This window comes from Sphingobacterium athyrii (assembly GCF_003071065.1).
Lineage (GTDB): Bacteria > Bacteroidota > Bacteroidia > Sphingobacteriales > Sphingobacteriaceae > Sphingobacterium > Sphingobacterium athyrii.
The window spans coordinates 288,358-346,028 of record NZ_QCXX01000006.1 but is presented as its reverse complement, the minus strand read 5'-3'; the positions used below and the strand labels follow the sequence as shown (position 1 = coordinate 346,028).

Genomic DNA, 57,671 nt, shown 5'->3' with positions numbered 1-57,671 from the left:
TTCTGTATTTGTCAGGTTCAGGGGCAACGAGAAATTGGGCAACAGAGAGGAAACCTTTCAATCTGCTTTAGCTCAGCAGCCCGAAGGTTACAGCTTTCAAGCAGAAGAGCTTCTACGGAGCGGACTGCAACTAAAACGAATCTTTGTACTAACAGGCCCTAACACCGCATCTGCTTCGGAGATGTTGATCAACAGTTTAAAACCTTATATCGAGGTCATTCAGATCGGTACAGAAACCTTAGGCAAGGATATGGCTTCGACTACCCTTTCCTCACCACCCCAGGTCAGTGGTAATCAACGTGCTTGGTTGCTGATGCCGCTGGTATACAAAATTTACAACAGAGATGGATCTGGTGATTACAGCAGTGGACTCATCCCGCATTACCATACAGATGAATTTGCACAATTGCCCTTGCTTCCCTTTGGCGATGAAAAAGACCCATTGCTACAACAGGCGTTGAACATCATAGCGAACAAGACAACACAATCACTCAACAGAAAAGCTAGTACTAGTGCAAAAACGTTTACTTCGCCGTATTTCGGTAGCAGCTATCGCGCCATTCCTATGACATTTCCTCTGCTCCTCTCAACATTTGAAAAGGACAAATAAAAAAGAATAAAAGGCTAGCTAACGCGCGCAAGAATTGATCGTAGAGATCCAAGAAGCTATAGGTGAATCATTACCACTTCTTCTTGATAACATGCGAATACGCTTAGACAATAAGCCCGAACGGACTTGCCGTTCTTTGAGCTCATAGTCTTTCACCACTGTACCTACCTCATCCAGTAGCTTTAAATAACGAAGATATAAAGTTTGTAAATTCTCACCTTCAGCTTGTAGTTTGTTGATCAGAACCCCGTCACCATCGGATGCCAACTTATACTGCATCTCGATCATCAGATGCAGTAAGCGCTGGTGTTTGATTTCGTTTATGCCTTTCATAATTTATCCCTTTTTAATTGCCAAATGCAACCTCTAAACCTGCAAACTCCCAATATGTTGGGATATTAGCAGCAGGGCTATTGGCTGCTCCCGAATTATTGGTTGTAAATGAGGTTAGGACACCATAATTATGATAGTCTATAGAATACCCGTAATAAGCCTCCATACCATTGATCAAAAGCGGCTTGAAATCTTCCTTTAAAATCTGTGCTCTACCATAAAAACCATAGTTAAAAAGAACATCCGCACTCGGCAGTGTAAGTAATTGATAATCTGCAGGCAAAGTTTTTCCGATATTTTTTATTGTATCTCCTGTCGCACTATACACAATTTTTCTTCTAGAAGGCGGTCCTGATAACCTTTCTACAACGTGGTAGAAAACCAAGTGGAATTTCTCTCCTCCCAATAGCGTGTTCAACTCTTTATTACCATTTACGATTCGAATTTTCAGCTTTCCTTCGACCCGAGTTTCCGCTTTCATTTTTATCAAGCTTGGAGGGATATCATCGCTAATCTTCACGTACTGTAACGTGTCCGTATTATCTCCAATAGAAAGAGTGTCATTAAACAGAATATTCCCCATACTATCCAGAAGCGTAAATTTCTTTTGTCCAGGAATTATTTTTACCGTCTCATTGTTACTTATAGATATCGTCTGATCATCGATCAGCAATTTGCCCTTGTCTGGACCAGTTAGCATACTAAGATCTTTAATAAAAACATTAGTAAATTTTTGAAATATCTCAACATGTTCCCCTTTTTGGCAAGAAGAAATGATTAATGTTAGGAAAACAATAAAAGCTGCTGATAGTCTTTTCATAGAATGGATGTAGTAAAAAATGTAATCCTGCCGTAATATAGGGCAGGATCACATATGTTATAAATAATAGTTAATAAGTCTTTGGAGTAAATTTCGTCCAATTATCTGTCCACAAGGTCGTTGCAGCAGGGTCAAATGCACCTTTATAATTTACGCCAGCAGCAGGACTTGTAGAAGATGGAACCAAGTTCCATACATCAAAACTAGCTGCAGCAGTTGTTGTGTAGAAAGGATTTATACCAGCACCTCCTAATAATAAATAGCTATTTGGAGTTGAACCAATATTAGTTGCATTTCCCGTACCTGGAGTAGTTCCACTAAAAGCTGCAGTATAAGCCTGAACTACATTGTTGCTAAAATTGCCGGTAGCACCATCTTGGAAAGCAGCACCTGTGGCATAACCAGCAATAATTGATCTCTCGATATCCAATTCAGTACCTCTTCTCCAACGGTTACCAAATTTTAATTTAGTACCAGCTAAGGAAGAATTGCCGATACCCAAGAACGTAAAGTTTCTCAAAACTGGACGTGTTTTAGGTGTAGCCGACCAAGGTGAGTTTGCTTCGTTATCAGATTCTAAACCATTTGAATCTGAGCTACCGCTTGAAGTACTATTCGTTGAATTAGGATCTTTTAAGGACAGGGCATATTGGATCGTACCTTTATAACCATGGTCAAAATCGAAATCATCATCGTCATTTGATAAGGCAACTAGATATTTCGCATTTACGGTACCACCAAAGAATTCGAACGCATCATCTTTACCCCAAGAAACTTGGATGTTTTCCAATACAGTACCTGAACCGACACCACCCAAAGTCAAACCGTTAATTTCATTGTCAGCAGTCAAATTGTAACCAGCAAACTCGATACGTACATATTTCAACGAACCTGAATTGTCTGCAGGTACTGAACCACCATACGTAACATCAACGTTTACAGGCTGAGGAATACCTTCAATTCTTTTGGTAACAGGTTGGTTTGTCGTTGATGACCCCAACAATACAACGCCTCCGAAATCACCTGGATTACGTGATCCAGCTGCATTTGGTGAAGTAAATACAATAGGCGCTGTCGCTGTGCCATTAGCGATTAATTTTGCAGTCTTAGGTACAACCAATACACCTTTGATGTTCTGTGTAATACCAGTGATTTGATCTGGATACGCTTTGGTTACACCAGAAGTAATAAAAGTACCTGGTTGGATGGTCAATGTTGTACCTGGTTTTACAAAGGCTACACCATCAATTTTCCATACTTTATCCGAAGTAAGGGTTGTTACAGTGATTAGACCATTAGCATCAGTTGGAACTGTTGCTTGAGGTAAAGATGGTAATCCAGCTGTTGAACCATTTACCGGAGTCAAGTTGTCCTTGTTACAAGATGCCAATGCGATTGCGCATACACTTGCTAGCGTTAAGATTTTTTTCATTTTTTTGTTAACTTTTACATAACTTAGCCATCACAAGATCACTTTTTAGACTATGCTTCTATAGCGGATAGCTATTCCTATAGTTGCATAGTTATTCATTCCCCCATTATGATAAATTTGAATATCTTCCAGATTGTGCTATTGGACAAGTCTTGGAACGCTGTTTTAAGTATTTATGGGTTAGCATGAACCTGCCTCGCGCAGTTGGTATTTTTCTTAAAAATTATAAGTCACTGAGAGATTAAAACGTCGACCGTCTTTTCGACGGTAGGTAATAATATCTCCTTCTTCTTTATTATATTTTATAGATTTACCTTTTTTCAACACATAAAATTTTGTATCATCTTGTTCATAATCTTGAACATTCATATAATACCGAGTCCATTCATCCAATAGGTTGGCCATATTGAATTTTACTTCCATCTTGCCCTTTAGAAAACGTGTATAAAGTTGTGCATCCAATTGTTTTGGGGCCAACTCATATTCGACATTGTTCATATTAACATTGGTTAAATTTGTTCGATACCCTCGATGATTATAGCTTGCTGTTACCCCAAAAAGCTCACCCCAATATCCTACGCCTAGATTCAATAACCAAGGTGACTGCCCCATCAGTGGTCTATCTTGATTGGGATAGCGCTGTTGAACGCGCTCAGCAACTTGGGTTTCAGGGTTATTGATCCATTCCCAATGACTTAAGACATTGACCTTCGATTTGAGCAGTGTTCCGTTAGCATATATAAATAGGTCTTTTAACCAGTCCTTATCCGATAGAAATGTCAAATTTTTCCTAATCTCCATTTCGAGTCCAAGATTTTTCGCATTTTCCATGTTGGCAAAAGTATACGTGTTCCCCCCACTATGAACAAGTTCTATGGGTTTATCCAAGTATTTATAGTATCCTGTTATCGAAATTATTTCACCTGGTGAGGGATACCATTCAAATCGAAGATCTACATTATCGATCAACGTGGATTTAACTTGCTCTCCATAAACGTAACCGTCTAACTCATAATCATACATGGCAAACATACCAACTTCTCTAAAATCTGGCCGAATTACCGTCCTTGCGTAACTGCTTCGGATATTAAAATCGTTTGTTACCCTATAAGTAGCATTAAGGGAAGGTAGAAAACGCCAATTATTTTCTTTCACACCGAAACGGTGCCGTTGCACGTCATTGGGATCTGGTTCATCCTGATAAGTTCTCCTATATAATTCCTCTTGCTTAGAGTTTAAATTAAAAAACTCTGCACGAACACCATATACCAAACGTAATTTATGCCATAGCATTTGATCCGCCATCAGATACACCGCCTGTGAAGACATTTCACCATCATAATATCGCCCACCCAATGCGTCTGCGTAATAATAGGCCTGACCGTTTCCATTACCTATATTATCAGCGTTGAACAATTCATGGTATGGTATTTCTATTGCGGGAGGCGGTTGATTCGTAGTGCCCTCCGCCCAAGATCTTGTCCAGGGAACGAAATTGAATAAATCTAGCGTTCTCTTCTTTGACCAAGCCTGATAGCCTAATTTCACCAAGGTTGGCACTGCTGAATTCACACCAAATTTTCGAGAAAATGCCGTACTCCAATTATAATCCGTCTCATCAATATGCGTCCATCTTCTGGAGTCTTTGAAAACCCCCGCCACCGATGAGCTGCTGTTGGTCATTAGGCTGGGGGTTTGAAAATAAGGTATATTATCTATCGTAGTAGTTATCCTATAAGAAAGTTTTCGTTCATCTAAAATCTGTTGTTTGATTTTGTTAACAGTAAACATTCCTTCAGCTTTTATTTCCCATGGTAACTGATACTCTCCTGTCAACTGATGTTGCTGCAAAGACATTGCTTCCGGCAATTGATAAATCATTTTATAAGCTACCGGAATAGCATCGTTATAAGGTTTTTGAATAGACTCATTATAAACATCACTATAAGTACGCGCATATGTATTCTTTAAGGAAACCTTAAAGCCTTGGCCTTGCCATCCAACATTGGCCATCAACCCGCCATTACTATTGAAGCGATAAGATATGCCAGCTCCATTATCACCTACTCCCAAACTATCTATATAATTAGCCTGAGTTGAATTACGTGCATTATTAAATGCAATAGTGTTTTGTTCGTTTCTAAAATTTGCGGATGCTACAAACCCCAATCGCTGTCCGTTATTTAGTTGATAAACCCGTCCTAGCGAAAAACGCATGTTCTGATTAGGGTATGCTTTATATTTATATTGTCGCAGTGCGTCATTATTAAAGCGCTTGGACTGTGCTATAGCATCCAAATCGTTATACTTCACGACATCGCCAAACTCAGTTGGATTTAAAGGGGTATTGTTCAATTCAGGGTCAGTCAAAATATAACCGGGAGGCGCGTCCAATTGTATCGCCCGACTATTCCACTGCCAAGTCTTTATTCCATCAGGCATTTTAGAAGATTTGTCAAAAAAACCGAAATATTCGCTCGTATGCCGCTCCCCCAGCCTGTAAAAATCTTTGCCTGTTGTGCGGGAATTTCCGCCTATCCCATATTGTATTGTCGTAAAATCCTTCTCCGGAATATCTAATGTATTCACCGAAACCTGCCCGCCCGAAAATTCAGCGGACACATCTGGTGTTGCTGTTTTATTAACAACTACCGAGCTCACCATTTCTGTTGGGATAATATCAAAAGAAAAATCCCGTCTATTCTGTGAAGTGCTTGGAATCACGACTCCGTCCAGCATGGCCTGATTGTAGCGGTCCGACATCCCCCGTACGATGACGTTCCGGTTGTTGACCGTCGTCACTCCGGTAACACGTTTCAAAACCTGTCCCATATCATTGTCTGGTGTGCGGGCGATCTGTTCAGCCGAAATACCATCGGTCACCGACGCTGCGTTCTTTTGTGCTGCATAAAGTCCCGCTACAGAAGCTTTTTTAAACGATACACTGACAACTGCCGTTTCCAACGCATTCACCTGCGTCTTCATGGCAATATTTAGTCCTGTCCGCTGTCCAGCCTGTATTTTGACCCCCTCAATACGTTGGGTCTGGTAAGAGAGATAACTGACTTCCAGTATGTAGGTTCCCGGTTCGGCATTCAGCACATAGCTACCGTCGATACCGCTCTGTGTGGATTTATTGGCACCAATCAGTTTGATGCTGGCATTGGCCAAAGGCTGACCGCGATCATCAATCACTTTACCTGCGATACGCCCATCCTGCTGTACCGGCTTTTCGACCAATGTAATATAGACCCCGTTGTCATGCGCCATCAAGTTCGTTTCCTTGAGCAGATAATGCATGATATCCCGGACACTGTTGCTTTTGAAAATTTTGGCATTGACCTTTTTCTTTGCCAGATTATATTTCGCTGCATCGAAAGCGATAGGTATATTTTTGGATTCCAAACGCTCGAAAGCTGCCGGAATAGTGGATTCATTAAAAGAAATTGCGATCTTTTTATTGAGTAACTGGCCGTATGCGCCCGAAGCAAAAAGCATTTCGGCCGACACGATCGAAAGAAGTAAACCTACCAACGATGTCCTTATCATAAACTTAATATCGTTTTGCGTAACGTATTGCTTAAATTTCATAAATTTGTATGCGTATATAATATCTCTATAAGTTGTTGTATATGTTATTATACCATCTCCAAATGGTGTATGATTCAGAGTTGACGATGGCCGTCGTCAGCTCTTTTTTTGTCCCCGAATTAGTAAATATGCACTATCCCGCCCTCCTTTCTGGATTTGTTGTGATGAATTGCTTTGATACTTTCCAGGGTTGCCGTCCAGGAGAGCTGCTTTGATATCGGCATGCTATAACGTTGTTGGGCAATCCGCTGGTCGCCAGCTTTAATATCCACATCATAAATATTTTTGACCGCCCGTGCCAATTCTGCAAAACTGCTTTGCTTAAGATAAACTCTTCCCTCAATCCAGCTATTACGTGTCGTCAGATCAAAAACCGTCTGATTGCTATGGTGGTTATTTTTGGAATATCGGACCTCTTCGCCACGAGTTAACACACCCAACGGATGATTATTGGCCATGACCTGTACTTTACCTGTAAATACAGACACCGATATATCATCCAATCCAGTGTAGTTCTTTACGGTAAACGAGGTTCCCAAGACCTTTGTCTGTACTTGTTGGGTATGCACAATGAAAGCCTTTGCAGAATCTTTCTTGACCTCAAAAAACGCCTCTCCAGCAAGAAGCTCTACAACACGGTCCCTCCTGTCATAAGAAACCGTATCCAATTTAATTTTGGAATAGGCATTCATTACAATGATTGATCCGTCGGCCAAAAGTACCCGTTTACGCTGTGAGGCCCCGGTTTCAAAAATCCGGTAACCCGGTTTTAAATGCGTTTCTTTTGCGATTAAATTAAGCTCATGCTGTTGTTTCCAAAATAAAATTCCAAAGCACAACAGCAGGCTTGCTGCCACTGCCCCACTCCAATAGCTGATTTTCCGATTCGCTGATTTTTTAGGAGCTGTATTTCCAATACGTTCTTGTATACTATTCCACAACCGAACCTCATCTATCTCCTTTACAGGAAGTTCTTCCTGATCAAGCGTATCGTACCAGCGATCAATCAGGGACTGCTCAGCCTTGTTGGCTTTGTTCTGCTGATAGCGATAGATTAAGGATTCAAAAATTCTTCTTTTCACTTTTTTCCTTGCTGTTTATATACAAGTCTTTAAAAAAGCCAGAAAGTACTTCAAGAAATAGTTAATGTTTTATAAAAGAATTGTTAAGTTGATTTTTATTCCTGCGATCGTTTTTAAACGTACAATCCTTACTTGGAAAGTTCTTCCAGAACAAAAATAAGCAGGAGTGTAAAGCTGCCATTTTGGACATTTTGATAGCCGGTTATTGCTTTCTTTAGTCTTTTAGACGCTTCGGTAAGGTTATTTTTTACGGTTTGTTCAGAGAGTCCCATCCGCAGTGCTATTTCACGAATTGATAGATGCTCCCACTTCAATAAGAGCACCTGCCGCATATTATGCGGCATAATTTCCAGTTCATCTTCCAACATCTTTTCAAGCATGAGGTAAGTTTCAAGCTCTTCGGGATGATGCTGTACATAATCAAAAATATGTTTGCTCCAATGATCCAAGAGTTTGTCTTTTGCCTTATTGGAATTGAAAAAATCGATAATCTTATATTTGAGCATTCCCTTTAGATAGGCAGGAAGGTTCATCTGGATATCGATCGTATGACGTTTTTCCCAAAACTGAACAAACAGTTCCTGGAGAATATCTTCTACATCCTGCGCATCAAGAATACGCCGGGCAGCATGTTGATAAAGGTCTTTCCAGCAATACTGATATAATGCAGCATAAGCAGTGGTATCATTCTGCTCTTTAATAGCCCTTAGCCACTGTTGATATATCATTGGTACTTGCTCCATACTAATATCAAAAATAAGGTTAGGATATTAAGTTTTTATTAATAAATGAATAAAGAAAGCACAAAGAAGCAAAATAGTTTACAATCAAAATAATACTTTTCAGCTTATCCTTACCTATACAGCGCGACTAAAGTTTTTATCCCCTTAATTTGAAATCCTTCAATCTCACTAAAAATCAATCATTTAAATTCTTTGATTATTCAAATATTATTCTTACCTTTGCAACGCCTTAGGCAATAGTGCCTATTGTATATAATATTTCATGAACCCATTTTTAGAACTGGGAATCCGTGAGGAAGTTGTTAATGCCATCTCAGAATTAGGTTTCGAAAAACCTTCTGAAATTCAGGAAAAAGCCATTCCTGTTTTATTGACTGGTAACGACGATTTTGTCGGATTAGCCCAAACTGGCACAGGAAAGACCGCGGCATTTGGTCTTCCATTATTAGAGCAATTAGACTTTTCTCAAAAACACCCACAGGCATTAATTCTTTGCCCAACTCGGGAATTATGTTTACAAATCTCAAAAGATTTAGAAAAATTTGCTAAATACGTTGACAACGTACATGTTGTTGCTGTATATGGAGGTGCAAATATCTCAGACCAGCTACGTCAAATCAGACGTGGAGTGCAAATTGTAGTAGCGACCCCGGGTCGTATGTTGGATATCATTGGCAGAAATGCAATTGATTTTTCAAATGTTAAGTATGTTGTATTAGATGAAGCGGATGAGATGCTCAATATGGGCTTCAAAGAAGACATCAACAACATTTTGTCAGAAACTCCTGACGAGAAAAAAACTTGGTTATTTTCGGCGACAATGCCTTCCGAGGTACGTCGTATTGCGAAGAATTATATGACCGATCCTGTTGAGCTTACTGTAGGTACAAAAAACACAGGTAACGCCAATATTGAACACCATTATTATTTGATCAAAGCAAAAGATAAATATGCTGCGTTCAAACGTATTGTGGATTCAAACCCTGATATCTTTGGTATCGTATTTTGTCGTACAAAAATCGAAACACAGGATATCGCTGAAGCGTTGATCAAAGATGGTTACAATGCAGATTCGTTGCACGGTGACTTGTCCCAACAACAACGTGATAAAGTAATGAAACGTTACCGTGACCGTAGTTTACAATTATTGATCGCAACAGACGTAGCAGCTCGTGGTATTGATGTAAGTGATGTAACTCACGTAATCAACTTCTCTTTACCTGATGAAACAGAAAACTATACACACCGTTCAGGCCGTACAGCCCGTGCAGGTAAAACTGGTATCTCTCTTTCATTGGTAAACGTAAAAGAGCTCAGCAAAATCCGTCATCTTGAAAAGATTATCGGTAAAGCTTTTGAGAAAAAACAAGTTCCTCAAGGCGCTGAAGTTTGCGAAAAACAATTGTTCTCTATCGTTAAGAAGATTGAAAACGTAGAAGTAAATGATGAACAAATCAGTCCATTCTTGCCTGCAATTATGGAGAACTTGGAATCTCTTTCAAAAGAAGATATTATCAAAAGATTTGCTTCTCTTGAATTTAACCGTTTCTTAGATTATTATAAAAATGCACCTGATTTAAATATCGAAGCCCGCGAAGGTTCTCGTGAAGATCGTGGTGACAGACGTGATGGTCGTTCTCGCGAAGGTTCGAAAGGTTATACACGTTTGTTTATGAACTTAGGTTCAGTAGATGAATTCTCTCGTGGAGACATGTTAGGCTTTATCTGTAACAATGCGAATATCTCAGGAAAATCTATCGGTAAAATTGACTTAAAAGGTGTGTTTACATTCTTTGAAGTTCAAGATGCTGAAGTAGAGAAAGTATTCCAAGGATTCCAAGGTGTGGATTACAACGGTCGTCAAGTACGTATCGAAGTATCTGGAGAAGCAAAAAGCGAAGGCCGTGGTGGTGATCGTGGAAGAAGTCGTGGTGGTGACCGTGGCGGAAGACGCGAAGGCGGATACCGTGGTGGTGATCGCAGCGGAAGACGTGAAGGCGGATATGGTGGCGGTGACCGTGGCGGAAGACGTGAAGGCGGATTCAGCAGCGAAAAACGCGACCGTGGTAGCAATGGCGGAGGTTTCCGTGATTTCTCAGGTAAACGTAAAGAATCTAAAAGCAAATACTAGATTTAGTATTTAGATAAACGTATAAAGACTCTGATTTGGGAAGCCCCGGCTTTGCAGATCAGAGTCTTTTTCATTTATAATCCCCCGACGGGTCCACAACCAGTTATACTCCTCCCCTTCTCGTCAGTTTCATGCACGATATTCCATTTCCCAACTGCTTTAATCTCCCCAAAAATCCGTAAATTAGCTCAATTATACGAACGGGATTTCCATCATGCTAACAGCAACACGATTATTTGATTTAGCCTATCTGCAACAAGAAACTGCGCCCGGCTTTCCTATGTTTTCCTACAAAAACGGAACAAATTGGGTAGCGGTAAGCAATACAGACTTTATCGAACAGGTCAATCAGGTATCCAAAGGTCTCATTGCATTAGGTGTTCAAGCAGGAGAAAAAGTTGCTTTAATCAGTGAAAACCGTATCGAATGGAATATTCTTGATTTTGCAATCCAGCAGATCGGCGCTGTTGTTGTCGCGATTTATCCGAATATTTCTGAATCAGACTACAGGTATATATTCAACCATGCTGAGATCAGAAATTGTATCGTAAGCTCCAGAAAATTATACACCAAAATCACTGCGATCAAAGACTCATGCCCGCTCCTGGAGCATATTTTCACCTTAGATAAAGAAGAGCATGTACCACATTGGCAGCATTTCATAGCTGAGGGCTCTTCCATCGCTGATGAGCAGCTTGAAACACTTCGAAATGCCGTCAATACCGATAACCTGGCTTCAATCATTTATACATCGGGGACAACCGGAAATCCAAAGGGAGTTATGCTAGCCCACCGAAATCTATTGGCCGATACCATGAGCAGTGAGTATTCCTTCCCTGTTGAACGCGGCGACCGTGCACTTTCCTTTCTACCCGTTTGCCATGCCTACGAACGTGTATTCCAATATGTCTATATGTATAAAGGCTTAACAATCTTTTTTGCCCAGTCGATGGATACCATTGGAGAAGATTTCAAATCAGTCCGACCACATATCTTTTCAGCCGTGCCCCGTGTACTTGAAAAAGTATATGAAAAAATTATTGCAACCGGTGAAAAGCTGACCGGATTCAAACGCAAGATATTCTTTTGGTCGCTTCGTATCGGTGAACAATATACATTGGATAACCGTTCCTGGTGGTATGACATTAAATTAAGTATTGCACGAAAATTAGTCTTTTCGAAATGGAGAGCGGCATTAGGCGGAGATATCAAAGGTATCGCATCGGGCAGTGCAGCTTTACAGGAAAGATTAATTCGACTATACATGGCTGCCGGAATACCGATATATGAAGGCTATGGTTTAACTGAAGCAGGCCCCTGTATTGCTGTAAACTGTTTTAAAAGAGGGATGAAAATCGGCACAGTCGGTCTGCCACTGATCAATATCGAAATCAGACTTGCCGATGATGGGGAGATTCTCACCAAAGGGGAAAACAATATGATTGGCTATTATAAAAATGAAGAAGCCACTGCTGAGGTCCTGAAAGACGGTTGGCTGTATACAGGTGATATTGGTCAATGGGTTGACGGCAAATTTCTTAAAATCATTGACCGTAAAAAAGAAATGTTTAAGACTTCCGGCGGAAAATACATTGTTCCACAACAGCTTGAGTCCAAAATTGCGGAATCTTCTCTGATTGAGCAAGTGATGGTAATTGGTGAGTCACAAAAATTCCCCGCAGCTCTTATTGTTCCAAACTATGCCAATCTGTTGGAATGGAGCAAAAACGCCACCCCTTCATTGGCAAAACTGTCGAAAATAGAATTTCTCAACAGCGCTGAAGTCAAACAACAGATTGAGTCCGAACTCAATCGCATCAATCAAAATTTTGGTAACTGGGAGCAGATCAAGAAATTTGCGATTATTCCGAACGAAATGACGATAGAGACTGGAGAATTAACCCCGACTTTAAAAATGAAGCGGAAAATCATTCTCCAGAAGTATGAAAAAGAGGTTGAGGCAATCTACAATACTTAACGAGATAGACAAGCAGATCTTAGGGGCAAACAACAAAGCATCTAAGACGTCAGTAACTGGGCCAGGTGTTTTTGTCCATGTATTGAAATAAGAATCAGTAAGATCAGTATAAAATCCCCCCCCTTGTTTAAGAATCAAATTGAAACTCAATAAGATCGGTATTCAAAAAAATAGCCTTTGTCAGAGACAAAAGCTATGTTATATCGTAGATTTTTTTTACGCTTACGACTTCTTCGGCAGACGTTGACGAATTGCCTCATAAATAACAACGGCGGCCGATACAGACACGTTAAGGGAACCTATTTCGCCATACATGGGTATCTTGGCAAGATTATCTGCAATACGGATTAAATCATTTGATACGCCGACATCTTCAGCCCCCATGATGACACAAGTCGGTGCAGTATAATCCACGTCATAGATGCTTGATGTTGTTTTTTCCGTACTAACAACCAATTGTACGCCTGAATCTATCAGAAATTTACCCACTTTAGAAAGGCTGTCGTGACGACAGACCGGGATTTTATACAGCGCACCAGCTGATGTTTTAATTGCATCCGGATTTATTTCAGCAGATCCTTTTTTAGGCACAATGATCGCATGCACACCTGAACATTCTGCCGTACGTGCAATAGCCCCCATATTACGGACGTCAGTCACCCCGTCTAACATCAAAAGCAAAGGAGTTTCACCTTTCTCATAGATCTGAGGTAAGAGATCTTCAATATTTTGATAAGTAATTGGCGATATCACCGCGATAACCCCCTGATGATTTTTCCGTGTAATACGGTTCAGTTTCTCAATAGGTACCTGCTGAAAAGCAATATCATGTTCTTTCAATAAGGACTTCAATTCCAGAATCAGACTACCGCTTAATCCGCGTTGTACAAATAACGATTCAATTTCTTTACCACTATCAATCGCCTCAATAACGGCACGGATACCGAATACCATCTGATTTACTTCACGTCTTTCGCCGTGATCGCGATCACGTCTCTGAAAATTTCCTTGCATCATAAAACTAAATATTACCTTCCAAATTGAAGAGATTGCAAAGGTACAAAAATTAGCTTAAACCTAAGTTGAACTCTTTACGCAAAGTATCTAAAAGCGGATTTTTGGTTACCATTGCCTGATACTTTTCCTGCGAAGTGTACGGTTTGCGGGAAACCGTAAATTCCATCATAACCCCTTGTAGATCGAGCGCAAAATTTTGCAGCTTGACGCGAAGATAATTCAATACATCCACTTTCGCGCTTTGCAATACATCCATCTGTACACCATTCTCGACATCTATCTCGATCAATGTGCCCTTCAAGCGAGGTTGCGTAGCCGTCATCATCGTATATAGATTGATTTTATTTTCTGTCTTCAACTGCTCAGCATAAGCATTCCAAATCGCAATAAATTGATTAAAGCTTACCTCACGTTGTTCGGTACCTCTTATTAATTCAGGTTCATCCCCCTCTTTGGCAACAGCGTTGTTGTCATAAATGGTGTTCAAATCCGGCAATGATGGAATAATCGCTGAAGCTGAGGATCCCCATCCCCCCTTTTTAACTTTTGGCGGCACATTTGAAACTGCCTCATTTTTAACCTCGGGCTTGACGGTTGAAGTCTGGGGATTGGAAACTGTTGTTGGCGGGTTGGGGACAGGCGCCTGAGTCGATACAGCTGGTGCTGATGTCCCATTTTGTCCTGTATTTCCAGAAGATGCTGCCGCAGAAGGACTTTCCTTTGCCTGCGAAACTACTGGCTCAGGGAGTTTTTTTTTTACTCCTTCAGCAGCTGAAGGAATCTGTACGGAACCAAGCTGACTTAATTTAATGGCACTTGCGATGTGACACATTTTTAACAAAGCAAGCTCTACCTGTAAGCGTTGGTTTTTGCTGGTCTTGTAATTTATTTCACACTGATTTGAAATATTCAATGCCGACAATAGAAGCCCCGAAGAAGCTTTTTGCGCTTGCTGTAGATATTTTTGACGTATACTATCGCTAACTTCCAATAGTTTTAACGTCGCGGGCTCTCGGGCCACCAACAGGTTACGGAAATGAGCCGACAAACCAGCAATGAAATGACTTCCGTCAAAGCCATGGTTCAAAATCTCATTAAATGTCAAAAGCGTTTGCGCAGCATCTTCAGCCAAGATCGAATCCGTTAGCTTAAAATAATAATCGTAATCCAGGATGTTCAGATTATCGATCACAGCTTGATAGGTTACGTTCTTATTTGAGAAACTGACAATTTGATCAAACATAGACAAGGCGTCACGGAGACCACCATCCGCCTTTTGTGCAATGATATGTAAACCATCTTGGTCATAAGCGATCGTCTCACGGTCAGCGATTCTCGCCAGATGACCTGCCATGTCCTCCACCTTTATACGATTGAAATCAAAGATCTGACAACGTGAAAGGATCGTCGGTAAAATCTTATGTTTCTCCGTTGTAGCCAAGATAAAAATCGCGTAGGAAGGCGGTTCTTCCAATGTTTTCAAAAATGCGTTGAAAGCAGCCTGCGAGAGCATATGCACCTCATCGATGATATAGATCTTATACTTTCCGGCCTGCGGTGGTATACGGACCTGATCAATGAGATTACGGATATCATCTACCGAGTTGTTGGATGCGGCATCAAGTTCATGAATACTGAACGAATTACCGTTTTGGAAGGATTTACAGCTGTCACATTCGCCACAAGGCTCAGTTCCGGGTAAGATCTGTTCGCAATTTATTGTTTTGGCCAAAATACGCGCGCAAGTAGTTTTACCAACACCCCGTGGACCACAGAATAAAAATGCCTGCGCCAACTGATTGTTGTGAATTGCATTTTTTAAGGTGCCTGTAATGTGTTGCTGACCTACAACCGAATCAAAGGTAATCGGGCGGTATTTACGTGCAGAAACAATAAAATTATCCATTGCACGAAGATACGGATTTTAAAAAAGAAAATGGAGAAACTAAAACCTAAAAATCGCAAGTCAGTAATTAATAGGGGTGTCCAACTTTCTGGGGTCACTTCAAAGTCGGACATCCCTATTTTTCTTTTTTGTTCGGTCCTTGCGATCTCCTTTCGAATTTTCAATTCTCAGGGGCAATCTACTTATTGAGCAGCTTCTTTATCTCATTGAGATAGATCATCTTTTATAAAAGCGTCTTCAACAGATTACTCAGGGCATCACCGTGGAGGTTTTTCGCGATGATTTTACCCTGAGGGTCAATTAAGAAATTCTGTGGAATCGCTTGTATCCCATACAATAGGGCTACTTCATTTTTCCAACCCGTCAGATCACTTACATGATGCCAGGGCAGTCCATCCTTTTCGATCGCTTTCAACCAATCCTCTTTTTTACCCGGACGATCCAAGGATAGCCCAAGAATCGTAAATTTCTTATCTTTAAACGCAGCATAAGCTTTGACTAAATTAGGATTATCTGCGCGGCAGGGTCCACACCAGGAAGCCCAAAAATCCAAAAGAACATATTGTCCTCTAAAATCGGCTAGTCTCACAGTCTTTCCGTTGACATCTGGCTGTGTAAAATCGGGGGCTATATTTCCAATTGCAAGCCGTTTTGCGATCTCAATTCCTTTTGCCAAAGCCAGTCCCTCTTTTCTGGATTTTAGGTCAGCGCTCAAAAGCTGGAATAAGGGGTTTACATAATTTACATCGATAGCGTAGCCAGCTAGCTCCTTCAACGCCAGCAAGCTAAAGTAAGAAGTAGGATTGGACTTTATATACTGTTCTTTGGCCTTGTCCTTGCGATGGTCAAGATCATTGATTGCCTGCAAAATAGCATTCAGTTCTTTTTGATCCGCACTTTCCTTTTGCTGATATAGCGTCGATCGCTTAGCGATCAACCCTTCCGTTTCAGCCTCCAGATTTTTCATATAGTCAGCATAGTGCGCGTAAGCTGTCTGAGTAGCACCACCCTTTATAACTGCATCCGCAATTTCATCTTTCAAGGTCACCACAGTTGCCCCCTGATCGACATAAAGGTTGACACGATCCATATACCTGTTCACTTTTCTTCCAAAAAATGGAGTTCCGTCAGGCGAATAATACAAATTAACCAGTGTAGGCTCGAGACAAAGGCCTGTATAAGTCGCCTGCCTATTTCCCAACATCACAGAATCCAATACCAATTGATTTTCCTTGAAATAGCGTACAAACACTTTGGCATTTTTATCGGTAGGCTTCTGAGAAACAATACGGATGCTAAAGCTATTTTCTTGGGCCTGTAGGGAACCTATTACCATACAAGCCATTAATGTTATTGTAGATAGAATTTTCATGTTTTAGATACTTTTTGCTCGCGCCAACAAAGCGTCGGCAAGTTTGATTATTTTAGACGTTTCAAGTTCTGCCAATGCTCTGGCCGCCTCCGCAGCTTTGACCGCTTCTTTTTTCTTTTTCAGCTGGATACAAATGTCCGCCAATGTCCCTTGATTGGAGTAATCATTCGGGTTCAGTTGCACGGCCTGTTTGGCCAAAACATAACATTGCCGCAGCTTTATGTTCTTTACTCCTTTCTCCGCATCTTTTGCAAAACGGCGCGCAATAAAGCTCAACCGCTGATCCTCCTCTTTCAGTACGCCTTTTCTAAGCTCATTCGTCACACGGACAAATTCTTCCGGTGTCCCTTGAATACCGACCCATTCCGCACGAAACAACGCAATTTCTATTTTGGCCTCAGCTCCTTTCAAACCGGAAAAATAGACCAGCCCTGCATCAAAATCAGCTTTTTTACCATCACGGATAAATCCGTACATTGCATAACGTATCAAGTATGTCTCCTTCGCTTCAAAATCTTCGGGTTTAGCAATGGATTTGAAATAGGCTTTATTCTCCAGAAAAAAACGTGCATATTTATCCTGATCTGATCTCGCCATCATTTTGATGACCTCCCAGCCATCCGGGCTTTTCAAAAAGTTATCGTTCGCAACGCCAGCCAAAGCCTTTCTTCCCTCTTCTGCCAAAGCTTGGTCGACATTATTCATGACCAATATATAGCGCAGCAAAAAATTTGGTTGACGATCACCAGCCAGGAAAGCTGCTTTCAATAGAGGAATCTGATATTCACGCATATTTGCGCGTTGGCCCTGCTCTAAAAACTCATTTGCTTCCATCTTCGATTGTGTTCGGTAAATCAACTCACCGTCGCCATTGATGAAGAGATAAGTAGGAAAGCTCCTAATCTGATAGTTTTTCGCAATTGCTATCCCTTCTCCCGCTTCGCTATCAAACTTTACATTGATAAACTTCGTATTGAAATACTGTACGACCTGACTTTGGTTGAAGACATTCCCCTCCATCCATTTACACGGAACACACCAAGAGGTATAGCCGTCCAAAAATATCAATTTGCCAGTTTCTTTGGCCTGTTTCTTCGCGTCCTCAAAACCGATTTTCTGAAAAGCGATATGATCTTGTGCACGTAGCGATAATATCCCTACAAACAGTAGTAATGCTGTGATAATTTTCTTCATTTTATTTTTTTTAACACATATTCCCCTATAATTATTACTTCGTTACCCGTTTAATTGGTCTCGTGGAGACATTAGGTGAATTATCAGCCGTATTCGCGGCTATATTATAATACCCATGCCAGCTTGGATTCGTATTGAAGTCAAAGGTATTGAACAGCTTTTTCCCGGCACTATTGGTCACCGTCGACGACAAATGATAAGATCCTGTCGCTGAAGAAATGTCCAGTACAGTCCCAGCATTGGCTTTTATCGCATTATTCACAGCTGTCAGATTTGCATCGACCAATTTCAGCTCATCTACGGCGGGGAGATACCAGCCCGCAGTCTTGCCGGCACCGGCTTTATATTCATACGCATACATAAATCCACTCGTGGCCGCATTCAGTCCCAAATTCTGTTCTTTATTGCGTTCGACCAGAGCCAATGTATTGCCATAACCATCCGTTGGATTCGGTGTAAAGAAAGCTGTTCCCACGGCACCGAAAGGTCTCGCCGTGTGTTCTAAAGCTATAATCTTGGCTTCTTTAACATTTGTGGAGTTTACCCAGAAAACAACACCTGTAGGTTTAAAATCCGCATCGTACACAAGATCACCTAACTCAAAAAACGTCTTTGGTGCAGCTAGACTATAAGGCAAAGATAATTCTGCTGTTTTCCCATTATACTGTGCCCGTAATTTAATCTCACCTTTTCTATTGACTGTAGTTGCCGCAAAGAAATCATTTGGTGCCTTTACCTTTAGGGTGTTTCCCGATAAGGTAACAGTCCAATCTGATGGAGCAGCCACAAGACTAAGCACAGCACCTTGGTTACAGCGGATTTCCGAGCTAAAAGGCTGCCCCTCGACCGCATCAAAGCGTTTCAGCTGTGAGGACAGGTAAATGTTGGTAGAAGCCGCATTTTTAGGATGGGTATTCATAAATTCCCACATTAATGGAGCAATATAATACCAGCTTACACCATGTCCTTCATCTAATATCGTATAGAATTCAATATCTGCCTTACCACCGTTCCATTTTCTGGTCATGTAAGACTTGTAGTTATCAATCTTCAACGTATCACTCACCGCTGCATCCGAAGCGAAATACCCACCGACCAAATTAGCCCATGCATTGATATTTTCTAATGCTGCCGAATGAACTACGATGTCATCATTCTTGCCATTGAATGCACGAATAGGAACTGCCCGTACAGGCAGATTCGATTCTACGAGCTTCATCTGCCCCGATACGGGTACGGCCGCAGCAAATACCTCGGAACGATAATAGGCCAGTACAAAAGAAAAGATCGCACCGCTAGACTGGCCACAGGTATAGATCCGGTTCTCATCCGCAAGAGGCGTATGCGTTTTAAAATAGTTTACCATGGCATCCACAAAAGGAAAATGATAATCTGAATTCTGCCAATTTACAGCAGCGCCGGTATCCTCCCCGGCAGGAAAAACAATAATACAATTTTCGCGGATAGCCAATTGTGCCAATGGGTCACTCATGGATACACCCGCAATCGGATCCGATCCTGTACCATAGCTCCCATGAAAATTAAATATCAGGGAAATCGGCTTTGATTTGACTATTGATACCGGCATAAAGTACTTAAACCTGCGTTCCGTTTCCTTCCCGTTATAGGTCACCTTTAATTTAACCAGCTGTACCCCCGGCGTCAGTTCCCCCTCGACGGCTCCAGGCCCTGTTCCATCTTTATCGTAGTCATCTACATTGACCTCTTTTTTATTTTGCGATAAATATAGGCTTGTATCTTTGACACAGGCCGAAAAGCTAAAAAGAGATAATAATAGAAACGAAAAATATATTTCCTTAAAAATCTTCTTCATGACATCATCTTTATTAAATATTATCTAACTCTGTTACACCGCCATTGGATCTACCATCGCGCCAATGTGTCTGATACTTAATCTTGACATCGACCGGTATTCCGGACACACCTTCGTATTTCTCTTTTAAGGTCAGCCCTAAGCTCGTTTTATCAAGATCAAACCGTAAAATATCACCTTTATTGGCATCACCATTGCCATCTTTATCTGCACCATAGCGCGATACGCCCAAGAGCAAAGTTTTCTCGGTGCGCGATACGGTCATACTGGTAATCACCGCATCCTCCGTATAACCTAGTGAAGAGAGTGAAAGTGCAACATGTCCCGAATTAGGCACCATATTGGATGTCACATCCAAAATATTATACTTATACAATTTGTTACCAGCTGTGAAGAATACATAAGGTGAAGTTTTCATATTGTAAAACTTACTTTGATCATTTGCGACGCCACCGCTTACTTCACCTACTAAGCTGTATTTATTACCCGATTTGCCCAATAACAAAAATTTCAAGGCATTCGCGGAAGCTTTCAATACTGCAAACGAGGTTCCTGTTTGACTTGTAGCAGACCCATAGAGAAGATCATGACCGGGAAAAGCTTTTAGTTCCGTCGTTGGTATAGCATAGCTACTGCCATAACTAGCATATGTAAAACGGCCAAAAACACGATCAAATAACATAAAATTACCTAAGGTATAACCGTGATGGAATAAGTTCCCATTGGGGGTTGGTGTCATCGTATCAAAATACCCAAATGGTGAAAAATAGCCTGTGGGACCATAAGCGCTCTTGCGGTTGTAGGAGAAACTCGTTGTAAAAGGCGGCGGAGCCAAATTCGCAAAATATAATGCGCCACCGGAAATCAATTGAAAGTGTATGCTCTGATGGAAATTGCTTCCATAAGGATTATTACGCCACATCTCCACTCCCTGTGCCATAAACTCCGGTTTGTAGCCGCTAATATCCGGAGCGGGATAAGATGCTGAACGGGTATAAGCTTCTCCTTCCAATATGGGAACAACATTGGGTTCCAATGTGCTCTTATCTACAAGAACTAGACGATCGTCTGCTAATACCAGAACTCTACCAAACTGATTGGCAAATGGAGCAATGTTTGTCAACGCAACCTGAGAGGTCGGTTCCACCATCAAAAAATCCAACCGTTGCGGATTTACCCCCAAAGGTTTTCCAAATCGAGACTCATAATAGTTGATTGCCCAATTAGCTGGTTTATCCAAACGCAAGTAGGACAATTCCGCTTTTCCCTTGGACTTACTCAATACCATGATCAAATTTCCGGCTGTGGAGGAGGAAACATTAAGGTCAAACCGAAAGTAACTTTTCACCTTGGTGGCTTTATCTTCCACAATAAAACGGGATATTTTGTTTCCGGGGGTCAACGCTACCTTGAAATTTAGGTTTAAACTATTAGAAACAATTGTATTATTTATATCCCAGCTATAGTTAAATTTGCTGGTATCACTATAATGTGTGCCCTGAAGTTGAGGTGTTATCTTCAAACTATCATCCATATCACGGGCATATTGTTTATCGATACCTGCGATGGTCAGTTCATTGATTTCCACATAATCCCCAGGGCCCGTACCCAAATCCTTATAACAGGAACCTAACATTGCGCTGAGGGTTAACATTAGAACTAGTTTATTATAAAATTTCATCATTTATGCTATCTATAGAGTTCTTAATTAGTCTTGCAACACCATCCTATCCATATAAATTCGAGCTCCGGTCTCATCATCAAAAGTTGGTACAGCATTCAAATACCTGGTCAATCCATTAAAATATTCCCGCCCTACATTGTTAATATCAAAATCACATTTATCTTTATTGGAGAATTTCGGATTGAAAGAAATCAATATTTTCCATTTTTTCGGATGATAGAATCCAAGGTAAGGGCCGCGCAGCTGATCGGTCCACCATATCGGTTGAGACAAATAATTATTGAGATATAGGTAGGTTCTCAACCCACCTTTCATCCCAAGATTAAAGTCATCCGTGGGTGTCAGATCTAAGGCAATCCTACGGTCTTCACGCGTTATAAAGCTGCTGTTTAAGTTTGATCTCAACACAACAATTTTTAGGGTATCCTTCATTCTACCAGCTCGAAAAGTTTGCGTGGGCGAAATCGGTTTATAATGTACCCCCTCAACGGCGGTTGTCGAGTCAGCTCCCACAGTAATGCCATAAGTACGGTCTTTATCCGCAGCTGAACCCAGAAATTCAACGACAATCCGTGCCGTGTCTTCTGTGATATCCGTTGCGGCCATGCCGAAAGAATAAACACTCCGGTCGACATAAGTCCTTGTTATTTTCTGCAAGATGGTATCTTCCTTATAATATCTAAATTGGATACGCGCCTTTTCTGTATATAAATTGTCTATCGATTGGTCACAAGATGAAAAATGAACCACTGCGACAAACAAAGACAGCAACATGATAATATATCTACGTTTCATATTATTCCATTTTAATTTCGGTTTCCTGTTTCAATTTCTTTTAATGGTATAGGGAATACGAATAGAATATTCGGCGTGCCCTGACTCCATCTTTTCACGGCGTACCATAGCTGACCTTCACCCAAGAATTCCCGTTGCGACTCCCGCATAATATATTCCTTAGTCAGATATGACCAGTGCGCATTGTTCCGGATACGATGATCGCGTAATTGATTGATATATGATTGGGCCTGTTGATCATCTTTTCCGAGGTAACATTCGGCCAGTATTAAATACATCTCAGAAAGTTTGATCATGGGCATTTTGGGGAAGAACTTATCTTTATTATCCACCTTATATTTGATAAAGGAACCGTCTGTGGTCGAGAACCATTTGATATAACGGATATCATCATTATTTGCCTCATACAGTTGCGCTACATTTGCGAAAGGCAAGAAAGCTAGGGTTGTGGTGCCTTTGTCATCGGTATGGGAATAGTGAATTTCGGTCGTAAAATCGGAAAGCTTTTTGTTTCGCAATGAAAAAATATGCTCATCTGAGAACAGCATATCAATTTCCTTTTCCGATTTGTCCACACTGGCAAAATCCAAAAGTCTAAATCTTTGGGATTCTACGACCTCCTTCGCATATCTGATCGCATTATTTTTATCCCCACGCATTAGACTTACACGGGCCAACAATGCTTTGACTCCATATAGATTAAAGCGGGCGACATATTTGTCGGCCTCGTTTTTATTGATCATTTCATAAGGCTTTACTTGTGTGATCGGATCGTTTGCCAGGTATTTTTCCGCGGTTTTAAGATCGTCAATGACCAATTGTACATTTTCCTCCACCGTATAAACCGGTGGCAATGAAACTCCAAACACCAAATTATATGGAATTCCTGATGCTTTTGGTGAAGCGACGACATCTGGACAGAACATACGTATCAGATCACAGTGAAGGTAGGCTCTGAGCGCGTACGCTTCACCCAATATCTGATTTTTCATATCAGGACTTAATACGCTTACATCTTTATCGGCCCATGCAATAATATTATTGGCTCCGCCGATGGCGCTGTACAATTGGTTCCAGATTTTTGCAATAATTACCTGTGAGCCTGCATCTTTATAATCATAGGCCCGAAGTTTAGCATATCTAGCGGCAACATTATTGGTACCATAATAGTCTCCCATTAAATCCATCACCTCCATGCTTAGCTTTTTTCCATAGAGGCTGGAATCGGCCATTTGGCTATATACACCTGCCAAGGCTTCCTGGTAGCCCTGTGGTGTACTGAAAAGTTTCTCCTGCGTCACTTTATCGGCCAATTCTACATCCAGCCATTTATTACAGGCTGACAAAAAGAATAAAGAGCCCAGGAGTAATACAAGTTTTAGTTTCATCAGAATAAATTGTTTATTCATATCTATTTCTTTAGAATGTCAGATTAAGTGCCAGCGAAAAGGTCTGCGCATAGGGATAGATTGTTCCTCGTTCCATTTTTACTGTGGAAAAACGAAACAGATCGTTACTAGTCAGCATAATGCGGGCACGTTCCAGCTTTAGATTCGTCAATACATTGGCAGGTAGATCATAAGTCAACGTTAGGGTTTGTAATCTTAGGAAATCATTCCTTTGCACCAACCTTGTCGTTTGGTAAGGCGGTTCTGTATCATCGATACGTTTATACAGAGCAATGTCACCGGGGTTTTTCCAGCGCTCGTAAAGTACACGTCGGTCTGCGTTAAAAAGAGGATTGGACCCTTCAACCTTTTGCGCCAATGTTGAATTATAAATCTTTCCACCATATTCATAGGCCAAGATGAAATATAAATTGAATCCTTTATACAGTAGATTGGACTGAAAGGTTCCCATCCATGTAGGGTTCATATCCCCTACAATAATTTTATCTTTCGGATCATAATCGAAAGTCAGGTCACCGTTTAATTTCCGGTAGATTTCATTACCGGTCATTGGGTCAATGCCCAGCGATTCGACTACCATCAATGCGCTCTGCGATCGCCCAGCTTGGTAAGTACGCAATGGCTTAGGTCCGGTAACATTATCTTTCTTACCAGCCTCCTCATTCATTGCCTCTAAAGCATTAGAGAGGTGCTTGATTTTGTTTTTGTTTGTCGCTGCCCCCAATGTAAAATTCCAATTGACTGGATTTTTTCCACGAAGGACGTTAAAGCGTAAACGCATATCCATCCCCCTATTTTCCATAGAACCTAGGTTTTCGGTATAACTCAAAAATCCGGTCGAGGGTGCAATATCAATTGGCAACAACAAATTTTGGGTCTGTTTGATATAGGCATCAATATTTAAAACGAGCAGGTTTTTGAACATTGTCAAATCTGCACCGATATTATTTTGCAGTGTATTTTGCCATTTCAATGCAGGGTTACCGTACCCTAGTAATCGAGCACCATAATATCCATTGTATTCATATAGCGGATCATAGCCATACTTGGTCAATGCCTGATCTGCCGAAAAATTAACAGATCCGGTACTACCAACTGAAGCCCGGACCTTCAGGGTCGCATCACTATCCCACCACTTTTCACGATCCGCATTCCACGCAACACCGGCGGACCAGAAAGGTGCGAAACGCGATTCCCGTCCAAAACGGCTGGAACCGTCCGTACGAAAGGAAAGGTCGACAAAATAACGATTTTCATAACCTACATTGGCATTAAGGAAAAAACCGATCATCTTTGACTTGTCAAAATAACCCTTAGGGCTAGTATTTTCCTTAAACTGCTGTGCATATTGGATAAAGTTCATATTATCGCTCAAAAATCCGGTCGCTGTGTATCCCTCTCCAACGGCAGAAGTCGTTACCGCATTCGCGCCAACACCGATATTCGTGGTAATTTTATCCCTGAATATCTTATTATATGAAGCAGTAACAGTACCATCAAAATTCAGATCATCCTGGTCATAAATCTCATAACTGCCCTTTTTATCCGATTCGGTCTCCCGATCGAATTTGGAAGAGAACGGCGAGATATACTTTTCAGCCTTAGCCAATTTTTTGCTTAAAGAAGCCCGTCCTGTAACCCGGAAATTAGGGTTAATTCGCCAATCCATATTGAAATTGTCCTGAATTTCCGTGTAGCGATTGAAATCTTTATTGGGCAAGAAAGCGTCGAGCATGGGATTCAAGGTGCTATTAAATTCATAAAAACGAATGACATCCCCCGTCTGCCTGTCGTAAATGCGGTCAATAGGATTTTGTTTGGCATAGGAATCAAAAGTCCCATAAGGAGAATTGAAACCTTTTACATTATTGACAGAAACATCGTTTCGGATTAAAAAATCTTTTCTTGGGTAGTAATTGAAGCTGACATTGATACCATAACGATCACGGCCAGATTCCTTCATCACCCCTTTATCTTTATCGTAATTCAAATTGACACCATAACGGAAACTTCGGTCCCCCCCTTCAACAAAAGCATTGTAGCGTTGATTGACACTGGTTGTAAGAGGCTTAGATAACCAATAGGTGTCCACCCCCCTTTCAACTTCCGCCAGTCTATCACTATATTTAAGATCTAGGAGAATCTGTTCTTCACGGCTATTGGTCCTACTGGTATACAAACCGGCCAATCGTTCATATTCAAGTTTCTCACCGGCATTCATCAGATTGTAGTCCCGCAGATCGGGAACAGACACATTAGCAGTCGTATTGAAAGACACCCGTACAGCGCCTTCCTTGGGTGGTATAGTCGTGATCAGAATAACCCCATTGGCACCTCTTGACCCATATAAGGAAGTAGCAGATGCATCCCGCAAAATCACGAAGGACTCAATACGATTCATGTCCAGGTCGTAGATTCGCGTTGCAGACACTTCGATACCGTCGAGCAAATATAAAGGGCCATTCGGATTGCTTCGTGAATCATCCGCACTGGAACGTAAATCAAATCCATTTTCTCCCCTTATGGTGATTTCAGGAACACGGTTCGGATCTGAGCCAAACTCCAGATTTGGTGCCATGCGCACTGAAGGATCAAATGCATTGAGCGCCTGCATCAGGTTCAGCGACCCTACTTTTCTCAGATCCTCGCCGGATACAACGACCTGAGACCCCGTTACACTTTGTTTCGTCCGGCTAAAATAGCCCGTTACAACAACATCACTCAATTGCTCATGCGACGATTGCAACTTGATCTCATAGGCTCCGGATTTAGCCGTTAACACCTGGACATGTTTTTTATAGCCGACAAAACTGAACGTAGCTTCCTTTCCGTCTACCGATACAGGAAGCTTAAACTCACCTTTTGCATCAGTAGTAAAAGAGAGATCCTTACTAAATACAATGGAAACACCCGTCAGCGGTTTTCCCTTATCGTCTGTAACCTTTCCCCGAATACCTCTTTGGATAGGCGTTTCTTTGGTATCAATGCTCCGTTCATGCTTTGGCAACAGAACAATTGTATTTTCTTCAATTCTATAATTAAATCCTTTTGCTGCCAATATTTCCTCCATGGCCTTAGACAGGGGAGCATTGTTCAGATCAACAGAAATACTACTTTCTACATCCAACATTTTGGAGTTGTAGAGAAAGCCATATCCTGTCTGTTTGGTTACTGTTCGCAGGGCATCCTTTATTTTCACCCGCTGTCCTTTAAGTGTCACCTGCTGCGAATAAACAGAAGCGCTTAGGTGCAACAGCGGAACAAAGGTCAAAACTCCAGTTAATTTCATAATTCTCCAGACTTTTTGCGTCCTCAGGCGATTGATATCCGACATATCGCTCGGAGAGGACAAATGAATACGGCAAAGCCACCTTGCAAAAGGCGCTTTTTTATCCGAATAGATTTGCATACTTTTGGTTAAGAGTTAGTTAATGAACACTATAAATTCTGTAGAGGCTAGCTCCAATTTTAGTCCCGATTGCCGTCGGGACTTTTCTTTACTTTTCTGTAGATAAATCTTTTACATATTTTTTTCTGTTTAGGTTATTTGACATAATTGTTGTTAGTTTCTATTACTCTTCGCTTGGGAAACGATTACTTTTCTTCCATTTATTTTAAATTCCAATTGCTGCGAGGCACCCAAAATATTCAGGACTTCCTGTATGCTTTTCTTCTTTGGAATCATTGCGTCAAAAACACAGTTGCTATAATCCCCTTTTTCAAAAGAGAATTCGATATCATACCAGCGCGCCAGAACCTGCATAATTTCGGCGATATTATTGTTATCAAAACAAAACATGCCTTCTTTCCATGACAGCAGGTTCTCTGGGTCCGGGATTCGACCAACCTGCAGTCCACCTTGGTTTTCTTGCCATACCGACATTTGCCCCGGAAGTAACTGCACTTGTTTTCCTCCGGCAATTACAGCAACACTACCTTCGAGCAAGCTGGTTTGTACAGCGTCATTTTCCGGATAGGCATTGATGTTAAAATGGGTGCCCAGCACTTTGACCGTTTGCTGTCTGGCATGGACCAAGAAAGGTTTTGTTGGATTTTTGGTTACCTCAAAGTAAACTTCGCCTGTAATGCTTACATCCCTTGTACGCTGAGCAAAAATTGCAGGAAAGCTGATGGAAGATTCAGCATTAAGCCAAACTTTGGTTCCATCCGAAAGTAAAACAGCGAACTGTCCACCTTTAGGGGTCCTGAGGGTACGTTCTGCAGATTTCGTATCAGTAGCAGGTAAATCTTGGGAACTAAATGTCATCATTCCACTGGTATCGGCAAAAACATAGCTGTTTTTTGCATCTGGTCCAATACTGCTATCCAAGTTAATTATCCGGCCGTCTTCCAGTTCCAGAATCGCTTTGTCTTGCCCCGGTGCAATAATTTCTTTTCGAGTGCTTGAAAAAATTCCGGCACCTTCCTGAATTCGCTCCAGACCAATCCAAAAGCCAGCGATTATAACTACAGCAGCTGCAGCAGACCAGCGGATATATAATTTACGTAGACGAACCTTCTCATTTCTGATACCATGTGCCAATACAGAAGATACCCGATTTAGAATCGCCTGCTGCTCTTCAGTTGTTTCCAGCGTTTCCTCCTTCTCAAGTTCCGCTAAAATCAATGCACGCAATAAGGCAGAATCTTCTTCCAGCTTAAAAAAATCCAGTAAATGCAAGAGTTCGCCTTCAGAAGCTTTTCCTGTAAGATACTGGTTGAATAATTCCTTTAGATTCGTTTTTTCTTTCAATTGATTAGGTCCTTTAATAGCTAATACGGACTGCTATTAAAAAGTACCTAATAGAAAGTTAACTTTTTTTTAATATAAAATGAATTGACCTCAATCTAGTAAAGTCCACATTCAGTAACTGCGCCATAATATGGTAAAGGCAATTGCGATCCAATGGCCCAAAAAGGGGAATTCTTTTTTTAAAACAGCGTTTGCTTTCGTCAAGTGGTTATTGATCGTTGATTTGCTAATACCCATTAGCTCTGCTATTTCAGCGTAGCTTTTACCTTCCAATTTAAACAGTACATATACTTGCCTACACTGCTGAGGCAGCTTATTGATCGCTTGCATTAGGCGTTCTTCGGTCTGTTTGAAGATAATGTCCTCCTCTACATGTCCGTACAATTCCGAATAGCCCTGTACAAACTCATCTCTATACCGCTCATTGATACTCAATTTCCGAAAGTGATCATACACAAGGTTCTGCGCAATGGCAAACAGATAGCCTTTAAAAGGTCTATCAATATCTATCTGCGCCCTTTTTTCCCAAATTCGGAAAAAGAGATCCTGTAAAATTTCTTCGGCAACATGCTCACTTCCCAATAAACGAATCAGTCTGCCCAATATCTTGGGGCTATAGATTTTATAGAGCGCATCGAAAGCATGATAGTCTCCTTTCTTCAAAAGCGTTAATTGCTCCCGTTCTTCCATATCACAACTAAGGCTATTTCTGCTTAACATTCGCATTTTTACATAGGTTCCAAAATGGATGAAAATAACATACCCACAAACATTTGGTTTTCAAACTTAGATAAATTTGCTTTTATATACAATATCTAATTACATTGTAGATTAAACAAATCGAACGATGAAACAGGGTATAATTATTTAGGAGGTGCCCCCAATAGAACTATCGCATCTTCAATGTATTGATATTTACTTTTATTTTTGTAGCGAAACTTTAATATTGATCGTTATATTACTATCAAAGTAATTAAAACCAAATTATGAAGCAAAAAACAACCTTATTTTACACCATTTTATTGAGTATTTTTTTATTTTCCGGATGCAAAAAAGAAGACAGCTATGAAGAACTCACCAGTCTAGCAGATGATAAAATTCAGCAAGCCGTTAAACTAACTGAAAATCTTTCTTGCAATGATCTGAAGGAATGCCGTATTGACACACTCTATTACACCTATGTACCCGTACATCCGAGCTTCGAGCAAGCCTATAATAAATTACTTGCCGAGGCCGCAGATCTTAAAGAAAGAGCACAGAAAGTATATAAAGGGCCGATTGTGTACAACACTAGTGTAGCCCCTAATTATCTTCCACCCCATTTTGGGATACGTTGCATCGCCGGTAAACTGAAAGTCGCTTCGGCTAGAGATCTGGAATTATCTGAAATCAATCAACTATTGGCGGATCTGCTCCCCAAATTGCAGACCTTTTTTGATGACGTTCCCTGCAACGATCCAAGTAAATGGCACATTGCTACCTTGCGCAAAGAATGTGAATTTATCCCCATACTATATACCGATAAACAAAACTTCGCTGAGTTTGGAAATATGGCAGAACAATATAATCATTTGTACAGTGCCAAAAGAATACAGGACAAGAGCTTGAATTGTTCAGACAAAAATGACAAGCCAGCTAAAGGTGTTATCTGTGAAAATGGCAAGCCCAAGATTACTTATTAATTTCTCTTAAAAGATTATAGGGCTAGCAATAGCCAAAAGACTTATCGTGGCAAGAAAATGCGAGACTTTAGGGATCTGATCAAATAATAGCATGCAAAAGCCTTCTAAGCTTATGATAGCGGTTAAAAACTATCTGGAGGAGGGCACAAAATAGCCCATGTAATTTTTCACAAAAAAGTACATGGGCCAGTTTTATTATTTAGCTACGGTAACAACGATATCGTCGACAAAAATACGGTTAACAGTAGCGGGCCAATTACCAGCACGCTGATCAAAAGCGCCTCCCAATAACCAAATTTGAGTCTCCGCAGTAGCTCCCGTAACAACAAAAGAATAAGTCGCCTCTGGAGCTTGCCATGCAGCTCTGCACGATTCTAGATTCGAATTAGGAGTAGCTACGTTCATCACGTTAAATTGGCTCACACTGACCGTTCCCGGTCCTTTGACACCAACATTGAGTAGATAATGATCACCGGTAGCATATCGCACGGCTTTGAAGGTAACCAATAGATTTTTCGTACGCTGTACATTGCCCAGCTTCGGTGAAATTAGATCGCCGCCATAATTTGTACGCCCTAATTTAATAAAACCTGGTCTTGCGTAAATCGATGCGTAATTACCTCCACCTTCCGTCGTATTGATCGTACTGGTCCAACCCTTGTCCAGCTCTTCGGCACTCCACGAGGCAATCCTTGTTTCGCCTGAAGTCACATTAAAAATTTCACTTCCATAGGTTAGCCAGTTAAAGTCTTCTTTGAGAACAACATCACCCTCCACCTGCAGTTTCACGCCTTTCTGATATACAGTAAGCGGAGATGCCTGTTGCACGTCGTCTAAAAATAACAATAGATTTGCTGTACGCTCAATGTCGGCATTTTTATCTATGGTAATTGTTATTGGGGTATCGCCCTCACCTTCCATAGGAGCAACCTTCACCCATTCAGATTCATCTTCCAAGGCAACTTTCCATTTTCCTGTAGAGCGGAGAATATACTGTCCAGTCATACCGGCTTCCAGAACTTCCAGGCGGTTGGATAAGCCATCTATTTTTAAATAGGGATTTTTCACTTGTCCTTGATCTGTGAACCCCGCCTGTTCTACCTTCAACACATTATTTTGTAATTTTCCATTTAAAGTAAAAAACAATGTCAGTTCGCGTGCTTCCGGATCGGTATTTTTGTTGACGGTAACGGTAAATGTTCCATTTCCATTTCCCTCCATTGGATCAATTTTAAGCCAATTTTCTTTTCGGAGGGGTTCAACTTTCCATTTGCCACTCGCCTGAACAGTGTAGGTTTCAGATACCCCATTAGCTGCCGCTTCCAATTTTGATGGATTATCTTTTAACGCAAAAGCACCATCTACCTCAAGATCATCTTTACAGGATGTCAGTATCATTATCAAACTAAGGCAAAAGACAAATATTGATTTTGGAAGCGTATCCAATTTGTAATAGTTAATCGTATTCATGGATTCCATAATTTTATTTAACCTGCATTTCAACACGTTCCTTCATAATTGTCGTCACATTGTCTATCGTATACTGATATGACAATAGGAATACGTTCGTGCGCATACCGAAAGCTTCTTCTACCTTAAATTTATTCGGATACATGGGGTCATTATCTAATTGCACCACCTGAATATCCTTGTACGGTTTTATTTTTACATTATTAAAATCATCGATCTCCAGTGTAAGACAATTCTTTGCGATATTAGGTACTTTGGATACAAAAGTCTCACTTCCAGCCACCATCCGTACACTATTACTGGTTAATGGAAATAGCTGTTTATTAGCCGCTGTTGCCAGGCCATTGGCAAAACCCACCATCGAGTAAGTCGTGTTTTTGGCCTGTGACGCATACTCGTTCTCGATTATAACCTGATATAACATCGTACTTTTCTTTGGTTTTATTTCAACACCTGATAGACTTACTGCTTTTAACCCGATAAAATAGGTGGAATCTGGAGATAGACCGTCTGGCCGCAATTTGACCATGGTGCGACCCGTGAGCTCACCTGCTTTGATCACAATCTTGTTGTCCATGATCTCATACTTTTCTTTGGGAAGTGATTTGGCATACAGGTCTTCTGAATTATCATACACAGCAAAATTATATTTTACCAATGGTTCCGGATCCTCTTCCAGACCAATGATAAGATCTTTGCTAGGTGCGTGTGTACCCCCTGAAGATGCTGCCACATATCCAATCACCTCTTCTCCGGTCAGGCGGACTACTTCCTTGAATGTATTGTGATAATCAGAACTTATTAATGCCACTTCATTTTTATACATCTCTTTTTCGAACACTTCATTGTCCTTACAGGCAACTAAAGCGATCGAAGTCGTTAGTATAGCTATAAAACTTCGTTTCATAATTTAATATTTTAATGTCTTCCCTTAACATTTCGGTCAAGGGAAGACGCTTATAATTTCTGTTTCTATTGTTTAATCCTAATTATACCCCGGATTTTGATCCAATGATGGTAATCTCCGCATCTCGGCACGTGGTATAGGCACCCAAATCAATTTTTTGTCTACCTGACGTGTCAAGAAAGACGATGTACCCGGTGAAACCCGTTTGTAGAAGGATTCCCGATCCGCACCATCCGGGTTCATACCACGAATAGGTTCACGTTCGGTCTCTTCGTACTTGCCCCAACGGCGTACATCGTAAAAACGTCTATTTTCCCATAGAAACTCCACCATTCGCTCACGCTCCACCTGTTTCTGAACCTCCGCTTTATTGGCAAGCTGCGCAGACGACAATCCCGGTAAACCTGCACGATACCGAACAGCATTAAAAGAACTTTTTATTTCACTTTCATCCCGGCTTACGGTATAGGTTCTATCACCGAGCTGTACTGCATGGCTTCCGCTAAGATTATTTAAAGCTTCTGCATAAGAAAGTAATATCTCTGCATAACGGACAATAGGATATGCTTTGGGCATCATCCGAGCACCTGTACCGGTTATCGCATCAAACGCGTTCACCCATTTCTTAATCACATAGCCTGTAAGTGGATAGTTGGGTGACGATGCCGAAACACCCCCACGGCCGTCTGGTTCTTGATAGAAATATTTAGCCGTATGAGTATTCAACGTTGTACTCGACAAAGCCTGCCACACGGCACCGTTGAAACCTATAGATGCATAAAAACGCATTTCACGGTTTGCATACATCTTAAATATCCCCGCATTCAGTGGGTAACCCGAAAAATTACGTGGTTGGGCCGTAAATAAATCGCCAAAGGTGCTACCGGCAGGAAGGTCAGCCACTGCCTCAAAATACGTATCACCACGTGCTTCTTCTTTGCTACGCCCGTCATCCATCAGATAAGCATCTACGACTTTTTGTGTCACTGAAAAACGCCCCCATCCCCCTAAGGTTGGTGGAAATGCACCTTGGTTCAAATCCGTTCTGATATACTCCGTATTACGCCCCCAGATATATTCGGGATTAATTGAAGCTACGGCTTCACCGGTAAAGACATCAGAATATGATCTAAATGCATCAATACCGCCCGCGCCATTCGGGTAGCTTCCATAGAAATTTGGATCGGAAGTTACGCCGGCCGGAAGTGTAGGCGTTCTTTCGTCCGCAGGCACTGTATATAATTTATAGCGGCCCATATCCATAACACGTTTGGCCGCTGCTGCAGCCAAGGCCCAACGCTTTTCATCGTATTGCTGCGATACATAATGCACCCCATCCGTCTTGCGCATCCAATTGCCAAAATAGGAGGCAGCGACCGGCCCACCATTAAACAACGGACTGGCATGAATCAAGCGCAAACGAGCGATCAACGCAAATGCGGCACCTTTGGTCGGTTTGCCGAAATCCAATAGACTAACATCAACAGGAAGTTGTATAGCAGCCTTTTCAAATTCACCACAGATATATTCCATGGCTTCATCATATGTTGCCCGAGGACGGTCATAATATGCAATATCCTCATTGGTATTCACAATTTCATCCCCTAACAAAATTGGAGGGCCAAAATCTATAATGAGATTGTAATAAGCATAAGCTCTAATAAAACGCGTATAGCCTTCGATACGATTACGATCTGCGTAGCTCATGTCCTTTGGCACATCAATGTTTTTCAACACATTGTTCGCCTTACGGATAATTTTATAATATTTTCCCCATTGGTTAAGTCCACCGTAAAAATCGGGCGTGATATTTCCAGTTACAAAATCCATCCCGTAGTAAATATTAGTTGTCCCAGTACCTGTAAGGCCATTTATAGCTTCATCTGTTGCCATTGGCCCCGGCGTATAATTTGATCTGATCGTATTGGATTCGTCAGGAAACATAGCTGCTGCTCCCCACATATACGCTTCTAAATAACGTGTATTTGCATATGCCGAATCAATATTAAATTCATCGTCAAAGTATTGATCAATATTTAGATAGTCCTTACAAGATGTCACCATAAACAACGCTAGTATCGCTAAGCTGGATTTGGTTATTCTATTTATGATTATTGACGTTTTCATGTCTTTCAATTATTTCAATAGTACTAAAAATTAATATAAGCCTGTAACGAATAGGTCGTCGGAATTGGGTATTTGCGTCCACCCCAAGCCGCTTGTTCGGGGTCAAAAATCTTAACGTTATCCCAGATATATAGGTTATTTCCAACAAACTGAAGATCCATGGATTTTACACCTAATCGCTTTAAGAAATTTGGACTTACATTATAACTCAAGGTAAGTTCTTGCAATCGCAAATAACGGGCATCATCCATCCAAAATGAGGATAACTGACTATTGTTACTGTTATTACCATATTGCAAACGAGGGAATTTAGCATTCGGATTTTCAGCTAAAGATAGATCAATACCATGCTGTAGCGCATAATCTCTCGGGATCCAACGATTGGCAGGATCGTTAGCTAGGGTAATTATATTACCATCTGTACCGCCAAAAAATGGCATATATCCCATACCTGTATCCTCAGTAACATCTTTATATTTCATCGGCTGCCCTACATAGAAGAAGGAAGTCTTCCCTGTACCCTTGAATAGCACCCCGAGAGATAGGTTTTTGTAACGGAACTCTCCACCGAATCCATACATGATCAATGGATAGTTACTATGGGTCAATGGAACTTTATCAAGGGTATTAATGATACCATCACCATTCACATCTTTATATTTGATATCACCAGGTAATACCGTTCCAAAGCTTTGTGTAGGGCTGTATTTGATATCGTCTTCGTCTTTAAATAAACCTAATGATTGATAACCACGAATGGAATTATGAGGATAACCATTGAATTCTAGATAGGAATATTCCAGATAGGCTTGCTCCCAATTTTGCACAACATTTTTGGAATAAGTAAAGTTACCTCTCAAAGTAAGGGTCATATCACTATTGAGCTTGGTGGTGTAGCTAATATTACCATCGGCGCCGGAACTCTTCATGCGCCCCACGTTAGCATACGGATTAGAAATTACGCCCACATAATCCGGTACTTGCACCCGCGGTTGAAAAATACCGTTCCGTTGATCTTGGAAAAAGTCTATAACAAAATCAATTTTATTATTAAAGAGCTTCCCTTCAATACCCAGATTGGATTTAATGGCTCTTTCCCACGCTAGATTGTCCGCACCGATACGGGTTTCTGTAATCGTTTCTATCCCATCAATTCCCCAGACTTTATTCCGTTCTATATCCGCCTTAGTGAGGTATGGGAAACGTACGTCATCTACAATTCTATCGTTACCTACAGTACCATAAGATGCCCTGATTTTGAAGTAGTCTAGCCAAGGAGCTACATTCTTCATAAATTGGTAACTTGTAGGTACCCATCCCACCGCGATCGATGGAAAGAACCCATATTGGCGACCCGGCTGAAAGTTTTCTGAACCTGTATAACCAAAGTTAGCATCCAATAGGTAAGTATCCTTATAACCATAGGTAAATCTACTGGAAACTCCTTGATAACGAACAGGTATCGCCGTCAGATTATTGGTTGCATCATCGGTATCTTTGGCATCGCTCAGGTAATAATAAACTAAAGCTGAAGTACGATGATCCTCTCCGAATTTTTTATCATAATTAAGTGTAGACTCAAAATGATACTTTCGATATTGGCTTACGAACTTTGAATAGGACGCGGGCCTCTCCTGTACCTTTTGAACCATAATCAACGATCCATCCAAATTACGGCCCGTTGCTTCATACAAAGCAGGCTGCATCCACCTACGTTCGGAAAAATAGCTATGGATATCATAAGCCCCTTGACCACGGATTTTCAACCCTTCCAGTATACCGCCTAGATCCTGCTCCAATGCCAGCGTTACCTTTCCTTTATAGTTTTGATTATTATAGTTACCGGTGCGGTTGATCATCACATAAGGTGATGAACGCTGACCTGATCCAACTCCAGGCAGGAATCCATTAGAGTACTGGAGCGGGATAGAAATAGGTGTAAGTGTCGATTGAGTTTTCCAGATATCATCCGTATTACCATAACCTGGTTCTTTTTTAACGGACAGAAAACCGTCTGAACCTAAAAAGACCTTTGTTGTTTTGGTTAGGTTAATATCAAGGTTAACACGATAATTGTAGGTATTGTAGCCAACATTAGAACTATAAATACTATTCTTATCTACTTTGTAGGCCGCTGTTTCACTGTTGCCGCCCAAACTCAGGAAATACCGTGCTACTTCAGAACCTCCACGCCCGGAGGCATAATAGCTTTGACGCCAAAAGCTTCGGTTTAGAATCTCATCCTGCCAGCTGACATCTGGATACATGTCCGGGTCTAAGCCCTGTTGTATAATACCCAATTCGGTATTATTAAATAGCGGTTCACTACCACGTACGACAGACGCTTCATTAGCTAGCAAGGCATAATCATAAGCACGTAAATATTTTGGCAGACGGTTCATTCTTGATAATGTAGAATTTGCTCGTCCCGTAATTTGTATACGGTCTACAGTACCACGTTTTGTGGTGACCAATACAACTCCGTTGGCTCCCCGTACACCATATACAGCAGTAGCCGAAGCGTCTTTCAAAATAGAAAAACTTTCCACATCCGCAGGATCTATAGTATTTAAATCACCTTCAAGTCCATCAATAAGCACTAAGGCTTTCGCATTCGCGCCAAATGTACCAATACCACGCACCCAAAAATCTGCGATATTCGCACCAGGCTCACCTGAAGTCTGCATTGATATTATACCGGCGGCACGTCCGCCTAGCATGTTCGCAATGGAAGGTGCCGGACTCTGTAGCTGTTTCACATCTACTGTTGTGATGGCACCTACAGAACTAATTTTCCGTTGTTTGGCTCCTAGACCGACGACCACAACCTCGTCGATATTGGTACTCTTGTCCAGCATCTTTAATTCAAGGTTACTGGTAGATTCTACCACCAGATGCTCAGCGACATCGTATCCCACACTCGTAAAGACCAACCAGTCTCCATACACAGCTTTAATCGTAAACTTTCCCTTTTCATCTGTAGAAGTTGCTCCTGTCGGTTTATCCTTGATGTAGATTGACACTTTAGATATAGGTTGTCCCTTGCTATCAATGACGGTTCCGGCAATCGTTAACTGCTCTTCTGTTTGTTGTGCAAATGCGGATGATAAACAGAGGCACAGCGCCAGGATGCACAAAAAATAAAAAATCTTCATAATATAATAAGTAGGTTAATTATTCGATAACTAATTTACGTATGCGCGCATTGTTCCAATCGGCGATATAGATATCTCCCTGATCATTTACCGCAACTCCCCAAGGCTGGTTGAACTGGGATTCTACAGGTCCGCCATCCTTATACCCTGCTTTGGTCGGTTGTCCCGCAACTGTCGATACAATACCGTCAGCCGATAACATGCGGATACAGTGATTACCGTAATCGGCAATAAACATATTTCCGGTCTTATCAAATTTGATATCTTTTGGATAATTGAAAACAGCATCTTTGACGGGGCCGTCACGAAACCCTGATCCACCAGGCGCATTAATACGCTTGAAGCCTTCGCCTATGTGCTCAGGACGTAGGTCTAATACCGAAATCCCTTGTGCAAATGTGTTCGGGCTAGCATTTGAGTGCAACGTAATATACAGTTCCCAAGGTTTTGCGGGATTAATAGCCTGTCCATATTGCGAACCGTAAGGTCCTTTATGTACGATAGTAGCAGCATAAGTTATTGGATTTATTTTAGCGATATTACCATCGCGAAAACGAGTGTATAGGTGACCATCATACGGACAGAAGGTCACAAAGTTGGCATAGCGATCGGCCTGAACGATCTTCGCATAATCCGCAGCTGAGAACTGTGCATTCCGCTGGCGAAGTGTCCATGCTTCCCTTGGGTCAAAGGAAAAAAACACTTCGGCAACCGACTCGTGCGAAACTGTCATAATACCTGTTTCCCGATCCACTGTCACTCCATTGGCATAGGGGTTAGGTGAAGACGCCGCTGAATATAAAGGAGTAACAATATTTTCCTTTTCATTGACACGCGCTATACCAAATGATCCACCATCACGCCAGGTCATAAATAGGTTGCCTTGCGCATCCATATCCAAATATTTACCGTAGACATGTGCTTGATCAAGGGTACCCGCCAAAAAGTTTTTATCCCCCGTACCAGTAACAGTGCTGACTTGTGCTTGAATATGGTAAGTAAATGACTTATCATACACCAATGAATCCTTACCGATTACAACCGAAATTTTAGGATCGTCCCCCGGCAAACGTGGTACAATGGCATAAATACGTTCTCCGCTTGAGGAGACTACGGCGGCACGTGCATTGTTAAAATACACTTTGATCTTGCTCGGATCAGATCCAAAATTTTTACCGTCTAATAAGATTTTATCTTTTGCCCCGCCTTCTGCAGGGTAGAAAGAGGAAAGCACAATCGGTGTATTGGGATCATGCTCACTCTGTTTTGTCGCGACATCTTCCTTACAAGAAGAAGAAAACAGCAACATTAACAAAGAAAATGTTAATTGACTACATTTCATAATAACTTCGGTTAAGTAAATCTACAATTGGTTCTAAAAGTTAGATCGAATATAATTTAGAAAAACAAACAAAACAAATATTTACAACACTAAAATTGAAACATTACAAAGCTATTTTATCAAAATATGAAAGCATTAGAAATATATAACATAAGCTAACATAGGTAATAAGACCTTCGATTAGAACGCTGCAAAACTAACAACAAGCGCGCACAAACCATCATTCAGTTAATTATTAAATCATTAACATTGTTTTAATTTAATGCTAAGCGTGTATTCTGGATAGAAAGAAAATTAATCAATAAAGTAAAACAAAAATGTTACAAAAAAAGAATGAAATGAAACCTTCGAATTGTAACATCTTGTTAGTAATAAATTTGCACAGGAAAACAGGTTTTAAAAACAAATAAAGAAAATTGTGCTGTATTTGGGATACAACCAACCATCTATTCTCCTTTAGGAATTTACTAATCTAATTCTACGTTTCACCTACCATTTTCCTACATTTCTCCTACTGTTGGCCTACAGAAGTAGGCCAACAGTAGGTAGATAGTAACCCAAAAGTGGGGCGGGAAGCGAATACGCTCATAAAAAACAGCAAAGAACATAGGAAGTTAGTGCGATTGGCATTATCTAAAAATTGCTCATTCCTCATTCGGGACTCGTTCAGGACTGCTTCGCCCCATATTCGCCTATCACCTTACTTTTCTCTACTCATCCCCTACTCTTTCCCTACTGATTATGTAGGCAATAAGTGGAGAATGAGTAGAGAATCTACATGGGCATTCCGAAGATGGTACGGACAAGAGGCGAAGAAATACTGAATAATTAGCGAAGCAAACACCAAAAAATAGTACTTAAAAGCCCAATTTTTTGGTATCCCCCTTCCCTAACTTTGAATTTGATAACATTCCAAAAATCAGGAAAATGAAAAAGCATATAGAGTCATACAGCCACTGTCCAGTTCGAGCATGCTCGATTTTTGTCCGAATTTCTCCAAAAGTGTCCGAATTTCTCACACGACGCAAGCATTTTCCTAAAAATCCAGTATTATGCATTTTTAATATTGATGGGGTAATATGAAAAGATGAACAACTCGTTATCCAGATTTGGACAACCTCTGATCTTATATACTCGATATATTTGGAATTAATTCAACAGTTACAGGAAGTAATGTCGATCAATTGAGAAGTAATGCAGTGGATTTAGGAATTAATTCTACCATATAAAACAATAACAAATTTTACGTTTGAATTCGGTTAACCAGTAGCTGGGATTTAGGCATAGTCAATAAATAACAGTCAAATTGAGCTATAAAATAGTAAAAACATATTAAATAAACTTGTGCTAGGCGGTAGTATTTAGTAAATAAATTATAAATACTTTTCCATACCGTAAAATCTGTACAATAAAGCAACATAAGTATGAAGAAGACCTTCAAATTTATATTACCAAAAGTAAAGCTTTTCGAGGACGAAAAACACCCATTTCTGCCCCAATTACCTGATGCAAAACGTAATCTATATGAGGATACTTCGATACAGCTTGTAGAGGAATTTATAGATTACCGCCAGGTGATATTGTATCGGGCGCAGGCTCATGTGACTAAGGATTGTATTATTCAATTGAAAACAAACAAACCGGACTTTCATCTCATTTACACCAAGAAAGCGACGGACGATATTATCATTCAAAAACATGGTACCAAAAACGAAATCGTACTCCCCCATGAACATAGTACGTTCACCTACATCCCACGCAGTAAATTTGGCATACATTTAAAACCCGGTTATTACCTGGTCTACGGGCTATTGATTGATATCGGTCTCGTACGGGATATCATTTACCATCACGGGCATTTTCTATCCGAATTAAAAAATGCAAGGAAAAGGGACAAAGCCAGTCTTTACCAGACCGCCTTATGGCCTATCAGAGACCTTACGAACTATCAGCTAAACCGGATTGAAACAATCTTCTTCAATTATAGCAAACAAAACGAGGCAAAGGTAATCGAGCAGATTTACCTATTATTCGATATCGCAGAAACAAAACAGTTTGGGTTTTATGAGAAATTGAGCGAGGGTGAAGTACTCGCTAAAAAAGCGAGGAAAATAATATATGATATCGTAAACCAGGGGTTTCAGGAGGTCAATATTAGCCAGATTGCCTTTTTGTTAGGCGTTTCAGATGCCCACCTTGCGCGTTGCCACAAACGCTACTACAAACAAACTCTTTTACAATACAGGGACGAAATACTCCTTCCACTGGCAAAAGACAGATTGCTTTCAACTTATACTATTGGCGAAGTTGCCAATTTTTGCGGATTTAGATACGCAAGTGGTTTCTCCGACTACTTTGAGAAGCGGATAGGTGTATATCCCTCCGAGTATATCAAACTCCACCAGAATCCAGGCAATGACAAAAATCAGTAAATCACAAGATCAAAAATGCGTAAATGAATGTGCCAAGACGGCCTTACCTTTGAAATACGCTTAAAGAAGTAAAAGCAAAAGAGATGGCGGGCGTACCAGTGCCATGCGATCCTCGTCTTTCCCGGCGGGGTTTCCAGCTATCTTCGGTACGTCTGCGAAGGGTTGGGAGGAGATAGCTGGAGTAAATAAAATAGGGACGCGGGTACAGCGATAAAGTGCAAAACAAAACAGAGGGCAGGCCGCGCCAAGGTGTGCCGCTGAGAAACAGGTTATGGATAGGTAAAATGAACCAGGATGAAAAGTCTACGAACAGCGAAAGAAACAATCAAACTATTTGACCAATGGCTATGGTCAGTGTTACCGTCCCTATGGATCAGGCTGTCTGGGCGGTTTGTCGTTTGGTACAGGTACAGTCCCGTTCTTTATTTCAGAGAACTCGACTATGCCCCTATCTGTCAATCCTTGGCCCTAAAGAGAGTTGTGAACAAGATGTGGTACCCCCGTAAGTTTGCCCTGTTCCCGAGTATGTTGGCTTCACAGCTTCAAGGAAGTTGGCTGACCATAAAATAGGATCCCTCGATCGCATGGCTGTGAGGCAAAACCGAAATGCAAAAAGATTACCAACAGAATTTTAAATTAAAACATACGTCATGAGAACGTTAAAATCAAAAATTATAGCTGGATTTACAGCCTTAGCACTATTATTCGGAGCTTTCTATATTGTAGAAGCGATGGAAACAGACAATACTTCAAGAGAAAAAGTATTGGTTGAAGAATGGTTCGATTACAATGGACCATCTCAAGACAGAGAAGACATTGAAAATCCGGCGAACTATACGCGCCATTCTGGTACGCCCAGCTGTAATGCTGGGTCAGAGCTCTGTTCGTTGAAAGCTCCAAATGACGGAAGTGATCAACCAGTATTGAGCAATAGTTTTGTCAATCAGGTGATGTCCGCTATAGCAACAGGAGGAACACCGTCGAATACAAACATTAAGTTGCAGAATTAATTAAATATGAAAGCAGGGGTATTTTTCATCCCTGCTTTCAACATTTTCAGGCATTGAGCAATAAAGAATCGACTCGGCGATTTTACATGACCATTATCAAGGCAACAATATTGCTATCTTGAATTTTGAATTATACCTGAGTAATTGATAGCTTCCAAAGGGATCAAAAGTGCATATGCTAATGCGTTAGGTTTCAATAGGTATTCTCTACCGGCCAATTTACGTGTAAAAGTAATATTATACCCTTCTAGGTTCAATCGTCTTACATCTTCGTACCGCCTATTGCGAAAGACAAGTTCCTTTCTTCTTTCACTTAGGATAAAATCTATCAACTCTTCGTCCCCACTCGGGATATCGGGACATTTGCCTGTTTCATATCTCGATTTTAGAAAATAATTCAATTTCTCGATCACATCCCCCTTTTTATCCAATATCTTCAATGAAGCCTCCGCAAAAGTCAGGTACATCTCACCGATTGTACTCCCCGTAAACTGAATGTCGTTATCCTCCGCAAAACTACCCCTGAATTTTACTTTCTTTTCTCCCTCTTTTACAAAAAACAATTTCTTCCTGCAGTCGCCATCACTATAGCCAGCATAGAGAACTGTGTCCACATAACAGTTCTGCCGGGTGAGCAACTGGCTGTAATTTGAAGTAGAATGGATCACCTCTGCATTGTACCTGCCAAATGGATTTTCTTTTTTTTCATCAATTATTGCGTAGTTCAACAGTTCAGGTTTTTTCTCTATGACCAATCTGCTATATTCAAATGCCCTGTCATAATTACCTATCGAAAGATAAACCCTAGCCAGAAGCGCCCACACAGCAAGCCTACTGGGCCTGGTCTTTATCTGGGCCAGCAATGGTAAGTCTTCCATACAATCTTCGAGATCTCCTATGATCTGTTCATAGCATTCCGATATGGTAGACCTTTTAAACTTTACATTGATATCAGATGATGTTCTGAGTGGAATTCCCGGTTTATCCCCATTTGACTGTCCATTATAGGGCAACGAAAACAGGTTCATCAATTCAAAAAAAGACAGGCTCCGGTAGAATTTGGCGATTGCCCCGATTTCCCTATAATCGGCATCACTCAATTTATCCCTTATTACCCCGACGCTTTCGAGTACCACATTGGCGTAATACACCCGGTGATACAGCATGGACCAGGCAACATCGTCATTCGCCGAAACCTCCCAGCCGTATTTATTCCTGATGGAAATATTGGCAATCGAATTCCAGGTATTGTCCGTGAGATAATAGTTATCACTGAGATCCTCTCCTACCAGCGACATAGCATTAAAAATATTTTCATTGTTGAGAAGTGCCCAAAGATCATCTTTGGTCGAAATTGTTGCCAGTTTCTGACGTGGCTTTTCTTCCAGAAATTTATTGCATCCGGAACAGGCAATTAAAGCCACTAAAAATAATAAATATGTTTTCATCTCTAAATATGTTTTGTCCCATCGATGGAACGGAGTTTTTTATATTTAAAATTATAGTCATCTGGGGGTTGTTATCCAGTCTTAAAATTGGACTGTAATTCCATACCGATTACAGTTTTACATTAACTCCCACGGACACTGTCTTTGGCAGACCGATCTCGTTCTGTGGAGTCGTTGGATCTATACCGGCATCATTTGCCCTCCATATAAAACCAAGATTGGTCATATACAGGAAAACGCTTAGAGATTGAATACTCTTTGATTTAATCCCTTTTAGATCATAGGCCAGCCTCAGATCTGTCACCCTGATATGATCTCCTTTCATGACATTGACCGCAGCACCATTAAAAAAACTGTTTCTATAGGTATTGTTCGGGTAAGCGAACGATGGTATATCGGTATGGAGCTCATCTCCCTGTTCCTTCCAGCTTGCCGAAAAGTCAGCATGGACCGGGTTCCATGTACCGATCTGCGCGTAGTTGACTGTTGGTTTCCGAAAATAATACCTGAACCTAAAGCCTATATTTGCGGAGAGCTGTATATTTTTATAGCTCCAGTCATTGCGGATTGACCCAAACCACAGTGGCCGCGCCGAGCCATGCAATACCAATTCATTTGATTCTGTTTTCTGTATAATATTTTTCCAGTCTTCACTCTTTTCATTACCGATATAACCCATTGGGTTTCCATTTTCAGGATTCAGCCCGGCCCATTTATAGCTGAACACGGCATAGGCCAGCTGTCCTTCGATCGGATTGATCTTCTGGATATAGCTCATAGTAGGTTTCACAGTCTGCATATATTTACTGATGATTACTTTATTAAAGCTCAAAAGCAAAGCTGTGCTCCACGAAAAATCTCCCATCATGTTACGGCTGCGCAAATTGAGGTCAAGCCCTTTTCCCTCGGTATTGGCACTGTTTATGGTCATTTCAGATACTCCCGTTGTCGGGTCCAGCGGAGAAGAACCCAAAAGATCGTAGGCATTTTTCCAGTAAAAATCGATAGCCCCCGATATCCGGTTATCTTTGGTTGCGAAATCCAAACCGATATTCGTAGTTTTCACCTTCTCCCATCGTAAAGATGGATTTGGTGGATTAACGATCATCGCAAAGGGCAATGATGTATATGGTGTCAGATAAGAAGCATACTCGATGGTGCTATAGGCCGACGTATTCTTGTTTACATTCCCACTATACCCAAAAGATCCCCTTACCTTCAGCATCTTCAGCCAATCCGCTTTGAAAAAATTCTCCCGATGGATATTCCAGGCTATACCCGTAGACCAGAGCGGGCTCCATTTCCCATTGGTCGTGGCACCGAACAGATTTGAGGCATCCTTCCGGGCACTGAAATAAACATCCATTCTATTGTCATAACTGTAAGAAACATTGCCATAGACGGACACATACCGATCTGCCGTCCGGTCCCTAAAAAAACCGTCGGTACCAAGGGATGCTGTACCACCAATATTGCTATAAGTAGGCAGTAGTGCGATCTGATCCACTGGCGCAAACAACATTTTTTCGGGCTCATAACCATACAGACGGGTAGCGTCTTCTCTATTTGTCAACGATCTGATTTCAAAGCCCAGCAGCGAAGTCAGCTGATGTTTTTCAGCAAAGTTTTTATCCTGGTTCAATTGGATACGAAAAGATTTTGTCTGGCCATCAGATTCCGAACGGTTCAATATCCCGCCTTTGGGTACGCCATAGCTATACAGCCCGTCTTTGACCGTAGTATAAAGATTGATGAGATTCCTGGCGAAATAACTGTCCATACCGTTCAATTTTTCCTGCTTTGCAGCAGATGTACCATACTGCCCTCTGGCCTCGAGACCGAGCCAGTGAGTAATCCGGTAGATCAACCCCAAATCGAACAACAGCTGTTTACTTTTCTGATATTGATTATTGATCTGCAATTCCTCATACGGCCTATATTTCCAGTCCAGTAGTCCGGCATCGGCGATCTCATCAAGAAACCGCCTGCTGTACCCATAGTTTACAGCCAGAGGCACGCCATTTTCGCCTACTAATTGCGCATAAGGATACAACGGTAGGCCCGCACCATAGCCATCGTTAAAATCCGTACTCTGGTGATGCACATAACTGATCCGGGATTGGACCATTGCCTTTTTTCCAAAATGTAGTTCATTCGAAAAATTAAAGGTATACCGTGTTGTTGCATTACCTCGCAGACTGGGCTTTTGGTTATCCACACCAAATGAAACATAATGGCTGGCCACATCAGATCCACCGCTCAGGTCGATAGCGTATCGCTGGTCAAAGGAGTTTCTGTAGAAATAATCCATATAGTCCCTTCTTGAATCCATATTTATGTATGGATCAATTCTTTCCCGGAGCTCTAAATCATTTATCTTTCCTTCTTTTTGCAGTTGCAGCAGTTCTATAACGGGCGAAAGTGCCGGATGTTTTTTATTGCTGATCTGGTTATTGTAGTATCCCTTGTCAAAAAGCAGTATCTCCATATCAATAAATTCAGAACTGCTGATCTGCTTAAGTTTGAATAGATCCGGTTTGGAGCCTATAGAAAGATTCGATGAAAAATTAAGGGATTCTCGGCTCGCTTTTTTCCCTCTTTTTGTTGTGATCACGATCACACCATTCCCGGCCTTGGCACCCCATATCGAAGATGCAGCAGCATCTTTAAGAATTGTTATATTTTCGATGTCATTGGGGTTTATATTATCAATATTACCTTCGTATGGAAAGTTGTCTACAATGATTAGGGGACTGTTTGATCCGCTGGTACTGCTGATCCCCCGGATATCCAGGTTTCCATCCGAGCTGTTCGGATTGTTGATATTATAGTTTCGGCGGTCAAAAGAAATTGATGTTGTCATATCTTCGAGCCGGTTCAATATATTAGATGAAACAGACCGCTGTATCTCCTCTTTGGTTAACACCTCAAAAGAGCCCGTCTGCCTTTCTTTTGAAAGTTTCTGGTATCCCGTATTGATCTGCACCTCTTCAAGCTGATATTCAGCCGGAAGCATTGCAAATACCAGACGCCCGACCGGTAGGCGGTAAGAAAGTTTTTTTTGTCCATATCCTACATGCGTACATACCACCTCTGCGGGTGTATCCGGACCATTGATTTCAATAATCCCGTTATTTACTTTTACTCCTTTTCCGTTTACGGAAATGTTATAATCGTCCAGCAGTTTACCTGTCAGGGAATCTCTTACAGTCAGGGATATCCGTTGCTGCCCCAATGCGGATAGCATTGCACTGCAATAGCATAGGCACAGTATATATTTTAGTATACTTTTCATATTATCTGTCCTTTATATGAATGGTATTTATTGTTGTCACCGAGCGTATCAGCTGGCAGCCCGCTTCATTGATCAGTGCGATCAACTGCTCAGAATTCAGCTTGGAAAGGTTTCGCTTTGGCACATAGATTTCCCGCGATAGCCCCTTTTTATCAACTATCGGCATACTGTTCGGAAGTCTGTTATAAGCATCGATCAGATAGTACAAACGTGTATATTGGCTGTTTTTTCCATTTATGGAACCTGTTTTTTTCTTTCCGTGGAGTTCGTATATTTTTACTTTGGTCGGCGCAAAAGAAACATCTATTCGTAGGAATTTGCTGATATCATGTAGCAAATTATTTTTCAACTCCTTTTCAGATGCCCCTAGCAAAACATTCTGTTCGTAGCACAGCGCATATCTGGAGAGCCATTCTATTTTATCCCCCATTGAATTGTGATACGCTATATCTTCCAAGGAAAACCTACTCCCTGTCAGATCGATCGTATTCAGCGCTAAGGGCTGGATACTGAAAGTATATTCCAATAGTTCCTTAATCGAATAGTTAAAGAATGCTATACGCTGTGTACCATTTAGTGTATCAACCTCTTTAAAGGTCGATGGTAGCACATCTTTCCGGTAGCGGCTCAGCATGCTGTACTTGGTCCCGGATAGGGTATCCATCGACGCCAGTAATGATGTTTGAATTGCCTGGTCATTTTTCACATACAGCAGCCCGCCTACCTGATCATTCAGGATGCTGTTAAGATTATCGGCTGTCATGGACTCAAAACCGCCAATGTGTACGACCTTATTATTCTTTATAAATACGACATGAGGAACAAGTGTATGCGGAAAATACTCCGCAATTGTACCAGCGTCGGTCACGATATGGAGTTTACTGTTTCGCAGGATCTCGTTCTTACTTAAGAAGTTGTTTATTTCAGCTGACTTCTGCTCCGTCACCGGAATGATTTCAATGTCAGCTTTGGTGGCTCCTTGGAGCTGCCCGCCATGTTTGATCCCTGTGATGCAGCTGCCACACCAGGTGTTCCAAAAATCGAGTACAATGAGCTTTTTGTCCCTAAAATCGTCAAGAGTTATATTTGGTTTTCCATTTGCTGGCCTTACCGTATTCAGGGTCAGGTTCCACAGGGCATCGGGTATGCTGTCACCGATCTGTAATGGTTTAGGACCCATGGCCCCGCTGTCCTTGCGGGGCGTCTGGGCCCATAAACTAAACATAGAAACTAAAATCGTGCATAGCAGCAATCCCCTACCAACTCCTGACCAACTTCGCCCTTTCCGCGGGTTTTCATCGAGTCGGCATCGGGTTTTCATCGGGTCACACCGATGAAAACCCGATGCCAATTCGAAGCGAATAGCGTAAAAGGCAGAAAAAAGGCAGGTATTAACTGGGAAAAAATCCGAAGCGAGTAGGCGTATTTTTTTCAGCACTCGACCAGCACCCTTACAGTAGGATCTGCACGAGTATCTGGCCAGTGCTTGGCAGATGTAGGTATTTATATATATCTTGACTAGCGTCAATAATTTTAACGTATTCATAATTTGTTTGTTAGTGGTTATTTCGATAATCGACTGAAAAAATCAGCGATTTTTTTGCTCAATTCCAGCTCTTTTTCTAAAAGCGCGTTTGCTTCCGATGACAGCTCAGCTTTAGTAATATCTAGTTTACTATGATTGACGATACACTGCAATAGCAAACTCCTGCATTTCCTCATCTTTCAAAAGCTGACGCCTTTCTACTCCATCATCAACATAAGCACTCAACAGCACTAGGATATTAGCAGATATCGTATTTAAGGCATACCGATTCCAGAATGTTTCAATCTCCTTTATCGAGTCATAATCGACCTTGTGGACATCGTAAATCATCCAATCAAAAGCAAATTGTAGCGCCAAAATCCTTTTCATTTTTCAGTTTGTAAATCCGTAACCCAAAGCACATAGCATTCCCTTGCCGATTGAAATCAGCTATTTTTCAGGCCATCGGCCACAACTAAAATTGATTAAATAAGGTAAGCTAGAGGTGTGTGAATGGAATTTTACAAGGCATCAATATTGGCGAAACACTCTCCATAGCTAGTGAAGTCAGAATAATCTGAATAGTTAGATTAATTATTCAGGATTTCGGATAATGTTTTTAAATAGTTGTTTTCTCATCATTGCTCAGTTTATAATCATAGGCGATTGAGCAATGCGATCAATATGAAAGGTACCTCCATCAAAAAAGAGGTGGATCTTACCTTATTCCCTAAAGAAGGCCCTAGGAAGCCTATAGACGAGAACAAAGAGTAAGCCCACCTCTCCTTCCTACAAAGGTAGAGATTGGGCCTTGAACTCTTCATCTTGCGTCTATTGAAAATTTCCTAGGTTTTCTTTAGCAAGATCAAGCTTCAAAAGCCATATAAATACACTAATAACACATTATTCAAGCGTTATCTATAATACAAATGTAACTATAATTTCGATTTTTACAAAATTAAGTGTGCATATCATTTTACTAAAAGATAGAAATCAGATGTAAAATGGTGTATGGAAAAAATCAATCGATTTTCATTATACGTTTTAAATGCAGCTAAATATTATCGCTTAGTTGCAGGTAAGTCAGCATATCAATTTTCTTTAGATTTGAAGAAGAGCAGAAATTATGTTTCTCAGATTGAAAATGTCAACGAAGAGAACCAATATAACAGTGCTGACTACCCATCAATCGCAGAAGAGGCGGAATGTGAACTAAAGAATATAATACCACCTGATGATTGGGAAGTAAGCAATTCGCATGAAAAAGTTGATAAGGAAGTTGTATCCTTATCTGACCAAGTCTTTGTGAAAAAAGTATTGGAAGGAATAAGGGCTTCGAGGTATGCTGACAAACTTCTTGATTTAAACGAATTGTATCAACATCTTTCAACAAAAGATGCTAAAGAGAGAGAAGTTATAAAAAGTGTTTGGGAAGAATACGTCAGAAGACACGCTTAAAAAACTTGACAAAAAGTAACTTTTAAATTACCTTTGTAAAATGAGAGTAAGAGAGGTAATTGCTTTTAAAAATTATTTTGAAGACTTCCTTTTGGATCAACCCCAAAAGGTACAGGACAAAATTTTTAAAATAATTGAAGCAATAGAAACTCTTGAACGGGTTCCGAGTAATTATTTAAAACATTTAACTGGAACCGACGGATTATATGAAGCTAGGATTCAGCTTGGCTCCAATATATGGCGTGTATTTTGCTTTTTTGATGGTGATAAACTCGTTATCTTAATGAACGGTTTTCAAAAGAAAACACAGAAAACACCAAAGAATCAGATCGAAAAAGCATTAAGTATCATGGCTGAGTATTACGAACAAAAAGGTAGAGAAGATGGAAACTAAGAACTGGAAAAATATTAAAGATGATGTTTACGGAAAAGTGGGCACCCAAAGAAGAGATGAATTGGATAGAGATTTTGAATCTTTTAAAATAGGTCTGCTCCTTAAAAAAGCGCGCGAGGAAAGACATATTACTCAATCCGAGCTCGCCGAACTGATTGACAAAAAACGTGAGTATATTTCAAGGGTTGAGAACAATGGAAGCAATATTACTTTAAAAACACTTTTTGACATTGTTGAAAAGGGACTTGGAGGCAAAGTCAAAATATCCATAGAGTTTTAAATTTTTGATCGCTACTCCATTGATCGAAATTATCAAAAGACCATCTATCCGCAAAGCGGAAAAACCGGATGTGATTATGTCCTGCATGGACTATGTTATCATCTGCCAAGTGATCAAACGGTTGAATGAAATAGACATGCGCGATGATGAACTCTCGTTTCTCCTTGGCAAACCCAATAATTACGTCTTTAGTTTCATTATCAAGCCAAGTGATAAGAATCGTTTCCACGAAGATCAACTGGATCTACTTCCTTTTATCCTAGAATGTCCTTTCTCAAAAATTTTCGTAAATGACACCCAATCCGGGAATATCCAGCTTTACCATACAAAAAATATCGACGAGGATGGATATAAAGGTTTTTCGCATATCGTTTATTCTCCGAACGGAGACGGTACCCGGATCATTTGGAAGAAGAAAAATGCACCAAAAGGCAGTACCCGAAAGACCAATAAAGCTATACTCGCACTTTTGAAGAACTGGATCGACCAGGGTTATTTCGAACAAAAACGTGATGCCTTAGAAATCTTCAAGAAAATTAAAGCGCAAGGCATGTTTAAATTTCGCATTAGTGACATTGAAAAATGTATGAAAATCCTATGTGGAAGCCGTCAGGCCCTATTGCAGAAAGATTCTGTTGATGGAGTGTTGAGATATTGGAGGAATGAGATATTGGAGAAAATGCCTGAAATCTCTGCTGAAACAATACACTCCTATTTAGCCAAGCCTTAAAAATCTAGTTTGATTTTTTTTATGTGATTACGAAATTTTGGATCAGAAAACTTCTACCGCTATAATGGAGATCTAGAACGAAATAGTTATAGAGCTTACACACGAAATAAATTAATTGCCAAAGCCTTTTATCTAACTGGCGAGATTGAAAAATATGGCAATAGATTTCTCAGGATCCGTAAAGAAATTTCTATTTACCCCACAATGAAACTAACAGTGGAAGAAATCCCCAATGGATTGAATCTCATGCTAAGTTATACAAACCGAAAAGTAAACACCCAAATCCCGAAGGCTGGAAAAACTGTGGGAGAAAACCTAAAAGGAAACTCAGCACTAATATTATCCTATTTACGCAATAATCCTTACTTCACCAGAGAAGAACTTGCGAAAAAAACCAAATCTCAAAAACATTTTTCATTAATCCCTATAAAAAGCTATTACAATTTGTTAAATTTATATTACACTTATGTTATCAAATTGTTAAGAATTGAACATCAAAGGATACTATATTGCGTTTTTGACCACCTTATGCTGGTTAACCTACAGTCTACAACCTGTTAGGGCGCAACGTCATGATTTCGATTTCTATGACGGAAAGGTCTCAATTGATGTATCCCCCTCGTTCAATATTCCATTCGATGATAGTTTAACTGGAGCTCGTGTCCAAGAGTTTTATCAGGCTGCCGATCAGACAGAATACCGTAATTTAGTTAACAGCCTATTGGATTACAAGGACAAGCAACATCTTAATGACTGGGTATACTATCAACTTGTGCGCCGTACAGCACAACAAATAGCCCCTAAAGCGGAAAACTATGCGCGCTACACACTATACAAATGGTTCTTGATGTGTAAGTCCGGATATGATGCACGTTTGGCGGTGGGCAACAATCAGATTATCTTTTTTATCCAAAATAATGAGGATATTTCTGATATTCCTTTCTTTGAAATTGATGGTAAAAAATATACCTGTTTAAATTTCCATGACTATGGAAAGCTATTTCAAAGGGCAGACGCCTATATACCCATAAAGATTAAAGTACCGGAAGCCACTAACGATTTCAGCTATAAAATCACTAAACTACCGGATTTCGTTCCAGCAAATTATATAGAAAAACAGCTTGCATTCAATGATGGACATAAAGCTTATCACTTCAATATTAAGTTGAACAACGATATCAGCGACCTTTTTAAAAACTATCCGGGAGTAGATTTCGAAACTTATTTCAATATTCCATTGAGTAAGGAAACCTACCAGTCATTAATTCCCGCACTCAAAGAAAATTTAAAAGGCAAGAACGAAAAGAAAGGCGTAGATTATTTAATGCGATTTACACGTTATGCTTTTCTGTATGAAAACGATGAAAATAATTTTGGCACAGAAAAACGGCTATCACCAGAACAGACATTATTAAATAAATCCAGTGACTGTGATGACCGAGTAGCATTATTCTTTTACCTGGTCAAGGAAATTTATAACCTTCCGATGATCACACTGCTCTATCCCACACATATCACGATGGCCGTCCAATTTGAACGACCTATAGGTGATGCGATTTTATACAATGGCAAATACTATTCCATCTGCGAACCTACTCCGCAAGCGCAGAGTCTGGCCCTTGGTCAATTGTCTGAGGAGCTTAAGAAGCAATCCTATCAGATTGTTTATCACTATGAGCCGAGGTAAACTTGTGAGCTAAAAATAACCGTGATAATAGAGAGGCTTTCTATTTTATCCGCTTTCGTTATTTTACTTAAAGTTCTTATATCGCTCCTTAGCTTTAGTTAATCACATCTTATTAATAAAGTCTAAGAGGTCTGTATATTTACCATCTGTACGATGAGCAGCAATAGTTACTGTATTTTCACGGCCTTCGGATTTTATTGTGATCACATAATCCAGTCCATCTGCGCAACGTGCACATTCCTCAATTTTAGCATCCATTAATTTATAAGTATTGATATAGCTGGACAGCTGCTTCAATGTAGCCTCACTTGTTTTATATACTTTATCTTTTTTTGTCTCTGATAAACCATCTTTAGGATATTTAATTTCAGTCTTACTTTGATCAATGCTGATGTTCACTCCATTACCCCAACCAGAAATTCCTTTGATTTCTATCCTAAGTCCAGAATCTTCAGGATCAATTTTATTATCTGACTTTTTACAGCCTAAAAGCAGAAAAATGCTCAACACAAATAAATAGATTGTTTTTTTCATCATTTAGAGTTTATATTATTTGACTGTATAACGAAATATCAGCACGAGATGCTACAAAAAAAATCCTGCTCGTGGCAGGATTTTCTATTTTACTAAACTATAATTATTCTAGTATTTATTGTTTTTTGGATCCCAACTAGCCCATCCTTTTGTCCAATCAGTTGTACCCATTGCTCCAATAAAAGTTTCTTTGGTTAAGCTAGCTAAGTCTCCTTCATATTTAGCTTTACCCAACGCAGGTGAATCAGCTTTCAATAAAAGGTTTGGAGCAGAAATACTTGTACTTGTAAACCCTGCGCCATCAACAGAAGTTGTAGCAAAATCACCAAATCCATTCAAATAGCCTGTCAAATCAGCTACAGATGTAAAAGATGTAACATCTTTCAACCCATAATTTGCTGTATTTCCGAAGACCATATTATTAGATAAAATAGAGCGACCCGCTTTCAATTCTGCTGCAGGAAAATCGGAATTAAACTCTACAGCATTTCCTTTTGCACCAACAATAATTGAATTAGCCAATACCATTCTACTATTCAAACCAAAATGAATGCCTGCACCATGCTGAGCTTGAGATTCTTTACCAGGACCTATGAACGTAAAGTTTGACAATACCGGTCTAGAATATAAATTATTTAATACATTTCCTTTATTTTCCAACTCTATTCCTCTAGATGTCCCTGCTGCATCTGCGATATTTGGATCCTTAATAGAAATTCCATATTGAATTTTACCACTGTAACCTTGATCGAAATCAAAATCATCATCAACACCTCTGTATGCAATCAAATGAGATGCATTCACAGTTCCCCCAAAAAATTCGAACGAGTCATCGCCTCCGTATGATACTTGAATATGATGGATCTTAGTACCTGAACCAACGCCACACAATGTTAGCCCGTTAATCTCTTTATCTTTTTGAATTGCAATTCCAGCAAACTCAATGCGTGCATAAGTTAGTTCACCAGAATTGTCATCTAGAATAGGAGATAGGCCTCCACCATAGTTAGCAACGGTCGCTCCGAGCGCACCGCCTTCATATTGTGAAGTTCCATCAGCTGTATTAACTTGAGATTTTCCGCAAATGATTATACCCGACCAATCACCTGTATCTTTATTACCGTCAGCTTGGTCGGAAGTAAACACGATAGGTTTATCAGCAGTACCATTTGCTTTTAATTTCCCACCACGTTCAACAATTAATGCCCCATTCGTTGATTTCTCACCTTTAATAACAGTACCTGCCGGAATTTCTAATGTTGCACCATCCATTACCTGCACATAACCTCTTAACAAATATGTTTTTGAAGCGCTTAAAACTTTATTACTCGCAATTTTACCTTCGATCACCTCTACTTCTCCAGTTCCAGGATTAGGATCAACAGGGTTTGGATTATCAGACTTACTACAGCTCGCAATACTCATCGAAGTCGCAACTAGAGCTAACGCAAACCATTTTGAATTCATGTTTAATTTCATAATTTGTTTTTTTTCAAAGGTATCAACAGAATGTAACCTTAATGTTAACTAATATTTATTTAATCTTTAAAACTTATAACCGAATGACAGGGAGAAGTTTCTTCCATATTTTACAGAATTAATTAACTGGTCTCCACTAACATTATATTTACCATTTTTATCAACATCTTGATAAAAAATAGATTTTGAATCTAAAATATTCCCCACATTAAGTTTTAATTCCGCCTTATTAGAAATCAACTTTTTGGATAGTTGGAAATCTAATAAACTTCGTGGTGCCTCATAAATCGTATGATACTCATCTACAAATATTGAATTGATATAGTTCCCAAAGCCTACCACATCAATACGTCTTCCGGCTCTATTAAAAAACACACTAGACTCCCAACCATTTCCACCGCTGTATTGTAATCCTAGATTAAGTAAATAGGGCGATTGGCCATAGAGGGGTCTTTTATTTTCGGCTAAGAGTGTAGAGCCTTCAAAATTAACTTCGGATTTGATTAATGATGCATTGGCACTGAAGACTATTTTTTTCAGAAATTCAGACTCATCATTAAAAATCCCCAAATCATGACGAATTTCAATTTCAGCTCCAGCAATATAGGCTTTAGGCGCATTAATAAATGTTACAGTTCTACTCGCTGCCGTAGAACCTGACCGAACGTTCGTTTCAATAGGATTCTTTAAATCCTTGTAAAAACCAGAAACGGAAATCAACTTACCTAAACTAGGATAAAATTCATAACGAACATCTATATTAGAAATTTTGGTCCTTTTTAAGTCTGGATTACCAATTTTCATGCTATTGGTAATAAAATCAAAAAAGCTAAATGCTGCCAGTTCTCGAAATTGAGCTCTCGCGACTGTATTAGAAAAGCTAAACCTCAAATTAGTTTTTGGAGTCAGCTCATAAGTTAAATTCAAAGACGGTAAGATATCTGTATAGTTATTATTTACATTATTGTCTACATCAACGGAGATTGATCCTGTATTTAATTTTTCTATATAATTCTCAACTCTTGCTCCTATTGTCGCTTTCAATTTCTCAGATATATTACCCGAAATCATAGCATATCCGGCATTTAAATCCCCTGTCCCTTCATAGCTATTTGTTTGATTGGTAATATCTTCTATAAATAATTTATTTCCGGCAATATTACTATTATCGAACAGCTGATCTTGAGGAAGACCAAGTAATTCTCTAGACTCATTGAAATCAGCTGTCTTATTTACGTACCCCAACACTCTAGCATCCACATTACGTTTTTTGTATTGCTTTAGAGCTCCTATTTTAACGGATTGCTCAAGTCCCATTAGATTTAGCCCATGTGACCAATTGACCCCTCCACTGTAAATATTTTCTTTGAGATTACTATAAAATTTACCAGCCTGTTCTGGTGATGGGGAACCATTTGGGATAGCAGCCTGAAAAGGCACGTTAGGGTCGGTTTCGTCCACTGATTTAATATAACTCAACCTTCTCAAATCAGGCTCATTATCCCAAATTCCGCTATAAGATAGGTTCCAAGTCAATTTTGATTGTTTGGAGGGGGCTAACAAATATTCCCCGTCTAATACACTATTAAACATTCTCTTCTCGAAAACCTCTAACATAGTAGTCTTGCGATAATTCTCATTTACTATTTCACCTTCACGAGAAATAAAATTTTGCTCTAAGCTTTGATTGAAGATATTCTTTAATGATATTTTAAATTTGTCTTTAATGTAAGATAGGTTTGCCAATGCTCCTACCGAAGAACTAAATCTATAATAGTTATCTCTATATTTGGAGTAATAATTATTATATCCTTGGCTTGTGCCATTAAAGTCGTTTCGTATTTCATTAGATATACTTTCTGAATTTCGATAAGTTAATGAACCAATAACCCCAAATTTCCCGCCATTCTCAAGAAGGAATGAATTACCATAAATAAATTGAAGATTTTGATAAGGCAACGATTTTCCAAGATTTTTATAACCCCATGTATTTTTAAAGTCTTTTGTATACTCGGCTTTATCGTTTGCTGGT

Annotated in this window: 41 protein-coding genes (2 of these 41 only partly in view); 12 read left to right on the top strand and 29 right to left on the bottom strand. The window is 40.3% G+C overall.

Annotation, left to right across the window (positions count from 1 at the left end; all coding sequences use genetic code 11):
- Positions 1-610, top strand: the 3' portion of a protein-coding gene (locus DCO56_RS21295) for a S41 family peptidase (protein WP_108635756.1). The gene continues 755 nt to the left of window position 1, outside the view; 610 of the gene's 1,365 nt are visible here — the last part of the coding sequence; its start codon lies off the left edge, out of view; the stop codon is at positions 608-610.
- 18 nt (positions 611-628) lie between these two features.
- On the opposite strand, the gene DCO56_RS21290 is transcribed toward DCO56_RS21295, so the two are convergent.
- From DCO56_RS21290 to DCO56_RS21265, 6 genes are all read right to left on the bottom strand, one after another.
- Entirely contained in the window at positions 629-943 is a 315-nt protein-coding gene (locus DCO56_RS21290; RefSeq protein ID WP_108635755.1) for a hypothetical protein, read from the bottom strand.
- A gap of 13 nt (positions 944-956) precedes the next feature.
- Positions 957-1,763 carry a hypothetical protein gene (locus DCO56_RS21285; RefSeq protein WP_108635754.1) on the bottom strand — a complete coding sequence of 269 codons (807 nt, stop codon included), beginning with the start codon at positions 1,761-1,763 and terminating at the stop codon, positions 957-959.
- Positions 1,764-1,833: 70 nt separating this feature from the next.
- Positions 1,834-3,195 (bottom strand): hypothetical protein, encoded by a 1,362-nt coding sequence (locus DCO56_RS21280; RefSeq protein ID WP_108635753.1) that lies wholly within the window; start codon positions 3,193-3,195, stop codon positions 1,834-1,836.
- Between the two features lie 216 nt (positions 3,196-3,411).
- The gene (locus DCO56_RS21275) at positions 3,412-6,744 is read right to left on the bottom strand and encodes a TonB-dependent receptor (RefSeq protein ID WP_245935891.1); all 3,333 of its coding nucleotides are present in this window, start codon (positions 6,742-6,744) and stop codon (positions 3,412-3,414) included.
- A 161-nt stretch (positions 6,745-6,905) separates the two neighbouring features.
- Positions 6,906-7,868: a FecR family protein gene (locus tag DCO56_RS21270; protein ID WP_108635751.1), complete on the bottom strand. Its 963-nt coding sequence runs from the start codon at positions 7,866-7,868 to the stop codon at positions 6,906-6,908.
- A gap of 128 nt (positions 7,869-7,996) precedes the next feature.
- A complete protein-coding gene (locus DCO56_RS21265) occupies positions 7,997-8,596 on the bottom strand; it encodes an RNA polymerase sigma factor (protein WP_241254793.1) in 600 nt (199 codons plus the stop codon).
- A 277-nt stretch (positions 8,597-8,873) separates the two neighbouring features.
- On the opposite strand from DCO56_RS21265, the gene DCO56_RS21260 reads away from it, so the two are divergent.
- Together DCO56_RS21260 and DCO56_RS21255 are read left to right on the top strand one after the other, a co-directional pair.
- Positions 8,874-10,742 carry a DEAD/DEAH box helicase gene (locus DCO56_RS21260; protein WP_108635749.1) on the top strand — a complete coding sequence of 623 codons (1,869 nt, stop codon included), beginning with the start codon at positions 8,874-8,876 and terminating at the stop codon, positions 10,740-10,742.
- Between the two features lie 214 nt (positions 10,743-10,956).
- Complete coding sequence (locus DCO56_RS21255; protein ID WP_108635748.1) at positions 10,957-12,720, top strand: AMP-dependent synthetase/ligase; 1,764 nt, start codon at positions 10,957-10,959, stop codon at positions 12,718-12,720.
- A gap of 222 nt (positions 12,721-12,942) precedes the next feature.
- Here the strand turns inward: DCO56_RS21255 and rlmB are convergent, their stop codons facing one another.
- The 11 genes from rlmB to DCO56_RS21200 form a co-directional block, all read right to left on the bottom strand.
- Positions 12,943-13,737 carry a 23S rRNA (guanosine(2251)-2'-O)-methyltransferase RlmB gene (rlmB, locus tag DCO56_RS21250; protein ID WP_376786623.1) on the bottom strand — a complete coding sequence of 265 codons (795 nt, stop codon included), beginning with the start codon at positions 13,735-13,737 and terminating at the stop codon, positions 12,943-12,945.
- 49 nt (positions 13,738-13,786) lie between these two features.
- Complete coding sequence (locus DCO56_RS21245) at positions 13,787-15,643, bottom strand: DNA polymerase III subunit gamma/tau (RefSeq protein WP_108635747.1); 1,857 nt, start codon at positions 15,641-15,643, stop codon at positions 13,787-13,789.
- Between the two features lie 223 nt (positions 15,644-15,866).
- Positions 15,867-17,015, bottom strand: coding sequence for a TlpA disulfide reductase family protein (locus DCO56_RS21240; protein WP_108635746.1), 1,149 nt, complete (start codon positions 17,013-17,015; stop codon positions 15,867-15,869).
- A 3-nt stretch (positions 17,016-17,018) separates the two neighbouring features.
- On the bottom strand, positions 17,019-18,209 hold the full coding sequence (locus tag DCO56_RS21235; protein WP_108635745.1) for a thioredoxin family protein: 1,191 nt from the start codon (positions 18,207-18,209) through the stop codon (positions 17,019-17,021).
- 34 nt (positions 18,210-18,243) lie between these two features.
- Positions 18,244-20,043 (bottom strand): CE1 family esterase, encoded by a 1,800-nt coding sequence (locus DCO56_RS21230; RefSeq protein ID WP_108635744.1) that lies wholly within the window; start codon positions 20,041-20,043, stop codon positions 18,244-18,246.
- Between the two features lie 13 nt (positions 20,044-20,056).
- Complete coding sequence (locus DCO56_RS21225) at positions 20,057-21,697, bottom strand: PKD-like family lipoprotein (protein ID WP_181390636.1); 1,641 nt, start codon at positions 21,695-21,697, stop codon at positions 20,057-20,059.
- A 54-nt stretch (positions 21,698-21,751) separates the two neighbouring features.
- Complete coding sequence (locus tag DCO56_RS21220; RefSeq protein WP_108635742.1) at positions 21,752-22,522, bottom strand: DUF4843 domain-containing protein; 771 nt, start codon at positions 22,520-22,522, stop codon at positions 21,752-21,754.
- An 11-nt stretch (positions 22,523-22,533) separates the two neighbouring features.
- Positions 22,534-23,931 (bottom strand): RagB/SusD family nutrient uptake outer membrane protein, encoded by a 1,398-nt coding sequence (locus DCO56_RS21215; protein WP_108635741.1) that lies wholly within the window; start codon positions 23,929-23,931, stop codon positions 22,534-22,536.
- 10 nt (positions 23,932-23,941) lie between these two features.
- Positions 23,942-27,220 (bottom strand): SusC/RagA family TonB-linked outer membrane protein, encoded by a 3,279-nt coding sequence (locus DCO56_RS21210; protein ID WP_181390634.1) that lies wholly within the window; start codon positions 27,218-27,220, stop codon positions 23,942-23,944.
- A 273-nt stretch (positions 27,221-27,493) separates the two neighbouring features.
- Positions 27,494-28,684, bottom strand: coding sequence for a FecR family protein (locus DCO56_RS21205; protein ID WP_108635739.1), 1,191 nt, complete (start codon positions 28,682-28,684; stop codon positions 27,494-27,496).
- Between the two features lie 111 nt (positions 28,685-28,795).
- Positions 28,796-29,404, bottom strand: a complete 609-nt coding sequence (locus DCO56_RS21200; protein WP_181390633.1) for an RNA polymerase sigma factor — start codon at positions 29,402-29,404, stop codon at positions 28,796-28,798.
- Between the two features lie 266 nt (positions 29,405-29,670).
- Here DCO56_RS21200 and DCO56_RS21195 point away from each other — a divergent pair, with 266 nt between their 5' ends.
- Complete coding sequence (locus tag DCO56_RS21195) at positions 29,671-30,366, top strand: hypothetical protein (RefSeq protein ID WP_108635737.1); 696 nt, start codon at positions 29,671-29,673, stop codon at positions 30,364-30,366.
- 195 nt (positions 30,367-30,561) lie between these two features.
- On the opposite strand, the gene DCO56_RS21190 is transcribed toward DCO56_RS21195, so the two are convergent.
- From DCO56_RS21190 to DCO56_RS21170, 5 genes are all read right to left on the bottom strand, one after another.
- The gene (locus DCO56_RS21190) at positions 30,562-31,836 is read right to left on the bottom strand and encodes a BACON domain-containing protein (RefSeq protein ID WP_245935890.1); all 1,275 of its coding nucleotides are present in this window, start codon (positions 31,834-31,836) and stop codon (positions 30,562-30,564) included.
- A 13-nt stretch (positions 31,837-31,849) separates the two neighbouring features.
- Entirely contained in the window at positions 31,850-32,743 is an 894-nt protein-coding gene (locus DCO56_RS21185) for a DUF1735 domain-containing protein (protein ID WP_108635735.1), read from the bottom strand.
- A 78-nt stretch (positions 32,744-32,821) separates the two neighbouring features.
- A complete protein-coding gene (locus DCO56_RS21180; protein ID WP_108635734.1) occupies positions 32,822-34,870 on the bottom strand; it encodes a RagB/SusD family nutrient uptake outer membrane protein in 2,049 nt (682 codons plus the stop codon).
- 23 nt (positions 34,871-34,893) lie between these two features.
- Complete coding sequence (locus DCO56_RS21175) at positions 34,894-38,025, bottom strand: SusC/RagA family TonB-linked outer membrane protein (protein ID WP_108635733.1); 3,132 nt, start codon at positions 38,023-38,025, stop codon at positions 34,894-34,896.
- A gap of 19 nt (positions 38,026-38,044) precedes the next feature.
- Complete coding sequence (locus DCO56_RS21170) at positions 38,045-39,367, bottom strand: IPT/TIG domain-containing protein (protein WP_108635732.1); 1,323 nt, start codon at positions 39,365-39,367, stop codon at positions 38,045-38,047.
- Between the two features lie 1,424 nt (positions 39,368-40,791).
- Here DCO56_RS21170 and DCO56_RS21160 point away from each other — a divergent pair.
- The 3 genes from DCO56_RS21160 (at position 40,792) to DCO56_RS21155 (ending at position 42,809) form a co-directional block, all read left to right on the top strand.
- Positions 40,792-41,799, top strand: a complete 1,008-nt coding sequence (locus DCO56_RS21160; RefSeq protein ID WP_108635730.1) for a helix-turn-helix transcriptional regulator — start codon at positions 40,792-40,794, stop codon at positions 41,797-41,799.
- 294 nt (positions 41,800-42,093) lie between these two features.
- On the top strand, positions 42,094-42,369 hold the full coding sequence (locus DCO56_RS29095; protein WP_146191110.1) for a hypothetical protein: 276 nt from the start codon (positions 42,094-42,096) through the stop codon (positions 42,367-42,369).
- A gap of 80 nt (positions 42,370-42,449) precedes the next feature.
- A complete protein-coding gene (locus tag DCO56_RS21155; protein ID WP_108635729.1) occupies positions 42,450-42,809 on the top strand; it encodes a hypothetical protein in 360 nt (119 codons plus the stop codon).
- Between the two features lie 113 nt (positions 42,810-42,922).
- On the opposite strand, the gene DCO56_RS21150 is transcribed toward DCO56_RS21155, so the two are convergent.
- The 4 genes from DCO56_RS21150 to DCO56_RS21135 form a co-directional block, all read right to left on the bottom strand.
- Entirely contained in the window at positions 42,923-44,257 is a 1,335-nt protein-coding gene (locus tag DCO56_RS21150; RefSeq protein WP_108635728.1) for a RagB/SusD family nutrient uptake outer membrane protein, read from the bottom strand.
- A gap of 109 nt (positions 44,258-44,366) precedes the next feature.
- Positions 44,367-47,552 carry a SusC/RagA family TonB-linked outer membrane protein gene (locus DCO56_RS21145; RefSeq protein ID WP_108635727.1) on the bottom strand — a complete coding sequence of 1,062 codons (3,186 nt, stop codon included), beginning with the start codon at positions 47,550-47,552 and terminating at the stop codon, positions 44,367-44,369.
- Between the two features lies 1 nt (position 47,553).
- Complete coding sequence (locus tag DCO56_RS21140) at positions 47,554-49,098, bottom strand: TlpA family protein disulfide reductase (protein ID WP_108635726.1); 1,545 nt, start codon at positions 49,096-49,098, stop codon at positions 47,554-47,556.
- Positions 49,099-49,227: 129 nt separating this feature from the next.
- Positions 49,228-49,467 (bottom strand): hypothetical protein, encoded by a 240-nt coding sequence (locus tag DCO56_RS21135; protein WP_108635725.1) that lies wholly within the window; start codon positions 49,465-49,467, stop codon positions 49,228-49,230.
- A 621-nt stretch (positions 49,468-50,088) separates the two neighbouring features.
- Here DCO56_RS21135 and DCO56_RS21130 point away from each other — a divergent pair.
- The 5 genes from DCO56_RS21130 to DCO56_RS21110 all read left to right on the top strand — a co-directional run bounded on the left by DCO56_RS21130 (position 50,089) and on the right by DCO56_RS21110 (position 53,626).
- Positions 50,089-50,535, top strand: coding sequence for a hypothetical protein (locus DCO56_RS21130; protein WP_108635724.1), 447 nt, complete (start codon positions 50,089-50,091; stop codon positions 50,533-50,535).
- Positions 50,536-50,575: 40 nt separating this feature from the next.
- Positions 50,576-50,929, top strand: coding sequence for a type II toxin-antitoxin system RelE/ParE family toxin (locus tag DCO56_RS21125; protein ID WP_108635723.1), 354 nt, complete (start codon positions 50,576-50,578; stop codon positions 50,927-50,929).
- A complete protein-coding gene (locus DCO56_RS21120) occupies positions 50,919-51,209 on the top strand; it encodes a helix-turn-helix domain-containing protein (RefSeq protein ID WP_108635722.1) in 291 nt (96 codons plus the stop codon). Before DCO56_RS21125 ends, DCO56_RS21120 begins: the two co-directional genes overlap by 11 nt.
- Positions 51,210-51,213: 4 nt before the next feature.
- Positions 51,214-51,939 carry a DUF2797 domain-containing protein gene (locus tag DCO56_RS21115; RefSeq protein ID WP_146191109.1) on the top strand — a complete coding sequence of 242 codons (726 nt, stop codon included), beginning with the start codon at positions 51,214-51,216 and terminating at the stop codon, positions 51,937-51,939.
- Positions 51,940-52,426: 487 nt separating this feature from the next.
- Positions 52,427-53,626, top strand: coding sequence for a hypothetical protein (locus DCO56_RS21110; protein ID WP_245935889.1), 1,200 nt, complete (start codon positions 52,427-52,429; stop codon positions 53,624-53,626).
- 102 nt (positions 53,627-53,728) lie between these two features.
- On the opposite strand, the gene DCO56_RS21105 is transcribed toward DCO56_RS21110, so the two are convergent.
- The 3 genes from DCO56_RS21105 to DCO56_RS21095 all read right to left on the bottom strand — a co-directional run.
- Entirely contained in the window at positions 53,729-54,163 is a 435-nt protein-coding gene (locus DCO56_RS21105) for a hypothetical protein (RefSeq protein ID WP_146191108.1), read from the bottom strand.
- A gap of 105 nt (positions 54,164-54,268) precedes the next feature.
- Entirely contained in the window at positions 54,269-55,639 is a 1,371-nt protein-coding gene (locus DCO56_RS21100; protein WP_108635719.1) for a hypothetical protein, read from the bottom strand.
- Positions 55,640-55,705: 66 nt separating this feature from the next.
- Positions 55,706-57,671: the 3' portion of a TonB-dependent receptor gene (locus DCO56_RS21095; RefSeq protein WP_108635718.1), read on the bottom strand. It continues 908 nt past the right edge of the window; only the last 1,966 of its 2,874 coding nucleotides appear in the window; its start codon lies beyond the right edge, outside the window; the stop codon is at positions 55,706-55,708.

Coding starts and splice junctions, on each gene's coding strand:
- DCO56_RS21290 (WP_108635755.1), bottom strand. CDS start 943: ATGAAAGGCATAAACGAAATCAAACACCAGCGCTTACTGCATCTGATG.
- DCO56_RS21285 (WP_108635754.1), bottom strand. CDS start 1,763: ATGAAAAGACTATCAGCAGCTTTTATTGTTTTCCTAACATTAATCATT.
- DCO56_RS21280 (WP_108635753.1), bottom strand. CDS start 3,195: ATGAAAAAAATCTTAACGCTAGCAAGTGTATGCGCAATCGCATTGGCA.
- DCO56_RS21275 (WP_245935891.1), bottom strand. CDS start 6,744: ATGATAAGGACATCGTTGGTAGGTTTACTTCTTTCGATCGTGTCGGCC.
- DCO56_RS21265 (WP_241254793.1), bottom strand. CDS start 8,596: ATGATATATCAACAGTGGCTAAGGGCTATTAAAGAGCAGAATGATACC.
- DCO56_RS21260 (WP_108635749.1), top strand. CDS start 8,874: ATGAACCCATTTTTAGAACTGGGAATCCGTGAGGAAGTTGTTAATGCC.
- DCO56_RS21255 (WP_108635748.1), top strand. CDS start 10,957: ATGCTAACAGCAACACGATTATTTGATTTAGCCTATCTGCAACAAGAA.
- rlmB (WP_376786623.1), bottom strand. CDS start 13,737: ATGATGCAAGGAAATTTTCAGAGACGTGATCGCGATCACGGCGAAAGA.
- DCO56_RS21245 (WP_108635747.1), bottom strand. CDS start 15,643: ATGGATAATTTTATTGTTTCTGCACGTAAATACCGCCCGATTACCTTT.
- DCO56_RS21240 (WP_108635746.1), bottom strand. CDS start 17,015: ATGAAAATTCTATCTACAATAACATTAATGGCTTGTATGGTAATAGGT.
- DCO56_RS21235 (WP_108635745.1), bottom strand. CDS start 18,209: ATGAAGAAAATTATCACAGCATTACTACTGTTTGTAGGGATATTATCG.
- DCO56_RS21230 (WP_108635744.1), bottom strand. CDS start 20,043: ATGAAGAAGATTTTTAAGGAAATATATTTTTCGTTTCTATTATTATCT.
- DCO56_RS21225 (WP_181390636.1), bottom strand. CDS start 21,697: ATGTTAACCCTCAGCGCAATGTTAGGTTCCTGTTATAAGGATTTGGGT.
- DCO56_RS21220 (WP_108635742.1), bottom strand. CDS start 22,522: ATGAAACGTAGATATATTATCATGTTGCTGTCTTTGTTTGTCGCAGTG.
- DCO56_RS21215 (WP_108635741.1), bottom strand. CDS start 23,931: ATGAATAAACAATTTATTCTGATGAAACTAAAACTTGTATTACTCCTG.
- DCO56_RS21210 (WP_181390634.1), bottom strand. CDS start 27,220: ATGAAATTAACTGGAGTTTTGACCTTTGTTCCGCTGTTGCACCTAAGC.
- DCO56_RS21200 (WP_181390633.1), bottom strand. CDS start 29,404: ATGTTAAGCAGAAATAGCCTTAGTTGTGATATGGAAGAACGGGAGCAA.
- DCO56_RS21195 (WP_108635737.1), top strand. CDS start 29,671: ATGAAGCAAAAAACAACCTTATTTTACACCATTTTATTGAGTATTTTT.
- DCO56_RS21190 (WP_245935890.1), bottom strand. CDS start 31,836: ATGAATACGATTAACTATTACAAATTGGATACGCTTCCAAAATCAATA.
- DCO56_RS21185 (WP_108635735.1), bottom strand. CDS start 32,743: ATGAAACGAAGTTTTATAGCTATACTAACGACTTCGATCGCTTTAGTT.
- DCO56_RS21180 (WP_108635734.1), bottom strand. CDS start 34,870: ATGAAAACGTCAATAATCATAAATAGAATAACCAAATCCAGCTTAGCG.
- DCO56_RS21175 (WP_108635733.1), bottom strand. CDS start 38,025: ATGAAGATTTTTTATTTTTTGTGCATCCTGGCGCTGTGCCTCTGTTTA.
- DCO56_RS21170 (WP_108635732.1), bottom strand. CDS start 39,367: ATGAAATGTAGTCAATTAACATTTTCTTTGTTAATGTTGCTGTTTTCT.
- DCO56_RS21160 (WP_108635730.1), top strand. CDS start 40,792: ATGAAGAAGACCTTCAAATTTATATTACCAAAAGTAAAGCTTTTCGAG.
- DCO56_RS29095 (WP_146191110.1), top strand. CDS start 42,094: ATGAAAAGTCTACGAACAGCGAAAGAAACAATCAAACTATTTGACCAA.
- DCO56_RS21155 (WP_108635729.1), top strand. CDS start 42,450: ATGAGAACGTTAAAATCAAAAATTATAGCTGGATTTACAGCCTTAGCA.
- DCO56_RS21150 (WP_108635728.1), bottom strand. CDS start 44,257: ATGAAAACATATTTATTATTTTTAGTGGCTTTAATTGCCTGTTCCGGA.
- DCO56_RS21145 (WP_108635727.1), bottom strand. CDS start 47,552: ATGAAAAGTATACTAAAATATATACTGTGCCTATGCTATTGCAGTGCA.
- DCO56_RS21140 (WP_108635726.1), bottom strand. CDS start 49,098: ATGAATACGTTAAAATTATTGACGCTAGTCAAGATATATATAAATACC.
- DCO56_RS21135 (WP_108635725.1), bottom strand. CDS start 49,467: ATGAAAAGGATTTTGGCGCTACAATTTGCTTTTGATTGGATGATTTAC.
- DCO56_RS21130 (WP_108635724.1), top strand. CDS start 50,089: ATGGAAAAAATCAATCGATTTTCATTATACGTTTTAAATGCAGCTAAA.
- DCO56_RS21125 (WP_108635723.1), top strand. CDS start 50,576: ATGAGAGTAAGAGAGGTAATTGCTTTTAAAAATTATTTTGAAGACTTC.
- DCO56_RS21120 (WP_108635722.1), top strand. CDS start 50,919: ATGGAAACTAAGAACTGGAAAAATATTAAAGATGATGTTTACGGAAAA.
- DCO56_RS21105 (WP_146191108.1), bottom strand. CDS start 54,163: ATGATGAAAAAAACAATCTATTTATTTGTGTTGAGCATTTTTCTGCTT.
- DCO56_RS21100 (WP_108635719.1), bottom strand. CDS start 55,639: ATGAAATTAAACATGAATTCAAAATGGTTTGCGTTAGCTCTAGTTGCG.